This window comes from Nocardia pseudovaccinii NBRC 100343, from assembly GCF_001613225.1.
Classification (GTDB): Bacteria; Actinomycetota; Actinomycetes; order Mycobacteriales; family Mycobacteriaceae; genus Nocardia; species Nocardia pseudovaccinii.
The window spans coordinates 1-57,172 of the sequence record NZ_BDBY01000181.1 but is presented as its reverse complement, the minus strand read 5'-3'; the positions used below and the strand labels follow the sequence as shown (position 1 = coordinate 57,172).

The 57,172-nt window shown below is 65.9% G+C and carries 50 protein-coding genes and 3 pseudogenes (1 of these 53 cut by a window edge); 33 read left to right on the top strand and 20 right to left on the bottom strand.

Features of this window, described 5'->3' with window-relative positions; translation table 11 throughout:
- Positions 1–548, bottom strand: the 5' portion of a protein-coding gene (locus NP3_RS22455; RefSeq protein ID WP_063043563.1) for an LLM class flavin-dependent oxidoreductase. It extends 418 nt beyond the left edge of the window; the window shows 548 of its 966 coding nt (coding positions 1–548); it begins with the start codon at positions 546–548; the stop codon falls past the left edge of the window.
- Positions 541–849 carry a DUF1330 domain-containing protein gene (locus NP3_RS22450; RefSeq protein ID WP_063043584.1) on the bottom strand — a complete coding sequence of 103 codons (309 nt, stop codon included), beginning with the start codon at positions 847–849 and terminating at the stop codon, positions 541–543. The genes NP3_RS22455 and NP3_RS22450 overlap by 8 nt, the downstream gene beginning before the upstream one ends.
- A gap of 395 nt (positions 850–1,244) precedes the next feature.
- On the opposite strand from NP3_RS22450, the gene NP3_RS22445 reads away from it, so the two are divergent.
- From NP3_RS22445 to NP3_RS22440, 3 genes and pseudogenes are all read left to right on the top strand, one after another.
- Positions 1,245–2,585: a lipase family protein gene (locus NP3_RS22445; RefSeq protein WP_063043583.1), complete on the top strand. Its 1,341-nt coding sequence runs from the start codon at positions 1,245–1,247 to the stop codon at positions 2,583–2,585.
- A 134-nt stretch (positions 2,586–2,719) separates the two neighbouring features.
- Positions 2,720–3,018: pseudogene (locus NP3_RS48130) on the top strand (LLM class flavin-dependent oxidoreductase); the annotation flags it as partial.
- Positions 3,019–3,120: 102 nt separating this feature from the next.
- Positions 3,121–3,846 (top strand): RNA-guided endonuclease InsQ/TnpB family protein, encoded by a 726-nt coding sequence (locus NP3_RS22440; RefSeq protein ID WP_218024914.1) that lies wholly within the window; start codon positions 3,121–3,123, stop codon positions 3,844–3,846.
- Between the two features lie 405 nt (positions 3,847–4,251).
- On the opposite strand, the gene NP3_RS22435 is transcribed toward NP3_RS22440, so the two are convergent.
- A complete protein-coding gene (locus tag NP3_RS22435; protein ID WP_157124463.1) occupies positions 4,252–4,623 on the bottom strand; it encodes a hypothetical protein in 372 nt (123 codons plus the stop codon).
- A gap of 339 nt (positions 4,624–4,962) precedes the next feature.
- Here NP3_RS22435 and NP3_RS22430 point away from each other — a divergent pair, with 339 nt between their 5' ends.
- From NP3_RS22430 to NP3_RS22420, 3 genes are all read left to right on the top strand, one after another.
- Positions 4,963–10,476, top strand: a complete 5,514-nt coding sequence (locus NP3_RS22430; protein ID WP_063043561.1) for an ATP-binding protein — start codon at positions 4,963–4,965, stop codon at positions 10,474–10,476.
- A gap of 75 nt (positions 10,477–10,551) precedes the next feature.
- On the top strand, positions 10,552–11,193 hold the full coding sequence (locus tag NP3_RS22425; RefSeq protein ID WP_084508790.1) for a cutinase family protein: 642 nt from the start codon (positions 10,552–10,554) through the stop codon (positions 11,191–11,193).
- A 77-nt stretch (positions 11,194–11,270) separates the two neighbouring features.
- Positions 11,271–12,335: a sulfite oxidase gene (locus NP3_RS22420; RefSeq protein WP_063043560.1), complete on the top strand. Its 1,065-nt coding sequence runs from the start codon at positions 11,271–11,273 to the stop codon at positions 12,333–12,335.
- Here the strand turns inward: NP3_RS22420 and NP3_RS22415 are convergent.
- The gene (locus NP3_RS22415) at positions 12,308–13,492 is read right to left on the bottom strand and encodes an NAD(P)/FAD-dependent oxidoreductase (protein WP_063043559.1); all 1,185 of its coding nucleotides are present in this window, start codon (positions 13,490–13,492) and stop codon (positions 12,308–12,310) included. The two genes, NP3_RS22420 and NP3_RS22415, sit on opposite strands and share 28 nt — an antisense overlap.
- A gap of 2 nt (positions 13,493–13,494) precedes the next feature.
- Between NP3_RS22415 and NP3_RS22410 the strand changes: the two genes are divergently transcribed.
- Together NP3_RS22410 and NP3_RS22405 are read left to right on the top strand one after the other, a co-directional pair.
- Positions 13,495–13,890 (top strand): hypothetical protein, encoded by a 396-nt coding sequence (locus NP3_RS22410; RefSeq protein ID WP_063043558.1) that lies wholly within the window; start codon positions 13,495–13,497, stop codon positions 13,888–13,890.
- Between the two features lie 40 nt (positions 13,891–13,930).
- Positions 13,931–14,584, top strand: a pseudogene (locus tag NP3_RS22405) (dienelactone hydrolase family protein); the annotation flags it as partial.
- Here the strand turns inward: NP3_RS22405 and NP3_RS22400 are convergent.
- From NP3_RS22400 to NP3_RS22390, 3 genes are all read right to left on the bottom strand, one after another.
- Positions 14,565–15,668 carry a CapA family protein gene (locus tag NP3_RS22400; protein WP_063043580.1) on the bottom strand — a complete coding sequence of 368 codons (1,104 nt, stop codon included), beginning with the start codon at positions 15,666–15,668 and terminating at the stop codon, positions 14,565–14,567. The pseudogene NP3_RS22405 and the gene NP3_RS22400 sit on opposite strands and share 20 nt — an antisense overlap.
- A gap of 336 nt (positions 15,669–16,004) precedes the next feature.
- On the bottom strand, positions 16,005–17,054 hold the full coding sequence (locus NP3_RS22395; protein ID WP_063043557.1) for an alpha/beta fold hydrolase: 1,050 nt from the start codon (positions 17,052–17,054) through the stop codon (positions 16,005–16,007).
- Between the two features lie 76 nt (positions 17,055–17,130).
- Complete coding sequence (locus NP3_RS22390) at positions 17,131–19,935, bottom strand: ATP-binding protein (protein ID WP_245721061.1); 2,805 nt, start codon at positions 19,933–19,935, stop codon at positions 17,131–17,133.
- A gap of 97 nt (positions 19,936–20,032) precedes the next feature.
- On the opposite strand from NP3_RS22390, the gene NP3_RS22385 reads away from it, so the two are divergent.
- Both NP3_RS22385 and NP3_RS22380 read left to right on the top strand, forming a co-directional pair.
- Positions 20,033–20,461: an SRPBCC family protein gene (locus NP3_RS22385; protein ID WP_063043556.1), complete on the top strand. Its 429-nt coding sequence runs from the start codon at positions 20,033–20,035 to the stop codon at positions 20,459–20,461.
- Positions 20,461–21,369: an alpha/beta fold hydrolase gene (locus NP3_RS22380; protein ID WP_063043555.1), complete on the top strand. Its 909-nt coding sequence runs from the start codon at positions 20,461–20,463 to the stop codon at positions 21,367–21,369. The genes NP3_RS22385 and NP3_RS22380 overlap by 1 nt, the downstream gene beginning before the upstream one ends.
- A 362-nt stretch (positions 21,370–21,731) precedes the next feature.
- On the opposite strand, the gene NP3_RS22375 is transcribed toward NP3_RS22380, so the two are convergent.
- Positions 21,732–25,145 carry a serine/threonine-protein kinase gene (locus NP3_RS22375; RefSeq protein WP_084508796.1) on the bottom strand — a complete coding sequence of 1,138 codons (3,414 nt, stop codon included), beginning with the start codon at positions 25,143–25,145 and terminating at the stop codon, positions 21,732–21,734.
- A gap of 115 nt (positions 25,146–25,260) precedes the next feature.
- Positions 25,261–25,959 carry a TetR/AcrR family transcriptional regulator gene (locus NP3_RS22370; protein WP_063043554.1) on the bottom strand — a complete coding sequence of 233 codons (699 nt, stop codon included), beginning with the start codon at positions 25,957–25,959 and terminating at the stop codon, positions 25,261–25,263.
- An 83-nt stretch (positions 25,960–26,042) separates the two neighbouring features.
- On the opposite strand from NP3_RS22370, the gene NP3_RS22365 reads away from it, so the two are divergent.
- The 4 genes from NP3_RS22365 to NP3_RS22350 are packed head-to-tail and all read left to right on the top strand — an operon-like array spanning position 26,043 to position 30,128.
- Positions 26,043–27,143 carry an MBL fold metallo-hydrolase gene (locus NP3_RS22365; protein ID WP_063043579.1) on the top strand — a complete coding sequence of 367 codons (1,101 nt, stop codon included), beginning with the start codon at positions 26,043–26,045 and terminating at the stop codon, positions 27,141–27,143.
- A gap of 16 nt (positions 27,144–27,159) precedes the next feature.
- Positions 27,160–27,720 (top strand): ester cyclase, encoded by a 561-nt coding sequence (locus NP3_RS22360; protein WP_063043553.1) that lies wholly within the window; start codon positions 27,160–27,162, stop codon positions 27,718–27,720.
- 27 nt (positions 27,721–27,747) lie between these two features.
- Positions 27,748–29,337, top strand: coding sequence for a zinc-binding dehydrogenase (locus NP3_RS46210; RefSeq protein WP_169814546.1), 1,590 nt, complete (start codon positions 27,748–27,750; stop codon positions 29,335–29,337).
- Positions 29,334–30,128 (top strand): MBL fold metallo-hydrolase, encoded by a 795-nt coding sequence (locus tag NP3_RS22350; RefSeq protein WP_063043552.1) that lies wholly within the window; start codon positions 29,334–29,336, stop codon positions 30,126–30,128. The genes NP3_RS46210 and NP3_RS22350 overlap by 4 nt, the downstream gene beginning before the upstream one ends.
- 27 nt (positions 30,129–30,155) lie before the next feature.
- Here NP3_RS22350 and NP3_RS22345 read toward each other — a convergent pair whose 3' ends face one another.
- Together NP3_RS22345 and NP3_RS22340 are read right to left on the bottom strand one after the other, a co-directional pair.
- Entirely contained in the window at positions 30,156–31,055 is a 900-nt protein-coding gene (locus tag NP3_RS22345) for a glycoside hydrolase family 43 protein (RefSeq protein ID WP_063043551.1), read from the bottom strand.
- 93 nt (positions 31,056–31,148) lie between these two features.
- Positions 31,149–31,559: a nuclear transport factor 2 family protein gene (locus NP3_RS22340; RefSeq protein ID WP_063043550.1), complete on the bottom strand. Its 411-nt coding sequence runs from the start codon at positions 31,557–31,559 to the stop codon at positions 31,149–31,151.
- 189 nt (positions 31,560–31,748) lie between these two features.
- On the opposite strand from NP3_RS22340, the pseudogene NP3_RS50555 reads away from it, so the two are divergent.
- A pseudogene (locus NP3_RS50555) lies at positions 31,749–32,303 on the top strand (FAD-dependent oxidoreductase); the annotation flags it as partial.
- A 41-nt stretch (positions 32,304–32,344) separates the two neighbouring features.
- Here the strand turns inward: NP3_RS50555 and NP3_RS22330 are convergent.
- From NP3_RS22330 to NP3_RS22320, 3 genes are read right to left on the bottom strand one after another with little or no spacing between them, the layout of a single operon-like run.
- A complete protein-coding gene (locus tag NP3_RS22330; RefSeq protein ID WP_245721060.1) occupies positions 32,345–33,403 on the bottom strand; it encodes an NAD(P)H-dependent amine dehydrogenase family protein in 1,059 nt (352 codons plus the stop codon).
- A 36-nt stretch (positions 33,404–33,439) separates the two neighbouring features.
- Positions 33,440–34,012, bottom strand: coding sequence for a nuclear transport factor 2 family protein (locus NP3_RS22325; protein ID WP_063043548.1), 573 nt, complete (start codon positions 34,010–34,012; stop codon positions 33,440–33,442).
- Positions 34,009–34,434 carry a nuclear transport factor 2 family protein gene (locus NP3_RS22320; protein ID WP_169814545.1) on the bottom strand — a complete coding sequence of 142 codons (426 nt, stop codon included), beginning with the start codon at positions 34,432–34,434 and terminating at the stop codon, positions 34,009–34,011. Before NP3_RS22320 ends, NP3_RS22325 begins: the two co-directional genes overlap by 4 nt.
- Before the next feature lie 377 nt (positions 34,435–34,811).
- Here NP3_RS22320 and NP3_RS22315 point away from each other — a divergent pair, with 377 nt between their 5' ends.
- Together NP3_RS22315 and NP3_RS22310 are read left to right on the top strand one after the other, a co-directional pair.
- Complete coding sequence (locus NP3_RS22315) at positions 34,812–35,225, top strand: nuclear transport factor 2 family protein (RefSeq protein WP_063043547.1); 414 nt, start codon at positions 34,812–34,814, stop codon at positions 35,223–35,225.
- Positions 35,222–35,770: a nuclear transport factor 2 family protein gene (locus NP3_RS22310; protein WP_218024911.1), complete on the top strand. Its 549-nt coding sequence runs from the start codon at positions 35,222–35,224 to the stop codon at positions 35,768–35,770. Before NP3_RS22315 ends, NP3_RS22310 begins: the two co-directional genes overlap by 4 nt.
- 16 nt (positions 35,771–35,786) lie before the next feature.
- Here NP3_RS22310 and NP3_RS22305 read toward each other — a convergent pair whose 3' ends face one another.
- Positions 35,787–36,653 (bottom strand): IclR family transcriptional regulator, encoded by an 867-nt coding sequence (locus NP3_RS22305; RefSeq protein WP_063043575.1) that lies wholly within the window; start codon positions 36,651–36,653, stop codon positions 35,787–35,789.
- A 117-nt stretch (positions 36,654–36,770) separates the two neighbouring features.
- Between NP3_RS22305 and NP3_RS22300 the strand changes: the two genes are divergently transcribed.
- The 14 genes from NP3_RS22300 to NP3_RS22235 all read left to right on the top strand — a co-directional run bounded on the left by NP3_RS22300 (position 36,771) and on the right by NP3_RS22235 (position 50,799).
- Entirely contained in the window at positions 36,771–37,205 is a 435-nt protein-coding gene (locus NP3_RS22300) for a nuclear transport factor 2 family protein (RefSeq protein ID WP_063043546.1), read from the top strand.
- A gap of 8 nt (positions 37,206–37,213) precedes the next feature.
- Positions 37,214–38,089 carry an MlaE family ABC transporter permease gene (locus tag NP3_RS22295; protein WP_063043545.1) on the top strand — a complete coding sequence of 292 codons (876 nt, stop codon included), beginning with the start codon at positions 37,214–37,216 and terminating at the stop codon, positions 38,087–38,089.
- Positions 38,089–38,943 (top strand): ABC transporter permease, encoded by an 855-nt coding sequence (locus tag NP3_RS22290; RefSeq protein ID WP_063043544.1) that lies wholly within the window; start codon positions 38,089–38,091, stop codon positions 38,941–38,943. The genes NP3_RS22295 and NP3_RS22290 overlap by 1 nt, the downstream gene beginning before the upstream one ends.
- A gap of 3 nt (positions 38,944–38,946) precedes the next feature.
- Positions 38,947–40,254, top strand: a complete 1,308-nt coding sequence (locus tag NP3_RS22285) for an MlaD family protein (RefSeq protein WP_063043543.1) — start codon at positions 38,947–38,949, stop codon at positions 40,252–40,254.
- Positions 40,251–41,288 (top strand): MCE family protein, encoded by a 1,038-nt coding sequence (locus NP3_RS22280; RefSeq protein WP_063043542.1) that lies wholly within the window; start codon positions 40,251–40,253, stop codon positions 41,286–41,288. Before NP3_RS22285 ends, NP3_RS22280 begins: the two co-directional genes overlap by 4 nt.
- Before the next feature lie 7 nt (positions 41,289–41,295).
- Positions 41,296–42,348: an MCE family protein gene (locus tag NP3_RS22275; RefSeq protein WP_063043541.1), complete on the top strand. Its 1,053-nt coding sequence runs from the start codon at positions 41,296–41,298 to the stop codon at positions 42,346–42,348.
- A complete protein-coding gene (locus tag NP3_RS22270) occupies positions 42,345–43,460 on the top strand; it encodes an MCE family protein (RefSeq protein ID WP_157124462.1) in 1,116 nt (371 codons plus the stop codon). Before NP3_RS22275 ends, NP3_RS22270 begins: the two co-directional genes overlap by 4 nt.
- Before the next feature lie 16 nt (positions 43,461–43,476).
- Positions 43,477–44,598 (top strand): MlaD family protein, encoded by a 1,122-nt coding sequence (locus tag NP3_RS22265; RefSeq protein WP_063824856.1) that lies wholly within the window; start codon positions 43,477–43,479, stop codon positions 44,596–44,598.
- Positions 44,595–45,857, top strand: coding sequence for an MlaD family protein (locus NP3_RS22260; RefSeq protein ID WP_063043540.1), 1,263 nt, complete (start codon positions 44,595–44,597; stop codon positions 45,855–45,857). The genes NP3_RS22265 and NP3_RS22260 overlap by 4 nt, the downstream gene beginning before the upstream one ends.
- A 38-nt stretch (positions 45,858–45,895) precedes the next feature.
- Positions 45,896–46,612, top strand: coding sequence for an Rv1363c family protein (locus NP3_RS22255; protein WP_063043539.1), 717 nt, complete (start codon positions 45,896–45,898; stop codon positions 46,610–46,612).
- A 66-nt stretch (positions 46,613–46,678) separates the two neighbouring features.
- Positions 46,679–47,881, top strand: a complete 1,203-nt coding sequence (locus NP3_RS22250; RefSeq protein ID WP_063043538.1) for a cytochrome P450 — start codon at positions 46,679–46,681, stop codon at positions 47,879–47,881.
- A gap of 32 nt (positions 47,882–47,913) precedes the next feature.
- Entirely contained in the window at positions 47,914–48,750 is an 837-nt protein-coding gene (locus tag NP3_RS22245; RefSeq protein WP_063043537.1) for a mycofactocin-coupled SDR family oxidoreductase, read from the top strand.
- Between the two features lie 14 nt (positions 48,751–48,764).
- Entirely contained in the window at positions 48,765–49,766 is a 1,002-nt protein-coding gene (locus NP3_RS22240; protein WP_063043572.1) for an NAD-dependent epimerase/dehydratase family protein, read from the top strand.
- Between the two features lie 28 nt (positions 49,767–49,794).
- Positions 49,795–50,799 (top strand): LacI family DNA-binding transcriptional regulator, encoded by a 1,005-nt coding sequence (locus tag NP3_RS22235; RefSeq protein WP_063043536.1) that lies wholly within the window; start codon positions 49,795–49,797, stop codon positions 50,797–50,799.
- A 134-nt stretch (positions 50,800–50,933) separates the two neighbouring features.
- Here NP3_RS22235 and NP3_RS22230 read toward each other — a convergent pair whose 3' ends face one another.
- Complete coding sequence (locus NP3_RS22230) at positions 50,934–52,382, bottom strand: aldehyde dehydrogenase family protein (RefSeq protein WP_063043535.1); 1,449 nt, start codon at positions 52,380–52,382, stop codon at positions 50,934–50,936.
- A gap of 553 nt (positions 52,383–52,935) precedes the next feature.
- Between NP3_RS22230 and NP3_RS22225 the strand changes: the two genes are divergently transcribed.
- Entirely contained in the window at positions 52,936–53,286 is a 351-nt protein-coding gene (locus NP3_RS22225) for a histone-like nucleoid-structuring protein Lsr2 (protein ID WP_063043534.1), read from the top strand.
- 111 nt (positions 53,287–53,397) lie between these two features.
- Here the strand turns inward: NP3_RS22225 and NP3_RS46930 are convergent, their stop codons facing one another.
- The 3 genes from NP3_RS46930 to NP3_RS22210 form a co-directional block, all read right to left on the bottom strand.
- On the bottom strand, positions 53,398–53,721 hold the full coding sequence (locus tag NP3_RS46930) for a hypothetical protein (protein ID WP_245721059.1): 324 nt from the start codon (positions 53,719–53,721) through the stop codon (positions 53,398–53,400).
- Between the two features lie 220 nt (positions 53,722–53,941).
- On the bottom strand, positions 53,942–54,673 hold the full coding sequence (locus NP3_RS22215; RefSeq protein WP_063043532.1) for an SDR family NAD(P)-dependent oxidoreductase: 732 nt from the start codon (positions 54,671–54,673) through the stop codon (positions 53,942–53,944).
- Positions 54,674–54,728: 55 nt separating this feature from the next.
- Positions 54,729–55,454, bottom strand: a complete 726-nt coding sequence (locus NP3_RS22210) for a DsbA family oxidoreductase (RefSeq protein WP_063043531.1) — start codon at positions 55,452–55,454, stop codon at positions 54,729–54,731.
- A gap of 174 nt (positions 55,455–55,628) precedes the next feature.
- On the opposite strand from NP3_RS22210, the gene NP3_RS22205 reads away from it, so the two are divergent.
- The gene (locus NP3_RS22205; RefSeq protein ID WP_245721063.1) at positions 55,629–55,964 is read left to right on the top strand and encodes a winged helix-turn-helix transcriptional regulator; all 336 of its coding nucleotides are present in this window, start codon (positions 55,629–55,631) and stop codon (positions 55,962–55,964) included.
- 61 nt (positions 55,965–56,025) lie between these two features.
- Here NP3_RS22205 and NP3_RS22200 read toward each other — a convergent pair whose 3' ends face one another.
- On the bottom strand, positions 56,026–56,934 hold the full coding sequence (locus NP3_RS22200) for a helix-turn-helix transcriptional regulator (RefSeq protein WP_063043529.1): 909 nt from the start codon (positions 56,932–56,934) through the stop codon (positions 56,026–56,028).
- Between the last annotated feature and the right edge of the window lie 238 nt (positions 56,935–57,172).

Sequence of the window (57,172 nt, the reverse complement as noted above, 5' to 3'; positions counted from 1 at the left end):
GGCAGGATGGGATGGACCGGTCCGATGACACCGTCGGCCGCCGAGGTCGCCAACTCGGCGCCGCGCGGGCCGAAGGCGCTCAGCCACAACGGCGTATCGATCGGGCGCGGCGCGGCCAGTCCGGTGGTATGCAGCATCCGGGCCGGTTGACCGTCGATGACAGCGGTCTCGCCCGCGAGCAGGGTGCGTACGACCGTGACGTATTCCGCTAGGGCGCGCAAGGTCATCGGGCGCTGGCCCATCGCCAATCTGGCGGTGAATCCGGTACCGAAACACGCGCGGAACCGGCCGCTGGACAGGCGTGTGATGGTCGCGATCGCACTCGCCATCGCCATTTCCGAACGCTCGGTCGGAATCAGCACGGCGGTGCCGAGACCGATCCGGCTGGTCCGCTGCGCCGCCAGCGCCAGATGCACGAACGGGTCCTCCCACAGCGGCGCGGAACCGTAGATCCATACCCGGGCATAGCCGAGGGATTCCGCCAGTGCCGCCAGATTGGCGAATTCCGGACCCGGCGGCAACGCGCAGGACAGTTCGATCTCACTCATGCGGCGGCATTTCGAAACCTGCGACTATGACCGCGTTGCTGTCGGCGGCGGCCTGGCGCAGCGGCTTGGCCCGCCCGTAGCCTTCCGACTCGTACCAGGCGCGTGCCGCCTCCACCGATGCGAACTCCATCACGATGGTTCGATCACCGTGCCAGGAACCTTCGAGGACTTGCGGATTGCCATCGACGACCAGCGGCACCGCGCCGCTCTCCATCATCGATGGTGCGGCGGCGCGCTCGTAGGCGGCCAAACCCGCCGGATCCCGAATTGCTTCGGTCAGGATCACGTATCCCTTCGGCATCAGTTCATCCCTTCGATCGCCTGTGATCAGTAGGTGGCGCTGCTGTGCGCCCCTCCGGGCGAAAGCTGCATAGACCGGCTGGCCCGCAACCTTCATACCAACGGACGGACGGCCCATCCCTGACCGACTTCCGCTGAGTGGAAAGACCAGGACCGAGCGCCGGAGGATTCGATGACGAAGCTGTGATAACTTGGTTACCGCCAATAACCGGGTTACTCGAAAGATCCGACGACGCACGCAACTCGTGCGGCGCTCGCCCGGACCGCGATTTCAGGTCGAGGCGTCGACATCATCGACGCGACCTGCCGCGTCCGTTTCGTGTGGGGCACAACTCCTTTCACCACATATGCACGCGTGGTTCATGCGCGTAAGAGCTCCGCAGAGAAGGAAGAATGATGTCAGGACAACGGCACAAGTCCGCAGCGAATCGGCGGCGGCCGAACAGGTTTGGGCATGTGGTGGCCGTCGTGAGCACGCTGAGCCTGGCCGCTGTGGTCGCCTGCGCCGGGCCGGGGCAAGCCTCGGCCGAACCGACGAACGATTTCTACCTTCCCCCTGCACAATTCGACGCGACGCGCGGAGCCGTTGTCAAGACGGTCGATACCTCGGTGTACCTGGCGCAGCCGACGGACAACGGCAAGTGGCCGATACCGGCGAAACAGGTCATGTACACAACACGGACCGAGGACGACGCCCCGGTCGCGGCCACCGGCATCTTCATCGACTCCGACCAGCCCTGGCGCGGATCCGGTCCGCGGCCTACCGTCATCATCGCCCCCGGCACCACGGGGCAAGGCGATCAGTGCGCGATGTCGCTGGCCTTCGCCACGGGGGTCTACGCCCGCGTCACGCCACCTGCGCTGTCGGTCAATCAGGAGGCGCTCGCGGCACTGGCGTGGAATTCCTTGGGCGCGCGCGTTTTCGTCACCGACTACATCGGCATGGGCACACCCGGCATCCATACCTACGTCAACCGCATCGAGGAGGCGCACGCCGTCCTCGACGGGGCCCGCGCGGCGAATGCGCTGTCGGGCAGCGGAACCGACACCCCGCTCGCGTTCTGGGGCTATTCGCAGGGCGGTGGGGCGACTGCCGCGGCCGCCGAGATGCAGTCCGGCTACGCTCCCGAATTGAATCTGAAGGGCACCTGGGCCGGCGCGCCCACCGCGGATCTCTCGGAGATACTGCGGCAGGTCGACGGAGTGCTCATCAGCGGCGTGACCGGATTCGCCGTCAACGGGATCCTCGCCCGCCATCCGGAACTGCAGCCGCAACTCGACGCGCGCACCGCGCCCGAGGGCAAGGCACTGCTGCGTGAGCTGGCCGACGAGTGCATCGCCGATGTCATCTTCCTGCACCCGTTCATGCGATCCGCCGACTTGACCGTCGACCACCGCACGATGTCGGATCATTTGCGCGAGATCCCGGAGCTCGTCGGCATTCTGGACCGGCTGCGTATCGGCTCACTGAAGCCGACCAGTCCGGTGTTCATCACCAGCGGCCGCAATGACGACACCGTCCCCTACGGCCAGGCCAGGCAGCTGGCGACCGACTGGTGCGGTCACGGCGCGACCGTCACCTTCCGCACCAACGAGCTGCCGCCCATCCTCCCCGGGGCCACCATCCCGAACCACTTCGGTCCGGAGCTGATCGATGGCTATGGAACCAATAACGCGATCGGCTACCTCGTCGACCGGTTGAACGGAATACCCGTGACGGGATGCACCATCGACTGAAGGTATCGGAGTTGCCCGCCCCGGGGTTCGGCGATCCAAAGTCCGTGCCGCCGGTCCCGCACGCGCAGGTATTGCACCTCACAATGTCCTCGGCTTGACCTTCACACATATGTGAAGGTTCGAGTATTCGGGTCATGCAGATAGGCATCACCACCTTCGTTACCGACGAGGGCATCAGCGGTCCGAAACTCGCTGTGGCACTGGAGGAGCGGGGATTCGAATCGTTGTTCCTGCCCGAACATTCGCATATCCCCGCGAGCCGGAAGTCCCCGGCCCCGGGGGCGGCGAATTGCCTCGGGAGTATTACCGCGCGCTGGATCCGTTCGCCACCCTCGGCGCCATCGCTGCGGTCACCGAACGCTTGATCCTCGGTACCGGGGTGACTCTGCTGGTCCAGCGCGATGTCATCCATACCGCGAAGGAGGTCGCCACCCGCTGCCTGTCCTGGCAGCTCGACGCCAGCACCGTATCCATCTGGACCGTCAACGGCCGCGTCAGGAACATTCCGTTCGCCTGCTCCCCGCAACAGGCGAAGATGCTCACCGATCACCGACGAGGTGAATCCGACCTCGTGTACCGGGGCGGGAACTGGTACCTGTACGCGACCCGCGACGTGCCCGAACCGGAGCCCACCCACCCGACCGGCGGGTTCTTCGGAGTGGATCTCGGCATCGCCAACATCGCCACCACCAGCGACGGTGCTGTCCACGCTGGAAAACACCTCAACCAGGTCCGGCATAGAAACCGGCGGCTACGCAAACGCCTCCAACAAAAAGGAACAAAATCAGCGAAGCGGCTGTTGCGTAAGGTCTCCGGCCGCGAGAAGCGGTTCGCCGCCGACACCAACCACCGTGTTTCCAAGACGATCGTGACCGAGGCTCAACGCACCTCACGCGGTATCGCCCTCGAAGATCTGGGCGGTATCCGCGAGAGGGTACGGCTACGCAAGCCCCAGCGGGTCACGCTGCACTCCTGGAGTTTCGCGCAACTGGGCACCTATATCGCTTACAAGGCGAAACGCGCCGGGATCCCCGTCACCTATGTCGATCCCGGGTATACGTCCCAGCAATGCTCGGGGTGCGGGCACACCTCGCGGAAGAACCGGCCCGACCAGGCCACCTTTGTTTGCACGTCATGCGGTTTCGCTGAACACGCCGACGTGAACGCAGCCCGCAACATCGCCGCACGCGCTGTTGCGGGCTGGGCAGTGAGTCACGCTGCCGACGACGCGACCGAGCCCACGCCAGCCAGGTGCGGGTAAGAGCTGCAAGCTCGGCCCTTCAAGGCCGAGAAGTCGACGTGGTACGTGATCCAGGTTGCGGCCTGTTTCCGGGCGCACGATCTGCCGTCCAGTGCGCACTGAGGCGGTAGTCGTCGGCGCGATTCTCGGATTCGACGCGGTGGCTCTCACTGGTTTCAGCTCGTTGGGATGGTTGTGAAACGCTCGCTCATTTCGCGACCACCACGCTCAGGCTCGTATTCGCCATGCTGACCACGTATTCCGTGGCTGCCGAACACATGCCATATACCTGGCGCGGCACGGTGGGAACTCCTGAGAGGGAGGCGAGCAGTTGAAAGTACTATCGCACGCCGACATCGCACTGTCCGCGCAGTCGTTCACCGTCGCAGGACGCGGCTTGGTACCACTGCGCGCTCTCTAACCGCATCACGGGCCCGACATCGTCTCGGGGTCCATGCTCGCGGCCTCGAGGTTCTCGGCAGCGAAACGGGCGATCGTGCAGGCCTGGCGCGTCAGCGCTTCCGGGTGCGCAGTTCGCTGCGCCAGCGTGGCACGGATCCGATCCAATGACGCCGTGGCATCGCCGGTCGCTCGGCGGAGCACGGAGTAGCGCTGGTCGAGTTCGCGGTAGGCGAGGTCGATGTCGTGGTAGCGGCGGCGCAGGTCGGCCATATGGTTGAGCAGGTCGGCCACCTCACGCGTGGTCAGGGTGAGGGTCGGGTGCTCCTCGCCGGAGAGGATCGCCTCGCCCGCGACCTCGGCGCAGCGCGCGTGCAGTACATCGAGAATGTCGCCCACACAGATCACCTCCCACACTGCGCTCGAATCCGAGAGAATGATTGCAGGTCAACGCATCTGACGATGGTCGGGCGCGAATCGACGCTGCCTCTCGATTGATTGCTTTGATCGATACGCGACTGGGCTACGACTCGATCACGGGTACGGTACTGGAATCCTGCCGACCGAGGAATTCCGCCACTAGTGTCGTAGACATAAATGAGGAATTTCGCACGATACGCGCGGGTAACCAGCTGACGCTGTGTACTTGGGCGCAGTAGGAGTGCAAACTACGCCGGACCGGCAGTCGCAAACCGTCGCCCGACCGGGCCAGTGCTGTGGAGTGGAAGGAGTTGGCGCGTGTTCAGCCGCATCGCCATCGTGAACCGGGGAGAGGCCGCTATGCGCCTCATCCATGCCGTCCGAGATCTGGCCGCGGAGACCGGGCGACCGATAGAAACCGTCGCTTTGCACACCGATGTCGACCGGAACGCGACATTCGTGCGCGAGGCCGACATCGCCTATGACCTCGGCCCGGCGTCCGCGCGCCCGTATCTGGATCTGAAGGCGCTCGAGCTCGCTCTGCTGACGACCAAGGCCGATGCCGCGTGGGTCGGTTGGGGTTTCGTCGCCGAGGATCCGGCATTCGCCGAGCTGTGCGAGCAGATCGGCGTCACCTTCATCGGCCCCAGTCCGGAGGCCATGCGCAAGCTCGGTGACAAGATCGGTGCGAAGCTGATCGCGGAGGAAGTCGGCGTGCCGGTCGCGCCGTGGAGCCGCGGTGCTGTCGAGACCGTGGACGCCGCCCTCGCGGCCGCCGCCGAGATCGGCTACCCGCTGATGTTGAAGGCGACCGCCGGTGGTGGCGGCCGGGGTATCCGGGTCATCACGAACGACGCCGAGCTCGTCGATGCCTACGAGCGCACCCGTCAGGAAGCCGCGCGTGCGTTCGGCAGCGGCGTGGTCTTCCTGGAACGGCTGGTGACCGGCGCCCGGCACGTCGAGGTCCAGGTGATCGCCGACGGCCGAGGCGCCGCGTGGGCGCTCGGCGTCCGCGACTGCTCGGTGCAGCGGCGCAATCAGAAGGTCATCGAGGAGTCGGCGTCGCCGGTGCTGCGCCCCGAGCAGGCGGCCGAGCTCAAGGCGTCGGCCGAGCGGTTGGCGATCGCGGTCGAGTATCGCGGCGCCGCGACCGTCGAGTTCCTGTACCACCCCGGTGACGAGCTGTTCGCATTCCTCGAGGTCAATACCCGACTGCAGGTCGAACACCCGATCACCGAGTACACCACCGGTTTCGACCTGGTTCGGGCCCAGCTGCTGGTGGCATCGGGCGGCAAGCTCGAGGGCGAACCACCGGCCGAGCGCGGGCACGCGATCGAGGCCCGGCTCAACGCGGAGGATCCGGACCGCGACTTCGCGCCCGCTCCGGGCCGCATCGCCCGGCTGGATCTGCCCGCCGGGCCGGGCATTCGAGTCGACACCGGTGTCAGCGAGGGCGACACGATTCCCGCCGATTTCGACTCGATGATCGCCAAGATCATCGCCTACGGTCGAAACCGCGACGAAGCGCTGGGCCGCTTGCGCCGGGCAGTGGCGCAGACCCGGGTCGTCATCGAGGGCGGCGCGACGAACAAGAGCTTCGTGCTCGACCTGCTGAACCAGCCCGAGGTGATCGACGCGAGCGCCGACACCGGCTGGATCGACCGTGTTCGCGCCGAGGGGCGCCTGGTATCGCATCGCCACTCGGCGGTCGCGGTGGCCGTCGCCGCTATCGATGCCTATGAAGAGGACGAGCGCGTCGAGCGGCACCGGCTGCTCTCCACGGCGGCCGGCGGCCGTCCCCAGGTGCAGCACGAGAGCGGTCGGCCGCACGACCTCAAGTTGCGCGGCGTCGGCTACCGGGTGCGCGTGGCACGGATCGGTGCGCACCGGTTCCGCATCGGCATCGAGGCGGGCGGCGAAATGCGTGCCGCCGACGTCGATCTCGAACGTTTCGACCGCCACACCGGGCAGATCGTGGTCAACGGCACCCGGCACCGCGTGATCACCGGCACGCATGGGCCGATCCATCTGGTCGATGTCGACGGTGTGACGCATCGGATCAGCCGTGACGAGGGTGGCGTCGTCCGCTCGCCCGCCCCCGCGCTGGTCGTTGCCACGCCGCTGGAGGTCGGTGCCGAGGTCGAGGCGGGTGCACCGGTGCTGGTACTCGAGAGCATGAAGATGGAAACGGTACTGCGCGCGCCGTTCCGGGCTCGGTTGAAGGAATGCGCTGTTACCGTCGGCACCCAGGTCGAGACCGGCGCGCCGCTGCTGCGGCTGGAGCCGCTCGTCGAGGACGACGAGGCCGCGGACGCCGAAGAAGTCGCGTCGGTCGAACTGGACCTGCCGGACGAGCCCGCACCGGACCGGCCGCACGAGGGCATCGCCCGCAGCCTGCAGGACCTGCGCAGCTTGCTGCTCGGCTTCGACGTCGACCCGCACAACGAGCGCCGCGTGCTGGACCACTACCTCGCCGTGCGCCGGGCGGCCATCGCGGACAACCGCAGGCCTCTCGCCGATGAGATCGAACTCGTGCAGGTGTTCTCGGACCTGTCCGAACTGAGCCACAACCGGTCGTGGGACGAGGACGGCGTCCAGGGCCACGTGCACAGCGCCCGCGAGTACTTCCACACCTACCTGCAGAGCCTCGATGTCGAGCGGGCCGGGCTGCCGGAGTCGTACCAGGCCAAGCTGGCCAAGGCGCTCGGGCAATACGGCGTCGCCGAACTGGATCGTTCCCCGGAGCTGGAAGCCGCTGTCTTCCGGATCTTCCTCGCCCAGCAACGGCCGTCCGACACCGTCACGGTCATCACCACCTTGCTGCGCGAGTGGCTGGGTGAGCCGGTGCCGGACCGGGCGCTGCGCGAGCCGGTCGGTCTGGCGCTGGAACGACTGGTGGCCGCGACGCAGGTGCGCTTCCCCGTGATCGCCGACCTCACCCGCGGTCTGGTGTACTCCTGGTTCGGCCAGCCGCTGTTGCGGCGCAACCGCGCCCGCGTCTACACCAATGTTCGTAAACAGCTGAGCCATCTCGACGCGTACCCGGAAACGCCCGATCGCGCCGAGCGCATTTCCGAGATGGTGCGCAGCACCGAGCCGCTGGTGCGGCTGCTCGGTCAGCGGTTGGTGCGCGGCAGTGCCGACAACACCGCCATGCTCGAGGTGCTGACCCGTCGGTACTACGGCAACAAAGGCCTGGCCGGGGTGCACACCCGCGAGGCAGGCGGGTGCACCTTCGTGATCGCCGAGCGCCGCGGCCTGAGCCTGGTATCGGCGGCGGTGAGTTTCGACGCGCTCGACACCGTGCTGCGCGGTCTCACCGAGCTGGCGACCGTGGCCGCGTCCATCGAGGTCGATATCTACCTGAGCTGGGAAAAGCAGCCCGAGGACTTCGACGCGATGGCGGCAGCACTGCAGGAAGTGCTCGGTACTCGGCCGTTGCCGAACCAGATCCACCGGATCACCGCGACCGTCGCGGGCAGCGGCGGTGCGGTGATGCACCATCACTTCACCTTCCGCCCGTCCGCCACCGGCATGGCCGAGGAGCGGTTGATCCGCGGCCTGCATCCGTACATCGCGGAGCGGATGCAGATGAAGCGGCTGCGCAAGTTCGACCTCACCCGGCTCCCGTCCTCGGACGAGGAGATCTACCTGTTCCGGTGCATCGCGAAGGACAACGCGTCCGACGAGCGTCTCGTGGCATTCGCACAGGTGCGTGACCTGACCGCGCTGCGCGAGCACGACGGCCGGTTGCTGGCGCTGCCGACGGCCGAGAGCACCATCGCCACCTGCCTCGACTCGATCCGCCGGGCGCAGTCGCAGCGGCCGTCGGCCAAACGGTTCCACACCAACCGCATCGTGATGTACATCTGGCCCCCGGTCGAGATGACCCGCGCCGAGTTGGAGACGATCATCGACCGGGTGCGGCCGACGACCGCGGGTGCCGGGCTGGAGGAGATCCTGCTCATCGCACGGCACCAGGACCGGAAGTCCGGTGAGTTGATCAAGGTCGCCGTGCGCATCGCCTTCGACACCACCGGTGGTACCGAGGTGACCATCGGCGAGCGGTCCGGCGAGGTGGTCGAGCCGATCGACGAGTACCGGCAGAAGGTGCTGCGGGCCAGTAGCCGCAACACCGTGTACCCGTACGAACTGACCGGTCTGCTCGGTGAGTTCGCCGAGTACGACCTCGACGCCGATCACACGCTCGTGCCGGTCGACCGGCCCAAGGGACGCAATAAAGCCGCGATTGTCGCGGGTGTGGTCACCACGCCGACCGAGCAGTATCCGGACGGCATCACCAGGGTGGTGCTGCTCGGTGACCCGACGAAATCGCTCGGCGCGCTCTCGGAACCGGAGTGCCGTCGCGTGATCGCCGCGATGGACCTGGCCGAACAGATGCAGGTGCCGCTGGAGTGGTACGCGCTGTCCTCGGGCGCCCGGATCTCGATGCAGTCCGGCACCGAGAACATGGACTGGGTGGCGGCGGCGCTCAAGCGGATCGTCGAATTCACCCAGGACGGCGGCGAGATCAACATCGTGGTCTCGGGCATCAACGTCGGCGCGCAGCCGTACTGGAACGCCGAAGCCACCATGCTCATGCACACCAAGGGCATCCTGGTGATGACGCCGGACTCGGCGATGGTGCTCACCGGCAAGCAGGCGCTGGACTTCTCCGGTGGTGTGTCGGCCGAGGACAACTTCGGTATCGGCGGCTACGACCGGGTGATGGGTCCGAACGGGCAGGCGCAGTACTGGGCGCCGAACCTGCACGCCGCACGGGACGTGCTGATGTCGCACTACGACCACACGTATGTGGCGCCCGGCGAGCAGTCGCCGCGGCGGTCGCGGACCAGCGACCCCATCGACCGCGACGTCTCCGACTTCCCGCATGTCGTGGCGGGCAGCGACTTCACCACGGTCGGCGAGATCTTCTCCGCCACCGCGAACCCGGACCGCAAGAAGCCGTTCGACATCCGGACCGTGATGCGGGCGGTGGCCGATCAGGACCACCCGGTGCTGGAACGCTGGGCGGGGATGGCCGATGCCGAGACGGCCGTGGTGCAGGACGCGCGGCTCGGCGGTATTCCGGTGTGCCTGCTCGGCATCGAGTCCAGGGGAGTGCAGCGCCGCGGCTACCCGTCCACCGACGGGCCGGACACCTACACGGCGGGCACGTTGTTCCCGCAGTCCTCGAAGAAGGCCGCGCGGGCGATCAACGGGGCCAGCGGCAATCGGCCGCTGGTGGTGCTGGCGAACCTGTCGGGCTTCGACGGCTCGCCGGAATCGATGCGGAAGTTGCAGCTCGAGTACGGCGCCGAGATCGGCCGTGCGATCGTGAACTTCCAGGGCCCCATCGTGTTCTGCGTGATCTCGCGCTATCACGGCGGCGCGTTCGTGGTGTTCTCGAAGCTGCTCAACCCGAGCATGACCGTGCTCGCGCTGGAAGGCTCGTTCGCCTCGGTGCTCGGCGGTGCTCCCGCGGCCGCGGTGGTGTTCTCCGGTGAGGTCGACGCCCGTACGGCAGCCGATCAGCGCGTGCGCGATCTCGAGGTACGTGCCGCGAACGCGCTCGGCGCCGACCGTGCGGCTCTGACGGCGGAACGCGACGAGGTCAGGTCGTCGGTTCGCACGGAGAAACTCGGCGAGGTCGCGTCGGAATTCGACCGCGTGCACAACATTCAGCGCGCCGTCGAGGTCGGTTCGGTCGACGCCATCATCCGTGCCGCCGAACTGCGCCCCCGCATCATCGAAGCCATCGAGGCGGGTCTGCCCGGCCGACTGTCGTCGTCCATGTGCCGCACAGCGGAGTACATTGAGACTTGTCTCTGACAAGTGTCACTCGACGCCTCACAATGACGTGAGGGCTGAGGAAGCACTTCTCACAACGGCGTGAGAGGTGAGGAAATGGGCGACCGAAAGGTGGTTCTGTTCAAAAAGTGGCCGATGGCATCGGCATTCGCGGTCTTGCTGATCGCGGCGAGTGCCGTGCTCGGTCCGCATGCCGCGGCACAGTCGTGCGCCGCGGTGGATCTGGTGGTGGCAAGGGGCACCCAGGAACCGGGGTACCTCGGAACTTTCGTCGGTGATCCGCTGTACGACGCGATGCGGCGGGCATTACCGATGAGCGTGCGTGCGTATTCGGTGAACTACCCCGCGAATCTGACGGATATGAGCGCGGGTAGCGCCGATCTGGTCGCACATGTCGCATATCAAGCCGCAGTCTGCCCGGATCAACAGTTCATACTCACCGGCTACTCGCTGGGGGCGGGCGTGGTGCATGGCGCGCTCGGCACCGGTATCGTCGCCGGGCTGCCAGGGGTGGTGCGACTGCCCGGCCATCTCGTCGATCGCGTGGCCGCCATTCTGCTCTTCGGTGACCCGCTGCGCTTGATCGGGTGGAGCGTTCCCGACCGGTACGCCGACCGCACCGCCGAATTCTGCGCGGCCGGTGACCCGGTCTGTGGCGGAGGAGCCGACCCCGCGGCGCACGCCCGCTACGGTGATTTCGTCGGTGCCGCAGTGGGATTCAGCGCAGCGCATTTGTAGCTCCTGTCGGACCCGACCGGGCAGTCCTATACTGACCCCGGCAGCCTGTCCATCTCGATGAGAATCAGCCCGAGCCGATGACCGAACTCGTCTCGCGCGCGCAGGGCGTCCGGTTCGACGAGCTCGCGCTGGCGACGCGCAACCACGGCATGCAACTCGAGGGCATGCGGTACGACATTACGCCCATCGGCATGCACTACCTGCTGATTCATTTCGACATCCCCGAGATCGACGCATCGTCGTGGCGACTGCGGGTTACCGGGAATGTCGAGCGCGAACTGGAGTTGTCGCTGGACGACATCAGGTCGCGACCGGCGACGACGATTCCGGTTACCCTCGAATGCGCGGGTAACGGACGCACGGGGATGGACCCGCGCAATGTCAGCACACCGTGGGGCCTCGAGGCGATCGGCACGGCGGCATGGACGGGCACCGCACTCGGTGGGATTCTCGACGACTGCGGTATGCGCGACGAGGCGGTCGAGGTCGTATTCACCGGGGCCGATCGCGGATTCCAGGACAATGTGGAGCACAATTATCAACGCTCCCTGAGTATCGGCGAATGCCGCAGACCCGAGGTCCTGCTCGCCTACGAAATGAACGGCGCACCGCTCCCGCCGCAGCACGGCTTTCCATTGCGACTGCTCGTGCCCGGCTGGTACGGGATGACGAGCGTCAAATGGTTGCGGAATATCGAAGTCGTCGACCGGCCCTTCACCGGGCTCCAACAGGCGGTGGCCTATCACTACCAACGCGATGTCGACGATCCGGGGGTACCGGTGTCGCGAATCAAGGTGCGTGCGTTGATGATTCCGCCTGGCCTTCCCGATTTCCCGAGTCGGCGACGCACGGTCGACGCCGGTGCGGTCCTCCTCCGCGGCCGTGCGTGGTGCGGAACCTCGCCCGTGGTACGAGTGGAAGTCGGCGTCGACGGTGTCTGGCGGGACGCCCAATTGGATAGCAGTGCCGCCGAATTCGCCTGGCGCAGTTGGAGTTACACCTGGGAGGCGCGACCGGGCGAGTATCGACTGAGCTGCCGCGCCACCGATGCGGACGGGAATGTGCAACCGGCCGAGCAATTCTGGAACCGCCAGGGCATGGGAAACAACCTGATTCAGGAGTTCTCGGTAACTGTCCGTTGATCGGAAAACCAGCGCCGAATACGCGTGGCGGCGAATTCCGCCTTCTCGGTGGCCAACTCGGTCGAGGGTGTGACGAACGGCGCGACCGGCTTCGGTCCGGAAAGGAAGTCGGCGTCGACCTTGCCGACGAGACCGTCGCCGAATTCGATGTAACAGGAGCCCTGGCCGAGATACTTTCCGGGCGCGGGTGTTCCGTGTAATTGCGCGGCGATATGCGCGGCAACCGTGCGGGCGGCGTTCTCTGCGAACACCCCTGCGCGCGGCACCGGCGCGTCCGCGCAGTCACCGATGGCGTAGACGCCCGGATACGGGGTGGCGAGGGTGCGCGGGTCGACGTGAATCCAACCGTCGGCGCCGTCGACGGTCAGCCCGGATGCCTCGACGACGGGCGGGACGCAATGGGTCGGGATGCCGATGAACAGGTCGTAGGCGAGGTCACCGGTGCGGGTGGCCGCGATATGGTTCTCCGGGTCGAGCGCGTGGACCCGCCGCCCCGGAGAGTAGTCGATGCCACGTTGTGCGAGCGCGTCGACAAGCGCCGCGGAGGTGTCCGCGGAGACCGGGATCGGTGAGTCCATCGGCGTCAGCACGTGCATGCGGGTGCGGTCGCGGATGCCGCGACGGGTCAGCAGTTCGTGCAGCAGCATCGCGCCTTCATAGGGTGCGGGCGGGCACTTGAACGGAACGCTCAACACCGAGATGAGAACAGTGCCACCGTCGAAATGGGCCAGCCGATCGCGCAGTCGGCAAGCACCCCGGATCGAGTAGTACTCGTGACCGTCCGCGACGAAACCCGGGGTAGCGGCCGGGTCGTAATCGGCGCCCAAAGCGACAACCAGAAAGTCCGGGTCGTAACTGGTGCGGTCGGTGTCGACGCGGCGGGTCTGCGGGTCGATCGAAATGACTTGCTCCTGCCGGAACTCGACTCCGGGAAGGGCCAGGTCGCGGTAGCTGACGCGCAGGGATTCCGGGGTCCGGTCGCGGAACAGGATCTCCAGCTTGGAGAAGCCGAACGTGAACCCGTCGTTGCGGTCGACGAGTACTACCCGAACCTCGCCGGGCAGCGACTCGGACAGGCAAGCCGCCAATTCCAGTCCGCCGAATCCGGCCCCCAGAATGAGCACGGTCGGCGTTCGAACATTCGCGGGTATGGACATAGTTGAACGCTTTCACCTTGGGAGATGGTGCTGGTGTGGAAAAGCGTGTTGTGGCGAAATTCCCCGATAGCCCGTCGTTCCCGAGCGTGTTGATCGCGTTTTCCATTGTGCGCGCCACCGTGGCCGAATGGAACCCGGATTTTACCGGCGCGCATACTTGCAGCAATTGCTGTTGCGCCGTTTCGCCGCAGACGGCGAAGGCCGCCTTCGTCAGACTCATGGCAGGCGACCGGAGCTGGATCGACGGCAATCTCGACCACCCCGCCGTGATCCGGATCGGTGTGAGCTATTGGCCCGCAACCAGCAGTCGTACGACGTCGTACTGGCGTGTGTCGACTCGCGCGTTCAACGGAGCCCCGGCCTCATCTCGGCTTGCGCATGACCGGCCGGGCGGGTAGTCCGGATACCAGGAGGTGTTCGATGTCGCCCTCCGCATCCGATCCCCTGACGCGGACAGAAGAAGTCATCATGTCGTCGGAGTCCATCCGACTGACCGGGATACTGACCGTCCCACCGAACTCCACCGGTCTGGTCGTCTTCGCGCACGGCAGCGGTAGCGGTCGCCACAGTCCGCGAAATCGGCTGGTCGCCGATGTGTTGAATCGGGCGGGACTCGCGACCATGCTCGTCGATCTACTGACCGCGGCCGAGGAAGGTGACCGTGCGCGGGTCTTCGATATCGAGTTGCTCGCCGAGCGTCTCGTCGCGGTGACTCGCGGACTTCGGACGCGGGTGGTTCTGGGCGGGCTTCCCACCGGATATTTCGGGGCGAGCACGGGTGCCGGTGCCGCATTGTGGGCGGCCACCGAACCCGGCGCCGAAATCGCGGCCATCGTCTCCCGTGGCGGCCGCCCCGACCTGGCCGGACCGCGGCTGACACACGTCCGCGCGCCGACGCTCCTGATCGTCGGCGGCAACGACCGACAGGTGCTCATGCTCAATCGCGAGGCCCAACTGCGGATGCCGTGTCCGAGCGAGATCGACGTCGTCCCCGGTGCGACGCACCTGTTCGAGGAGCCAGGTGCGCTCGAGCAGGTGGCGGACCTGGCCCGCGACTGGTTCCGCCGCCACCTCAGTGTTGTGCGGTCTTGAACACCACCGGTAGGTCGTCGGGCCGCAGTGCGACCCGGGTGCCGAAGTCGCGACTGATGTGCTCGATCGTCTCGCACAGCCATCGAGATTCGTTGCGCGTGGCCGATTGCAGGCGCATGCGCCGGATCCGCAGTGGAATCATTCGGGTTTCCAGCACGCCGGGATCGATGGACACCAGATATAGCAAGCGAAGCTCCGGGCGATAACGCTCATAGCCGCGGATACCCTCGTAGTCATCGATGACATCACCGCATCCGTACAGAATCGGTTTGCCTCGGTAGATCTCGATCGGCCGCGGATGGTGCGCGGAATGCCCGTGCACAAGGTCGATTCCGGCGTCGAGCAACCGATGCGCGAACTGCCGTTCACTCACCGGCACCCTGTAACCCCAATTGGGCCCCCAATGCACGGAGACGATCGCGATATCGCCATCGCGCTTGTGCGCCAGCACTTCTGCCGCCACCTCGTCGGCGGCACGAATATTCGGTGTTTCGCCGATCCACCACAGCCCCGGCCGATCACGGCGAGCCGCCCAATGTTGCGGAACCCCGCTCGATCCCGCACCGACCGAGACGACTACCACTCGTCGCCCGTCATCGAGTTCCGATATCGCCGGGGCCCGGGCATCGTCGAGATCCGCGCCCGCCCCGGCGCGCCGGATGCCCGCGGTATCGAGTGTTTCCACCGTGTCGGCCAGCCCGCGAATACCGAAATCGAGAATGTGATTATTGGCCAGCGCGCACACGACCGGCGCGATCGCGGTCAACACCGGCACATTGTCCGGGTTCATGCGGTAGTGGATGCCTTTGAGCGGTGCGAACGCGCCGTCGGCCGTAATCGAGGTTTCCAGATTGATCAGTCGTACCTGCGGGGCGAGCTGAGCAAGAATCGCCAGGACGTCGCCCCATGGGTGGCCGAAATCCACGGGACGGTCGAATTCACCATTCGTCTGCTCCGCCAGTTCCGCATACGTCCGCGCATCCTCGACGCACCGTTCGCGCAGCGTCGGATCACCGGGGTGCGGGAGAATCTGATCCACACCGCGGCCCACCATGACGTCGCCGCCCAGCAGCACCGTCGCCATACCCCATTGTCGATCATGTCCGCGCGGGGCGTTGCGCTTCTCGGTCACGTGTTCACGTGCTCGTCGAGGTCGACAGACTCTAGCCGCCCTGTCGAACGCCTCACCTGATCGCACACTCATCTCATCCTCGAGAGCTCATTCCCGAGCAACTCGTCGAGGCACTGGCCGCCTGTCGCGGTGCGCTCCTGGTCGTCAGCCATGACTACCGGTTCCTGCGACGGCTCGGCATCGACACCGTCATCGAGCTCACCTCCGATGGCAGCATCCGAATGCGCGGCTCTCTGTAAGAGCTGCGGCGGCCTCGTCGTTCGTCGAGGCCGCCGCAACGGGGTGGTGTCAGAGGTGGTCGGCGTCGATGATCGCCTGGGCGAACGGGTGCGGGGCTTCCTGAGGGACGTTGTGCCCGATGCCATCCAGGACGCGGTGCTCGTACTTGCCGGTGAACTTGGCGCGGTACGGTTTTCCGTCCTTGGCCGCGCCGTCGAAGTCGCTGGCGATGGTGATGGCGGGCACGGTGATAGCCGGTCCGGTGGCGAGTTGCTGCTCGTAGGGGTCGTATTGCGGTTCCCCCGGCGCCAGGCTCAGTCGCCACCGGTAGTTGTGGATGACGATGTCGACGTGGTCGGGATTGTCGAAGGCCGCGGCGCTGCGGTCGTAGGTGGCGTCGTCGAAGTTCCACAGCGGGGACGCGCGCTGCCAGATGAGTTTGTTGAAGTCGTGCCGGTTGCGGCTGTAGCCGAGGCGTCCACGTTCGGTGGCGAAGTAGTACTGGTACCACCAGCCGAGTTCGGCTTCCGGTGACAGCGGCTGCTGCTGGGCGGCCTGCTGGGTGACGAGGTATCCGCTCACCGCGACGATCGCCTTGCAGCGTTGCGGCCAGAGCGCGGCGATGATGTCGACCGTCCGTGCGCCCCAGTCGAATCCGCCGAGGATGGCCTTGTCGATGTGCAGTGCGTCCATGAAGTCGACGATGTCGCGCGCGATAGCCGATTGCTGACCGCTGCGGACAGTCTGCGCGGACAGAAAGGTGGTCGTGCCGTAACCGCGCAGGAACGGGACGATCACCCGGTAACCGGCGGCGGCCAGCAGCGGCCCGGCATCGGCGTAGCTGTAGGCGTCGTAGGGCCATCCGTGCAGGAGGATGACCGGTTGGCCTGTGCTGGGCCCGAATTCGGCGTAACCGACATTGAGGACACCGGCGTCGATCTGCTTGATCGGGCCCAGTGCGGTATTGGCGCCCGAGCCTGCCCGCAGGCCCGGGTTGGCCGCCGTGCTGGTCACCGAAGCGGTGGTGGAGTCGGTGACGCAGGCGCTCAGCGAGGCCGCGGCCAGGCTCGCGGCGCCCGCCGCCAGCGCCCCACCGAAAAGTCGTCTGCTGATGTCCATCCGCACTCCCGCGTCGCTGTCGTCTTGGCTGGTGTGGCGGCGAGGTCCGAGCCGAGATCCGCCCACTCGACTGACGCTAAGCAACGCGCCGGTGCCGCCACGACCGTCGGATGACGTACGCGATGACGGTCGACCGAGGCGCTTCGTCTTCAGTCGGCAGCAGCGCCGCGAGATCGCCGCGCGAACTGATCCCCAGCTTCGGGAAGATGCGGTGCAGATGGGTGCTGACGGTCCGATGCGACAGATACAGCCGCTGCCCGATTTCCCGATTGGTCAGCCCCTGGGCGGCGAGCTGCGCGATGCTGAGCTCATGCGGGGTGAGCTGTTCACGGGCGTCTGGGCTGCGGTTCGGGCTGGATTCACCGGCGCTGCGCAACTCCAGGCGTGCGCGTTCACTCCAGGCGGTGAATCCGAGGGCGTCGAAAGTCTCTCTGGCCGTGCGCAAATGGGTCCGGGATTCGACGACCCGGCGCTGTCGACGCAGCCATTCTCCGTAGGCCAGGTGCAGGCGGGCGCGTTCGGCGGGCCAGCCGATGAGGTCCGCCGCGAGCGCGGTCTCGAAGTGCTCCTCGGCCGCGTCGGCGGCGAGAACGGCTCGTGCGTAACGCATTCCGATCTGCAATGCGGGCGCCGGGGCGGCCGCGGCCGCCGATTCCAGGTCACGCAGCAGTTCCCGCAGAGCGTCGGTCTGTCCGGCCCGGACCGCGGCCTCGGCGTGTTCGGCGAGGAAATACGCGCGCAACGCCGGTGCGTGGGACGGGTCGCGCGGATCGTGGATCCGGCTGAGGTCGGTGCACGCGTCGTCGAACCGGCCCTCGCCGAGTGCGATGAGCCCGCGAGTGAGCTGAACGGTGGCCAGTACGGGTCGTGCACCGGAGGCGAGCCCGACCCGGTCGGCCTCGGCCGTGAGTTCCACCGCCCGCGAGTAGTCCCCGTGTAGGGCGGCGATTTCCGCCTGGACAGCGGTGGCCAGCCCTTGCATGAACGGCTGGCCGGTTTCGCGGGCGAGGGCAGCGGCCTCGGCCGCGACGGGCGCGGCGGTGGCGAGGTCACCGAGCCGGGTCAGGCTCCATGCCTGGACCGTGAGCGCGCGGGGCAGTAGCCCCAGCCGTCCGGCGGCACGCAGGCCGGGCGCGGCGGCGGCGGAGAAATGCGCGGCCAGATCGAAGGCGCCCACCTGGAGTGCCGCACTCCCGAGGAAGCGGTCGACCTCCGGGTCGCGCCCGGTGGTCGAGGCCAGTGCGCGTAGGTGGCCCATGACCCGGTCGCCGCGTTCGAACGGGGCCACATACGCGTTGACCGCGACCATGCGCGGATCGCCGTCGGGGATAGGGAGTGCGTCGGCGACAGCGAGCAGCGCGCGGCGGGTATCGGGGCCAGGTTCGGACCAGAAACACCGCATGGCCGCACCCCACAGGATCCGCATCGCGGCATCGGGGTACCCGTCGGCCGCCACGGACACGGCCAGGCCAGCCAATTCGGCTATCCGCGACGGGCTTTCGCGTACACCGTCATCGAATCCGCTGAGTAGCCAGTTCGCGGTTGCCTGCTGTCCAGGCGTCAGGGGCAGCGTGCGCGCGGTGTCCACGAGTCGTTCGGCGGTATCGCGGCGACCTGAATCGACGGCCAGTTCGGCTGCCCGCAGCAGACGATCCGCCCGTCGGCCCGGACTGTCGCTGAGGGCCGCGGCCCGTTCCAGGGCCACGACCGCGCCGCCACGGTGTCGCGCCCTTTCGGCGATGGCTTCGAGTTCGGCGGCCACCTGCTCGTCCGGGCCCACGCTGCCCGCCGCGCGATGCCGGACCCGGCGATCCGGTAGCTCGCCGAGGATCTCGGCGAGCGCGAGGTGGGCGCGGCGGCGTTCGTCGGCCGTCGCCGTCGCCGCCAGCGCCGACCGTATGAGCGAATGCCGAAATGACACTGTGCTGGAAGCGATGTCGATCAGATTGGCCTCGACCGCGGGTGTGAGTATTTCGGGTCCCACGGTCGATCCCAGGAGGACCCCCGTGGCAGACAGTGTTTCGGTGATCGAGTCGCCGTCGTTGAGCGCGGCGACGAGCAGCGCGGATCGACTGCTTGCGGGCAGTGCCGCGCCCCGCGCGGCGAAGGCGCGTTCGAGCCGTGCGGTCAGCGGCAGTGCCAGGGGGAATTCCGTGAGATCCGCTACCGCCGTCGGCAGTTCGTTCAAGGCGAGTGGGTTGCCCTGTGCCTCGGCGAGCACCCGCAGGCGGATCGGCTCGGGAAGTTCCGGGGCGAGGCTGTCGAGCAGCGCCGTCGCATCGTCGTCGGATATCGGCCCGAGCGGCATGTCGGTCAATCCCGCGTCGCACAGCGGTGTCGCCATCCCGTCGCGAAGGGTGCCGATCACGGCAATGGGTTCGGTGTCGATGCGGCGGGCGAGGAAGGCGAGCACTTCGGCGCTCGCGGAATCGAGCCAGTGCACGTCCTCGGCGACGATCAGCAGCGGCCGGTCGGCCGCCTCGTCTGCCAGCAGGGTCAGCGCGGCGAGACCCACGAGGTAGGGGCTCGGCTCGGCGGTGGTGTCCGACACGCCCAAAGCCATTGCCAGCGCGTCGAATTGGCGTGTCGGGAGGGCGTCGAACCCCCGGCGCAGCGGGTAGAGCAGTCGGTGCAGTCCGGCGTAGGGGAGGCTCTGTTCGGCTTCGACACCGGCGGTCCGTAGCACCCGAAGTCCCGCGACGGCCGCGGCAGCGATCGCCGCCTCGACGAGCGCCGACTTCCCGATGCCGGGTTCCCCTTCGATCAGGATCCCGCTCCGGTCGCCGGGACCGTCCACCAGCGCGCCCAGGTCTTTCAGCTCGGCGTCTCGTCCGAACATCGGCATCGTGCGGTACTCCTTCTCCGGGGCCCGCGTCGACATCCGGGCCCCGCCGCGACCCTACCGAAGCGGCGAATACGTCAACGGCAGCGTCATCTGACAGATTCGGCACCCGGTCCATGTCAGCGAGGGTTGTTCCATGGCTACGGTCCGCTTTCATCTCCTGTCCACCCTGTCTCCCGCCGAGGTCGTGCACGTGCTCACCGACTTCGGGTCCACCCGTCCCGAAGTCTGGCCGACCATCGACGCCGATCACTTCGTCGTCCACGACCGCGGCGACACCTGGGCCGAGGTCACCGAAGGCACCGCCGCCGCCTGGGAGCGCGCCCGCTACGAATGGGACCCCATCGGCGACACGGTCACCATCACCACGCTGGACTCCAAATTGTTCGGTGTGGGCGGCGGATGGGTCTTCCGCGCCACGCCCGAACCGGACGGGACCCGCGTCGACGTCGAACTGACCCGGACCCCGCGGGCGCTGAAGGGCAAGTTCCTGGCGGCGCTGCTGCCGCTGGTCGGCCCTTCCTCGCTGCGCAAGTCGTTCACCGGCCCGCTGCGGGCCGCGTGATGTCCGCAACGCACGCGACTCCGGACACCGCACGGCTGGCACTCGGCGTCCACACCTTCGATTCCGACGGCATCGCCCAGCGCTACCACGTGTACGGCAGCGGACCCGTCTGCCTCGCCCACCCCGGCGGGCCCGGGATCCACTGGGAGTACCTGCGCATGCCCGCGCTGGAGCAGCACCTGACCATGGTGTACGTCGAGGCGATCGGCACCGGCGAATCCGGCCGCCTGCCGACGCATCCGCACGGCTACACCCGGGAACGCCACAGCCGCGCGCTGCAACGGCTGATCCAGCACCTCGGCGTTGCCGAGGTGTATCTGCTGGGCCACTCACACGGGGCGTTCGTGGTCGCCTACCACGCGCTGCATCGCCCGGCCGGGGTCGCGGGCGTCATCTTGTACGAGGGCGCGCCGGTCACCGGCCCGGAGCACGGTGCCGAGGCGATGCGCCGGATCCAGGAGTTCGCCGCCGCACATGCCGACCGGCCCGAACTGGCCGATGTACTCGCCGCATTCACCGCGATGCAGGACATTTCGAGCGATGAGCAGACCCTCGCCGTGGCACGCGGGGTGCTGCCGTCCTATATCGCCGACTACTGGGGCGACGAGCGGCGGTGGGCTCCTGTGCGGGAAGCGCTTCGGGCGACCTATATTTCGGGTCTCGACGCGGATCTGTCCCCGGACCTCGTCGACGACCGCGGCGATTTGCCGAACGCGACCGTACCGGCATTGGTCATCGTGGGCCGCCTCGATGTCATCTGCGGACCGCGCTGGGCACGGGAACTGCACGAACTGATCCCCGATTCGCGACTGCTGGTCCTGGAACACAGCGGCCATCTGGGGCATCTGGAGGAACCCGAACGCTTCGCCGACGCGGTCCGGGAATTCGTCACCGGGCACGAGGGGTGATCGGCATGCTTCGCCGTCGCATGGATCGACCGGGATGTGGCGGTTGGCGTTTGGGGTCAACGGGTGGCCGCGGCGGCCTGTTCGATCACCTCGGCGACCACGTCGGGGTGGGAGACGGCCACGGAATGCGATGCGGCGACTTCGGTGACCGCGGATGCGCGCGGTCGGCCATGAATCGCTGTGCTTCGACGGGGATGTTCAGATCCTGGGTGGTGATGACATCCCAGTTGGGTTTCTCGTTCCAGGCGGCCGCGGTGGCCTTTTCTCCGAGCGCGGCCTGCGCGATGGGCGAGTGGGGTCACCGACCTCGGGGGCGATATCCGGCACTCGGCCGGACGTCCGGCGGGCGCTGTGCTCGAGGCTCATCGGCTCGGGTCCGACGAGTTCGCGGCGGCTTGAAGCAGTTCCAGCACCATCGGTGGTGCGTCGTCGTGTTCCAGTTCGGTCAGGATCTCCGAAATGGGAGGTGCGGCATCGGCAACGGTTCGGACGAGGCCTCGTTCAGCGCACAGCACCAACGTGGGCAGCGCGGCCTCCTCGGCGTTCCGGCGGCGTCCGGCGGCCCACAGGCAGGCCGCGCGCAACAGTTGCGCTTGGACCAATGCTCTTGGGCGATGCTGAGTTTCGATCTCGCGCACCATCTGGTCGGCGCGGTCGCAGGCTTGATCAGCCAAGTGGTCGGCAAGCAGCAGCCGGATCGCGGAGGCTTGTTCCAATTCGGCGATGCCAGCGTGAATCGTTGTGTCTTGCTTGCGGAATGGCGGCAGCCGCCGCAGTGCGTCGCGGGTCTCGGCTGGAATCGGCAGACCGAGCCGGATGCGTTCGTTCACCATGCGAGCGGCCAAGCGCGGCAGCGACTCGTTCTCGGCGATTGCCGCACCCTCGGTCAGGCGTTGTTCGGCCGTGGCGAGGTCGCCGCGTATTGCTTTGATGCGTGCGCCGGTGCCGAAGCTGGCGAGCAGGAACCAGACCGCGCCACCGTGGCGGCCGAGATCAGCGCTCGAATCGAGTAGTTGCTCGGCTTCGTCGAGGCGGTTCTGCTCGTAGCGTATGGAGCCGAGTAGGGCGCCGGACATCCGTGAACCGTAGGTTTGCGAGCGGCCGCGCCGCGTACGGGTGATGGCGGCATCGAAATGCTCTTCGGCGGCGGCGATGTCGAGCTGTTCGAGTGCTGCGAGACCGGCGACGCACCTGCCGTACATCACCCCGAACGGACCCTTGCTGCGACGGTGGTATGGGGCTGCCCATTGCTGCCAGCGGCGGGCCCCGGTGAAGTCGAAACGGTTGAGTGCATCGATGGACGCGAGATTCGCCGCGTTCGTGGCGGTGAACGGGGTGTCGGCGTCCTCGAGATGCCGAGCCAGGAGGTCTGGCAGACCATCGAATCGGTCGGTGACGAATTGTGCCGCGCCCGTGATCGTTTCCGCCTCGATCCGCAGTTTGGTCGCCTCGGTACCGGTTGCCGCACCGGCGGCGAGTGCGGCGTCGACTTGCTCCAGTGCCAGCCGAACCTGTTCAGAGCGCTGTAGTCCGACGTTGGCCCAGGCTCGGCAGATCTGTAGCCTTGGTCGCGACTCCGCCAAGCGTTGCGGCAGCTTTCTGAGCAAGCCGAGGAACGTCGCCATACGGGAGCCTTCGATGAGGTCCATGGCCCGCCGTTCGACCAGATCCGCGGCGTAGTCCGGATCGTCGGCGGCCAGTGCGTGATCGACCGCGGCGGTGACGATCTCGTGTTCATCGCACCATTCGGCCGCATGGCGGTGCAGTTGTGTCAGGCGTGCCGGATCACGGCGGACAAGTCGACGTCGCAGGTAATCGGCGAACAGGTGGTGGTATTGGAACCACTCGCCCTCTTCGTCGAGTCGGCGTAGGAACAGATTTCGGTCGGCGATCTCTTCGAGTAGTTCCTGGCTGTCGGATCGGTCCGTCAGCCGGACCGCGAGGTCGGCGCACACTCGCTCCGTGATCGCCGTGGCCAGCAGGAATTCCAGTAGCGGCGGCTCGAGTGAGTCGAGCACGTTCTCGGCGAGGTAGTCGGCAAGTGCCCGGTGGCGGCCGGTCAGCTTGTCGATGAATGCGGCGGGATGATCGTGGCCGCGCAACGACAGCGAAGCCAATTGCAGTGCGGCAGGCCAGCCTTCGGTCGTTTCCTGCAGGCGGTGCACATCGTCGGTGGACAACGACAGCCCAGCGGAGTCGACCAGGAAAGCACCCGTTTCGTCAGGATCGAAACGCAGTTCCGCGACGTCGATTTCGACCAGTTCGTCGCGCACCAGCATGCGACTCAACGGCAGACACGCCCGGGTCCGGCTCGCGATGACCAGCCGCAGGTGATGGCAGCCGTGCTCGAGCAGGTAATCCAGTGCGGCACACGTGGTTTCGCCGTGCACCCGGTGCCAGTCATCGATCACGAGCACCATGGCCTGTCCACCTGAGTGGATTTCGTCGATCAGCGCGGACAGCACGTATCTTGCAGTGTCGGAAGATCGTTCATCCAGTAGCGTGCCGAGTTCATGCGCCAGCGCCGGAGCGATGCGGCGGATGGCCTCGACCAGATGGGAGAGGAACCACGCGATATTGTCGTCGTCAGGGTCGGCTGTCAGCCATGCCACCGGGACGCCCTCGGCCGCCAGCGCTGTGGCCCATTGCAGAGCCAGGGTGGTCTTGCCGAATCCGGCCGGTCCGTGGATCAGCGTCAGGCGCCGGTCGCCGCCGCCACGCAAAAGCGCGAGCAGCCGCGTGCGCGCGATCATTGTATGAGGTGCGGCAGGCGGACGGAATTTCATTGCCGTGCTGGGCGGCGGGGGCGGTGTCGCCACATCCGGGGTATGCGAGGCCACGGGAACCGCTGTGGCCGAACCGGATTCGACGACTGTTGGAGGCAATGCCAGAGCGTCCACCGCCTGGCCGGTCTCATGTTGGACCCGGCGCAGCATTTCCCCGAACTCGATCGCCGACCTCGGCCGGTCGACCGGCTTCGCCGCCATGGCCGCCTCGATGGCCGCGCACACCGCAGTGGGGATGTGCTGATCGCGCAGAGTGGGTGCGGCGGCGGTGGCGATCCGGGCAAGTTGCACCTCGAGTAGTTCACCGGTGCGACGTGCGAATGCGGCTCGGCCGGCCAGCAGGCAGTGCAAGGTAGCGCCAAGACCGTAGATATCCGAGATCGGGTTCGGCGTCGCGCCGCCGAGCACCTCGGGTGCGGTGAATGCGGGCGTGCCCTGGACGGTGCGCAGGGATGAGGTGGTGCCGTCGCCGAATTGTGCGATGCCGAAGTCGGCGAGCTGGGGTTCACCGTAATCGGTGAGCAGAATATTGCCGGGCTTCACGTCGCGATGCACGATGCCGATCGCATGGGCGGCCGCCAGCGCTGCGGCCATCTTGACGCCGATCGAAAGCACCTCCGGCCAGCGCAGCGGTCCCGAATCCCGCAGCACGGTCTCCAGTGAGCCGCAGGCGTAGAACGGCATGACGATATAGGGGCGGCCGGTGGCGGTGATGTCGACCTGCAGCACCTGGAGGATGTCGGGGTGTCCGAACAGCCGCCCTAATGCGCGCTGTTCCCGGAGGAATTGCTCGCGTTCGTCGCCACTGACCTCGGACCTGAGCAATTTGACCGCGACGTGGCGTTCGAGTGCGTATTCGTAGCAGCAATACACGACGCCGAAGCCGCCGTGGCCGATTTCGGTTGCGTCGCCGAACCCGGCCGCCGCTAGTTCCGCCGCGATTCCGCTGGGGAGGTCGCGCTGTGTCGCGGCCTCGTCGAGCTCGTCCATCGAATATTCGCCCGGCACCTCCGAGCCGGAGTATCCACCCCGACCTGTGCATCAACGATAGCGCCGTTGCGGACGGGCGGTAAGCGGGCGTTCTCCAAGGTCGACATCGACGGTGTCAGTCGACGGCGCCGCGGTGCGAAGTGATGACCCGGACGATGAGATCGACGGCGTATTCGAACTCGCGATCGCGGTCGAAGCGCGCCAAGTGGGGTGCGGCCAGGGTGACCTGGGGCAGCCCGGATGCTGCTAGCGCGTGTTCGCGTTCGGCGATTCCGTCGGCGTCGCTGGTGCCGAATGTCGGTCCGGCGGAGACTTCGCGCAGCAGTGTTCCGACCAGGGTGGCCAGGAGGGTGCGAAGTAGGTGGACTGCTTCTTCGGGGGTTCGCCCGGTTCGGCGGAGCACCGTGAGGGCGGCTTCGATCGGCGCGAGTCCGGCCAATGACGAGAGCTGACGCGTCAGGACCAGAGTTGCCGCTTCCGGGTGCGCGAGGGTGACGCGGCGGAATTCGTATGCCAGCGCACGCAGGTCGGCTTCGATCGAGTCCGTCGGCTCGGGCATCCGGAGTTGCCCGAGGATGTATTCGGCGACGGTGTCGAGCAGGTCGTCTTTGCCGTCGACGTGGTGATAGAGGCTTTTGGCGTCCACGCCGAGCGTGCGGCTGACGGATCGCATGCTCACCGCGGCGATGCCCTCCGCGTCGATCACCGTGAGCGCCGCGTCTCGTATCGCCGCGCGCGACAGCTGCGCCTGCGCTTTCGGTGGTCGTCCGCGGCGAGGCGGCTGGGTCGTCGCTGCATCGATCTCGGCCTGCATGCTTCCACTCTTGCATATTTCCACGCCGTGGGTTTAATCTGAGAATTATTCCCACGCCGTGGGATTAATGACTTGAGGTGGATATGCAACTGCCATGGCGACAAGGTGACGCGCTGGATCTGGCGAGTATCGGCTCGCGTGTCGAGTGCCTGGCCGACCTGTCCAAGATCGACGGTGGGCCGGGTGCGCGGCTGACCGCTGCGCGGAATCAGGCCGAGGTCTTCCGTGCTGAGTTCGCGAGCACTGGTGTGCCCGACAGCGTGGTGACGTGCGACCTCGTCACGCTGCCCTACCCGACGCGGTTCGGCCTGTTCCGCGCATCCCGTGCGCTGGCCCCGTTCCTCGCCATCACGAACCGGATGCTGGTGATCCGCTGGCGCGAGAGCGACGGGACGCCGCGGGTGCTGCTGTTCGAGCCCAGTGACGTCGAACTCGGCCGCTACACACCGTATTTCGACAAGCTCGCCCGCCGCACCCCGGACATCGTGGCGCGGCGGATGGTGATCGAGCACGGCACCGTCACCGACCACCTGTCGAGGCTCGGCATCGCCCCGGCCGAGGTCGACTACCTCATGTTCGACCACCTGCACACCCAGGACCTGCGCCGCTGGATCGGTACGACGGTCCATCAGGCCGACCTCGGCATGCAGCCGAAACCGATGTTCCCCAACGCCAAGGTGATCGTGCAGCGGGACGAACTGGCCGCGATGGCAGACCTGCACCCGCTGCAAAAGCCCTGGTATCAGCCCGACACATACCGCCATGTCGCACCGGATGCTTTCCTGCCCATAGACGGCTCGGTGATTCTCGGCCCGGGTGTCGCGGTTGTGAAGACGCCGGGTCATGTCTTCGGTAACCAGAGCCTGGTGCTGAATACCTCGACCGGCATCTGGGTGAGCAGCGAGAACGTCATCGCCGCCGAATGCCTCACGCCGGAGCACTCGCGGCTGCCCGGAGTGGCGCGCTGGGCGGGGGAGTGGGGGCAGGAGATCGTGCTCAATGCCAACACCATCGAAACCACCGCCGATCAATACAACTCGGTCGTGTTCGAGAAGACGCTGGCCGATCGCAGCCGGACCGACTCGCGTTTCCTCCAGTTCTTCCCGTCCAGTGAGTTGACCGGCGCATGGACGAACCCTGGAACAGCGCCGACGTTCACCCACGGCCGCATCACACATCACTGATCCCGCAGGAGTTTTCATGACCGACCGCTTTGCCGTGCCACCCGTCGAGGTGCTGCGCGCCCGCGAGAAACTCGTCCTCGATCACTTCCACGACGAGGTGCGCCAGGACTGGGACGACGTGCTGGCCACGTTCCCGCATCCGCATTACGAGATCATTCCCACACTCACCGTCCATGACGGTGATGCCGAGGTCCGCGACTACTACCACGACACCCGGGTCGCGTTTCCCGATCAGGACCACGAGATCATCGCGCTGCGGCACAGCGCCGACGCCGTCATTGTCGAATTCTGGCTACTCGGAACACATCTGGGGTCGCTCGGCGGCATTCCGCCCACCGGCTCCCGGCATCGCACCCGGATGACGGCGTACTTCGTATTCGACGACAACGAGAACCTGATCATCGAGCGGATCTACTTCGACACGCTGTCGATGCTCAAACAGCTCATCAGCGGCGTGAACCTGCGCGACCCACGTAAGTGGCCGCTGGTCTTGCGCGCACTGCGCGGACTGCTCGCCATGTCGAGCAATCCGAATCGGCTGCTCGTCGACACCGCACCAGCCGACCTCTCGGCTTGATGCGAACGGATGAAAGGAATCTCGCACATGCGCGCACTCATCGGCGGCGTCGGCCCGAACTGGCAACTCCGCGATATCGACGCGCCGAGTCAGCTCGGTGCGATCCGCATCCAAGTTATGGCCGCCGGTCTCAACCGCGCCGACCTCTACGCCCTCGACGGCACCTACACCGCCAACTCCCAGCAGGCAGGTGAGTACACCGCGGGCATGGAAGTCGCCGGAGTCGTGGAAATCTCCAGTCCGCTGGCACCGCATTTGCCTGCGGGTACGCGGGTCATGGGCATCACCATCGGTGCCTTCGCCGACCACGCGCTGTGCGATCCGCGACTGGTCGTGCCGATCCCGGAGAAGCTGAGCTTCGAGGAAGCGGCAACTCTGCCGGTCGGGCTGATCACCGAACACGATGCGCTGGTCAGCCAAGCCAACTTCACCGAAGGCAAGAGCGTCCTGATCGTCAGCGGCACCAGCGCGATCGGTCTGATCGGCATCCAACTGGCCAAGGCGCTGGGGGCGAGCACCGTCATCGCCACCACCACTAGCGAGGACAAGAGATCCGCGCTCACCGCGGCAGGCGCCGACGTCACTGTCAACACGTCCGCCGAGCACCTGAGCGCCGCGGTTTCGGCCGCGACGAACGGTGACGGCGTCGACATCACCCTCGATCATGTCGGCGGCGAATTGTTCGCGGACCTGCCCGCCGCCACCGCCGTAGGAGGCACGATCGTCAGCATCGGACGACTCGCGGGTGCCGCGACCAGCCTCGATCTCGACACCATCGCCTTCCGCCGCCAGCGGCTGCTGGGGACCACCTTCAGCATCCGCACCCGATCCGAGCTGGCCGACGTCGTCGCCGCTCTGACACCTCGGGCACTGCCCGCCGTCGCCGACGGCAAGGTCACGCCACGTCTCGATGGTGTCTACTCGCCCGATCAGGCGGACCAGGCGGCGCAGCGGCTCTGCGAGAATGCCGCGGTCGGCAAGATCGTGTTGTCCTTCGCCGATGCGCACACCGGCCCAGTACCCGCACCCACGCCGAAGGCGAACATGTTCGGCACCATTCGGCAGCTCGGCTATGTGGTGCGTGACATCGAGGCATCGATGCGGGGCTTCGTCGAATGCGGCATCGGCCCCTGGTTCTACCTCGAAGGTGTCCAGCCGGGGAATTTCACCTATCGGGGTCGGCCGTCGGCCATGGCGATGAAAGTCGCAGTCGCCAACAGCGGCACGATCCAGATCGAGCTCATCCAGCCGGTCGACGACGAACCGTCGATGTACAAGGACTTCCTCGACGCGGGCAACGAAGGCCTGCAGCACATCGCCTACTGGAGTGAGAACTACCAGGACCTCTACGACCGCGCGCTCGCCGCCGGGTTCACCGTCGGCCAGGAAGGCGAGATCGGCGGCCCGACAGGACGTTTCGCCTACCTCGAGACCGAACATCACCCCGGCACCGTCATCGAGATCTCCGATCTCGGTGGCAGCAAGAAGTTCGTCTTCGACCTCATCGAGCTCGCCGCGGCGAACTGGGACGGCACCAACCCGATTCAGGTCATCGACCCCGCTCTGCTCAGCGGCGACCCCGCGGCGATGGAAGAGATGAAAGCGGCACTCGGATGAAAGTCCACCACCTCAACTGCGGCACGATGCGACCACCCGCCACACCCGGTGGATTGGTCTGCCACGTCCTGCTCGTCGAGACCGATAGTGGTCTGGTCCTGATCGATTCGGGCCTGGGCCTACGCGATGCCGAGGCGCCTGGCGAGCGCTTCGGCCCTGCCCGCTGCTACGTCCGGCCGGTCTTCGACCCGAACGAAGCCGCCATCAACCAGGTGCGGCAGCTCGGCTACGACCCGGCCCATGTCCGGCACATCGTGCTCACCCACTTCGACGCCGACCACACCGGCGGTCTCGCCGACTTCCCGTGGGCTCGAGTGCATCTCACGAGCGCCGAAGCATTCGCGGCCCAGCATCCACGGACCTTGATCGAACGGCAGCGTTACCGCGCGGCGCAGCGCGCCCACCGTCCGGTGCTCGTCGAACACGAACCGTCGGCAGGCGAGTCGTGGCGCGGGTTTCCGGGAGCCGAGGAACTCACCGAGATCGCGGCCGGGATCGTGCTGATCAATCTGCCCGGCCACAGCCGTGGTCACGCCGCCGTCGCAATCGATGCCGGTGACCGTTGGATCGTGCACGCCGGGGATTCCTTCTATCACCACGGCCAGCTCGACGGCACCGGTACCGCACCCAAAGCGATCACCGCGATGGAACGCGTCATCGCCCACGACTGGAAGCTGGTCCGGGCCAATCACCAACGGCTGGCTCAGTTGTGGGCGACGGCCGAGCCGGACCTTCTTCTCGTCAACGCGCACGACCCGCATCTGCTCGACCGTGCCACCGGGCGCGCGTGACACGGCTTTCCCGGCGCTGGGTGAAGATCAGCTATCGGGCTGTTCGATGAACTCCGGGTAGACCGTGAAATGGCGGACCGTGCCTGATATCTCGGGAAGTTCGAGAGGTGTTGTCCACGTTCGGAAGTCGTCGTAGCAGTCGCTGTAGAAGTATCGGTGGTCGGTGTAGGCGTCGAAGTAGATGCGCCAGCCACCGTCGGGGAGTGCGATGACGCACTGTCCTTCGACGGGAGCGCCCCAACCGGCCCAATCGTCGGTCGCCACAAAGGTGTACGGGCCGAGCAGGCGGTCGGCGACGGCGAGTTCGATGTATTTGGTGGATTCGTTCTTGGTGAACGCGTAGTAGCGCCGGTCGACGCGGACCACGGTGGTGTCGATATAACCGTAGGAGGTGTTGTCGGGCTGGGCCAGCCCGATCATCGGTATCGGCACACTCCATGAGCGCAGTTTCGAGTCGGCGGTGATCAGGTGCGGTGTGAACCGGTAGCCGTCGGAGAGCGACACGATAACGTTGACGCTTCGGTCCGTGTCGATGAACCACTCCGGTGCCCAGGTCGATGTCACGCCCGGTAGCGGCACCGTGATGTCGTAGAGGTGACTCCAGTTCAGCCGGTCCGGGCTGTAGGCGAAACCGATGGTTCGCCCTTCCCAGCCGGTGGTGTAGGTGAGGTAGTAGTAGCCATCGTTATTGCGAAACACGCTGGGATCGCGCAGCAGGCCCGTCGGCGGCCGGTAGGCGGGCCCGGACAGCTGCCGGAAGGTGATCGCATCGTCGGATTCGTAGACGTACAGATCGGTTTCGCTGTCATCGGTGAAAGCGGTCATGGTGTACCGCGGCACCGAACGCGGTCGCTGCGCCGCCGCCGCGTGCCCGGCGGCGGGCAGCGCTGCGGCCAACGCCAACAACGATCTTCGGCTGAGCAGCATGCGCTGATTGTGCCGCGAAGTCGTCTGAATATTTGTCGACACGCCGAGTCGTGTCGGCGCGCCTAAAGGCAAGGCCTGTCCGGCCTTTCGAGATCAATCCTTGCGCATCCAGGCGAGCATGATGCGCGCTTCGCGGAGTCGCCAGCCTGCCGACGTCCGCACCGCAGTTCCGGCCAGTCGCAGGCCGCCGGTCTGGTGAGGCGGTTGGCCGTCGCGGTAGTAGTACACGAGCGAGTTCGCCGAGGCCGCCGCCTGGTCGCCGTCGACCTTCACCAGCAGATCAGTGGTCGTGTGCTGAGTGAGTTCGCCCTCGACCTGAGACTGCCGCATGAAGTCGGCGACCTTGTCGATGCCGCGGACTTGGATTCGCGGCGAGTGGACCTCCACATCCTCGGTGAAGACGGTGTCGACATCCTCGTACCGCACCTCGTCGAGCAGGCGTGCGAAGCGGGTGAACAGGTCGGCGATTTCGATGCGGTCGGCGATCAGAGTATCCGTGGGCATGACTTCCTCTTTTATTGGTAGTGCCAACATTGGCAATGCCAACTATACCTAGTTTCATTGGTTGCGCCAATGAAATATGGAGATGTCGTGGATCGCATCCGCGCAAGCCCGACCAAATAGACGGAATGGATTCTGCTGCAACAGTTTTGAGCAAGAGTTCAGTTTCATCAGCTCGCCTTCGAAGTTCTGATGACGGATGTCGATGTCATCGGCGGCGGCTACGCCGGGACGCTTGCGGCCAACCATCTGCGGGTGCGCACCGATGTCGATCTCACGCTGGTCAATCCACGCTCGGGGTTCGTCGACCGAGTGCGGCTGCACCAGTTCGTGGCCGGGACCGGTGAGGCGACGATCGACTATGGCACGCTGCTCGGCGAGGGCATCCGGTTGGTTGTCGACAGCGCCACGCGGATCGACACCGCTGCCCGTGTGGTGCGGCTGGCGTCAGGGCGCGTGCTGAACTATGACCATGTCATCTACGCGGTCGGCAGCACCGCGGCGATACCGTCAGTGCACGGCGCGGCCGAGTTTGCGTTCCCCATCGCTGAATTCGAGTCCGCGCAGCGGGGGTGCGAGCCGGGCTGGAAGATTGCCCTCGATGCCCTCGATGCCCTCGATGCCCTCGATGCCCTCGATGCCCTCGATGCCCTCGATGCCCTCGATGCCCTCGATGCCCGGTCACCGTGGTCGGTGGCGGACCGACGGGCATCGAGACCGCTGCCGGAACTGGCCGAACAGGGACGCATGCGGTCCGGCCCTGCGCAGCACGCGAGGAACGCAGCTCGTCACCACAGTGCCGCGGCAATGGGTGGCAGGTCGATGGCGGTGCGGATGCCCGGTGCCGCGGCACAGAGGTGGGGGATGGTGTTGACGGCGCGGTTGGCGGCGTAGGCCGGTGATGCCGCATTCGCCTGGACCGATGCTTCCCCGGGCCGCAGGTCGACCTCGAGGGGCGTGTCCCCCTCGACCGAGATATGCCATCCGGTCGGGCGTAGTGACCAGTCGGTGCTGATGTCGGCGCTGCAGTAGCGGGTCGAGCGGAACTGCAGCAGCGGTTGGCCGCGGCGTGTCCCCGAGACTGTAATCCGTTGTGCGACAACGGCTCCCTTACGAAACACGGCGGCGCCGACCTGGACATCCTGGTTCGCGGTGGCGAGTTCGCCGCGGACCTCGATCGCGTCGAGTGGCGGGCCGAAAGCGTCCGCGGTCGAGCGCAGCGATGGGCCGATTGCGCGGCGGGCCTGGGACAGGCGGTGCGGCTCGAATGTCGCTCGGCTTGTGCCGAAGCCCATGCCGAGCAGCGTCCATGGTGTTTCGGAGTGGGTGAGGTCGGTGTATTCGTCGATCAGCATGCGGTCCAGGCGTCGTTGGATGGAGCCGAGGGCGATGGGCATGGTTTCGGTGATGAAGCCGGGACTGTGACCGGTGCTGTGGATCGAGGCTCCACCGGACCAGCATGCCGCCTCCACGCGTGCGTACAGCGCATGATCCATGCTGGCCGGATGATGGAACATGCCGTGGGTGGTCACGATATTCGCGCCGGTGGCCAGCAGTCGGCAGACGGTATCGATGTCGAAGACGCGCGGTGTGTACACCACGCAGTCGGCACCCAACTCGATGATTTCGTCGATATCGCCGGTGGCGGCTATCCCGGTGTCCGTCGGCAATTGGCACAGGCGGCCCGCATCGGTGCCGACTTTGTCCGGACTGTGGGTGTGGACCCCGACCAGCGTGAGGGTCGGATGGCCGATGAGGGCGCGCAGAGCAGATCGGCCGACATTCCCGGTGGCCCACTGGACCACCCGGTACCGCCGCGCCGTTTGCTCGATTGTGATGTGCGGCAAGGGATTCGTTTCGTCTCGGTGGCTGGAGGCCCGGTGTCACGGTCGACGCCGGTGGAAGGATGCGGCCCATCGGCCGATACTCCACCGATATCGTCGGCTATTCCGAAACAGTCTCTGCGCCGCGGTCGGGTCGAGGTAGAGCCGAGTGAGTGTGGTACTGCTGATACGCCATCGGTCACCGTCGAGTGCGTAGGTTTCGTGGTAGTGCCCGAATCCGCTGCTTCGGATGTTGCCGGGAAAGATCAGCAGATCCTGCAGCGCCCACACCCCGGTCGCGGTATTCGGTGACTGCACCTCGATTTCGGGCATGTGTCCCTGATGGACGGTCCGGACAGGGCCGATGGTGGCCTGGAGATAACCGATCAAGGCGTCCGCGCCGGTCGTCCTGATTCCGGCCGAGGCTGTCATGTCGACGATGACGTCGGGCATCACTTGTTGCTCGAGCAGCCACCAGTCCTTGGTATCGACCGCCCGGAGATAGCGCGCTTTGAGCTGTTTGGTCGCGTGGACAGCGGCTACGTCGCCAGCGGATTCCACACGATCCGCCGCCACGTGTGCCGGACCGAGGGCTGTCGCTCTGGTCACGACGGTCGGCCGCGTATAGATCATGACTGATCCGCCTGCAGGCGAGTCGATTTCATGCTCGTGATCACCCAGCGGCCGTTACGAATGCCATAGGTGTCGTGATCGTGGCCGAACGACAGCAAGCGTTTGCCGTCCGGCGCGACCAACAGCACCTGCACTGCCCACGTTCCGGTCGCCGCACCCGCGGCGGTGATCTCGATTTCGGGCATGTGCCCGCGATGGACCGTCACCGCGTCGCCGTAATCGGTTTGCAGCGCCGCAACGTGGTTCGACGCTCCCCGGACTCGGTCACCACCCAGCGCTGTCGCATCCACATCGATGTCGTCGGCGAGGGCGGAGCCGAACGCGGACCAATCCTTGGTGTCGAGAGTGCGGAAATAACGCGCCTCGAGCGATTCGATCACGTTGATCGCCTGCAATGTCTGCGGGTCCACCGCGGTTGCCACTCGCCTTCCTGGTTGTCGACTATTGCGACCTGCCGCGTCGCCGTGAAGGGGATTCCAGCGACAGGCCAATGTCTGCTATCGAATAATCGATGAAATCTATCGAATATATGACAAAATCCTAAGCTGGCTATGAATATGCGTCAAGCCGGAAGGGTCGTGCAGCGCTGCGGGGTTCCTCGGCCGCAAGTCGCCGTCCCTGGCGAGAACGGCGAGTCCTGGGGCTTGACGCGTTTTCATCGACCGGCCTAAGGTGCTGTCGAATATCCGATGCAAGATATCGAATATTTGATAATGATCGTTGCATGCTCTGCCGCTGGAATTTCTTCACGACGGTGCCGCAGTCGCGATCGTCGACAACAGGAAGCGTAGGAACAGCGGTGGATCCGGATACATTGCAGGCGATCAACGCGATCGAATCGCTCGAGGCGCGTTATTTCCGCAGTCTCGACACCAAGGACTGGGCGGCAGTTGGTTCCGTCCTCGCCGACGACATCGACGTGGACACGACGGCGCTGGGTGGTACCCGTGTCGCGGGAGCTTCGAATTACGTGGCTGCCCTGCAACGCGATTTCGGCGACGCGGTGACGGTCCATCACGGGCACATGCCCGAAATCGAGATCACCGCCGCGGGTGCGGCGACCGGAACATGGGCGGTGCAGGTGCTGCTGGTCCGGCCGGACGGCGGACGCTTGCTGTCGTTCGGCCACCACAACGACACCTACGGCATTCGGAACGGCCGGTGGGTGATCACGGGCATGAAATCGACTCGCCTGCAGGCGGATCCGTCATGACATACGCGCGGCGAACCTTCATGATCGGGACCGGCGCAGCCGCCCTCGGTCTAGCTGTGGCGGTGTCGGGACGTGTGTCCGCGGCCCCGAGTGACGAGGCGCCGCCGGATCCCGCGGCGGCGGTAGCGGCCGTCTATGCGATCAAACAGCTCAAGGCGCGCTATTTCCGGGCGGTTGATACCAAGGACTGGGGTTTGCTCGAGCGGCAGCTAACGCCCGACGTCGTGATCGACACGACCGGTTCGGCCGGAATCGTCACGACCGGCGCGGACGCCTTCATCGCCTATCTGAAGCTGACCATCGGCGCTGCCCGTACCGTCCATCAGGGGCACATGCCCGAAATCGAGGTGCAGTCACCGAGCACCGCGACCGGGGTGTGGGCGCTGCAGGATCTGTTGATCTTTCCCGGCAACGTCCGAGTCATCGGATTCGGGCATTACCACGAAACCTACGCACTCGACGGTGACCGCTGGCGCATCAAAAGCTCCACACTCACCCGGGTCTACCTCGACCCGCTCGCGGAGGAAAAGCTGTTCGGCCTGTGAGGACCGCGTCGCGCGGTCAGGCCTCGTCCCGGGCGACGCCGGTGATCGCGGTCGTTATCCGGATCAGGTGCTGGCCGATGGTCTCGGTCTGTTCCGGCGGGAGTTCGCCGAGGGGGTGAACCGAGAGCAGCAGCGCCGCGTGTCCTTGCGGGTCGAGCACCGGCGCGGTGATGGCGGATACCGGGTGGGGCTGGGCGGAGGTGACGTCCGGAAATCCGAGCGTGGTGAATTCCACGCGTAACTGGTCGAGGGTCTCCTGAATATTCGATGGGAGGGCGATCGTGCCGGTGTCGAGTGTGCCGATGAGGCTCGCGGCTTGTCCGATAGCGGGTGAGGTGTAGTCCACATCGAATCCGCGGCCGCGAATCCGATTCAGCGCCTCGTTCAAGCGCTCGGCTATCGCCGTATTCGTCGACGCGGCCCGCTGGATCCAGGCGCGGCGTTCCTCGGCGGTGTCCCAGGCCGCGAACACCGCGCCGAACGGCGGCGCGTAGGGAATGCGATCACCGGGCCATGGTCGCTCGCCCCCCTCGAATGCGGTGATCACCAACGAGTCTGCGACCCTCTCGGTTACCGATGCGGCATAACCGAATTCGGCCGTAAGCCCGACCGCGGCCGCCCGCGCGGCCTCGACGAACGGGCGTGTGTTCACCGCCGCTGCCACGACGGCGAGTCCGGGTCCGAGCGCGTAGGCCTTCCCGGCCGGATCGCGGGTGACCCACCCGCGATCACACAGGGTCTTCAAGATCGCATGCGTGGTGGCCAGGGTCATGTCCAACTCGCGCGCGATATCGCTGTATCGGAGACGCACGTTGTCGCGACGCGCCAGCAACTCCACGACATCGACGACACGCGCGGTCGGTGCCGATATCGCACCACGCATCTTGACTCCCTTCACACTCTGCCCTACGGTCAACACATCGAATATCTGATACAGACTATCGACTATTCGATAACGCTACCTGAGGGTGACTCGCGAAGCAAACCGAGGGAAACATCCATGGCCACACCGGACATTCTCATCACCGTCCACGAACTGACGCAGGCAAAAGCGCGTTATTGCCTGGCCGTCGACACCCAGGACTGGGCAGCCCTCACCGACTTGATGACCCCGGACATCGAACTGGACGTCAGCCACAGCAGCAGCGGCGTCCCCATCATCACCGGGCGAGACAACGCCGTCGCGATGATCCGTACCGCGCTGACCGGCGCTCGCACCGCCCACCAGGTCCACACGCCGCTGATCGATGTCGACGGCGATGAGGCCCACGTCATCTGGGCCATGCAGGACCGTGTCGTGTGGGCGGACGGGTCGGCGCTGACCGGATACGGGCACTACCACGAACGCTGGGTGCGTCGCAGCGGTGACTGGAAACTCGCCTCGCTCACCTTGACTCGCCTGATCACCGAAAAGTCCGGCACCACAGACAGATAGAGGCACACATGATGGCACGGGCAAAGATGCCGGTGACTTCGGGCGAGATCGCCGAGCGGTCCGCGGTCCGTGAGATCGAGCTGTGGGCGGGTGGATATCTGCGCCGTCATCCGGGTGCGTCCCTGGAGACCGTCGGCGGGCAGGTCGTCCTGGGTGCCCGGGCCATTCAGTACCTGTTCGTCGATATCGCCCGCGGCCGGTTTCCGTTCGGAGAATTCGTGCGGCAGGCGGTGTTCATGGCCAAGACCGCGTACGTGCCGACGATCGCGGTGGCGATCCCGATCAGCGCGACGATGTCGATCCAGTTCGGTCTGCTGGCCGGTCAGGTCGGAGCGACCTCGTTGGCCGGGGCTGCCGGTGGTTTGGCGGTGATCCGGCAGGCCGCGCCGATGGTCACGGCGATCCTACTGGCTGCGGCCGTTGGGTCGGCCATTTGCTCGGATCTCGGTGCGCGAACGATCCGCGAGGAGATCGATGCGATGGAGGTCATGGGTGTTTCGCCGCTGCGGATGCTGGTGGTGCCCCGGTTGGCCGCGGGAGTCGTGGTGGCTCTGGGGCTGACCGGTCTGAGCTGCTTTGTCGGATTCGTGGCGGGCTATCTGTTCAACGTCTATGTCCAGGGTGGTACCCCGGGTAGCTTTCTGGCTACGTTCTCCTCCTTCGCTCGGGTCGGCGATCTCTACCTGGCGATGTTCAAGGCCGTGGTTTTCGCGGTGATCGTCACGGTTGTCTCGTGTCAGAAAGGGTTGAGCACCAAGGGTGGTCCGGGCGGGGTCGCGAACTCTGTCAATGCTGCCGTGGTCGCCTCCATCGTGCTGCTGATGCTGGTGAATGCCGGGTTCACCGAGTTGTACACGCTGCTGTTCCCGAGGACGTCACTGTGATGGCGTCGCGCTACTACCCGCCAGGCCTGCGGCCCGTCCTGGTCGCCGGGACCGCGGTGTCGGTTCCGGTCATGCGGCTCGGGTATATGGCCACCTTCTTCGTCCGTGTGCTCGGCGGAATTCCGGTGGTGCTGCGGCACTATCGCGCGGAGTTCCTCAGAATTCTGTCGAATGTGACGTGGGGGAACGGCTCGGTTGTCGTCGGCGGCGGAACCGGGCAGGTCATTCTCGTACTCGGCGCCGCGGCGGGAGCCATCGTCGGCGTGGAGGGCTTCAGCGCACTGAAACTGCTGGGGATGGGCCCGGCCACCGGGATGATCGCCTCGACAGCGGCGACCCGTGAGTTGGCGCCGATCATGGCCTCGATCGCCTTCTGCGCGCAGGCGGGCTGCCGCTTCACCGCACAGTTGGGGTCCATGCGCATCGCCGAGGAGATCGACGCACTCGACGCGATCGCGATCCGCCCGATCCCGTACCTGGTGACCACGCGGATGCTGGCCTCGATCGTGGCGATGGTTCCGCTGTATCTGGCCTGTCTGGCGGTCAGCTACCTGTCGGTCGAAATCGTTGTCGGTTTGTCCGGCGGACAGTCGCCGGGTACCTACGAACACTATTTCCGCCTGGTGCTCAGCGGCACCGACATTGTCTATTCCCTGTCGAAGGCGCTCGTGTTCGTCGTCCTCACCACGACGATCCAGTGTTATTTCGGCTTCTACGCCTCGGGTGGACCCCAAGGCGTCGGAGTGGCAGCGGGTCGTGCCATGCGCGCGAGTATCACCGCGATGATCTTCGTGAATCTGCTGATGACGATGGCCCTGTGGGGCTTCGACGCCGGCGCGAGAATCAGTGGGTAGCAGATGTCTATTGCGTTCGAATCCGACGGCAAGGTGCTGCCCGACTGGCAGCTGCTTCTGCGGGGGATCGCCTTGCTCCTCGTCCTCGCGGCCGCCGCAGTCCTGATGATCGCGAGATCGCAAGGGGTATTCCGGCAGACCGTTCGCGTCACAGCGGTGCTGGTCAATGTGGGCGACGGCCTACCGGCGAAATCGGATGTGAAGTATCAGGGCGTTCTGGTCGGTCAGGTCGACAGCGTGACGCCGTCGAGCGATGGCGGCCCGAACAACGTGCGGATCGATCTGAAACCCGAGTATGTGCAAGGGATTCCGGCAACCGTGACCGCACGTGTCGTGCCGAGCAACGTATTCGCGGTGCCGTCGATCCAGCTGGTCTACCAGGGCGGGGGTGCACCGCTTGCCGCGGGCGCGCGCATTCCTGAGGACCAGAGCCTGGATACGGTCCGGCTGCAGACATCCTTGACCGCGCTGAGCCGAATCGCCGCCGCCGCAGGGCGTTCGGAATCGGATCCGGCGCTCGGGGTCCTGGCTGTGGTCGAACGCGCCACCAGCGGCCGTGGCACCGAGGCCATTCGGGCCGGAGCCGAACTGACCCGGATCTCGGAGGCATTCAACGCGGCGATGGCTCCCGACGGGACCGCTTCGACACTCGGCGCGCTGTCGGATGCGCTTGCCGGACTTCGGAACTCGGCACCCGACCTGATGAGTGCCGTCCACGACGCGGTGGGTCCGATGCGCGCGGTGGCAGAGCGCAAAGACCAGCTGGCGACGTTGCTGACGGGTGGTCTGACCACCTCCGCAACGATCGGCACGGCATTGGAGAACAACACGGAGACGATCACCGACATGACCGCGAAGCTGTCCCCGGTGGTCGGCACACTCGGTGCGGGGAGTCGCAATTTCGTCCAGATGACCACTTCGCAGACCCGGCTGGCCCGGACGTTCCTCGGGCTGTGGGACACCGCGGATCAGAATGTCACGGCCAAGGTCATCCTCGAGCTGACGCCGCATCGGCAGTACACACGCGCCGATTGCCCGCGCTACGGAGATCTCGAGGGGCCGAGTTGCCGCACGGCCGCGATCGGTGGGCCCACCATCATCGGCCCGAATGCGGCTGCGCCGACGAGTTATTCGTCTCCGATCGGGGGAAATGTGGGTCCGATCGGTAGCTGGCAGGAGCAGCAGCAGATCGCGTCGATTCTCGGCGGCGAGCCCAACGCCGCAGCCGATATCCTGTTCGGCCCGCTGCTGCGGGGCAACGACGTGCAGCTCACCCCGGCACCGGATGTCCCGACGGGAGAGCCTCGATGAGCTATCGCAAACCCTTGCTGGGCCTGATCCTGTTCCTGGTGGTCTCGATCGCGCTGACCTGGACGATGTATGTGACGCTGTCACGCAACGTCAGTGGGCAGACCGATACGTACTCGGCGATCTTCACCGATGTATCGGGACTGCATGCGCGCGATGACGTGCGGATGGCCGGGGTGCGAGTCGGCCGAGTCAAAGCCGTCGATCTCGACGGCACCCGCGCGAAGGTGACGTTCGAGGTCCAGCGCGGCCAGGTATTGTACGGCAATACAGCAGCGTCGGTCATCTATCAGAATCTCATCGGGCAGCGCTACGTCGGGCTGTCGCTGCGTGAGTTCGGTGACCCGAAGGTCTTGGCGCCGGGCGGGCAGATCCCGGTCGAACACACCGAGCCGTCGTTCGATATCTCGAAGCTGCTCAACGGATTCGAGCCGCTGTTCAGCGTGCTCGATCCGCAACAAGTTGACAACATCAGTGCGGCGGTGGTGCGGACACTCCAGGGCGACGATGGTGCGATCACCACTTTGATCGCCGAAACCGCCTCGCTCGCACAGGCATTCGCGGGACCGGACCAGGTTCTGGGCCAGGTGATCGACAATCTCGGTGCGGTACTGAGTGACATGTCGAAGCAGAGCGGCAGTCTGAAGACGGTGCTGCAGCAGACGCGCAGCATCTTCGATGCGCTGGCACAGCAGCGTGATGTGCTGTTCGAGCAGGTCGATTCGATCTCCGGCGTGCTGGGCCGCGCCGCGGCAGTGGTGCAAGGTGCCAGTCCCTCGATCAATGCGTTCGTCGATCGGCAACCAGGATTCGCCCAGCACTTCATGGACAACAAGCAGAAGTTCGCCGAGCTGGGTTTCAATTTGCCGTTCCTGCTGAAGGGTATGGCCCGCGTTACCGACAACGGCGCCTATGTGGATGCCTACGCCTGCGATGTGCAGGTGAGCATGCTGCCCGGATTCGATCCGCTGCTCGCGGCGATTCTCGGTGCGAGCACCCCCGGCGGCAAGGCCGAGAACTCGGTGATCTGCAGGTGAGGCAGCGATGATACGACGACTGAAAACCGTGTGGCGGCGGATGCGCGGCCGCCCGCTCGAGGACCGCAGCAAACTGGGGATCGGCCTGGTCGCGGTCACCGTTGTCGCGGTGGTCGTCGGGGTGACGGTATTCGTGAATTCGCTGCACCTCGGTGAGCAGACCTACCGGGCCGATTTCGCGCAGGCCGCGGGTCTGGGCTCCGGCGATGCGGTGACGCTCGCCGGTATCCAGGTCGGCACCGTGACCGGGACACGGCTGGCCGGGGACCACGTGGTGGTGACCATGAAGCTGCGCCGCGGCCTGCCGCTGGGATCCGATACCGGGGCCGCCATCAAACTGACGACGCTGCTCGGGTCGCGCTATGTCGAACTCCGCCCCGCCGGGTCGGGGCACCTCAGGGGCGATTCGATCGCACTGTCTCGTACCGAGGTGCCCTATGACCTGCAAACCGCGCTACAGAACGCCACCACGACCTTCAGCGGCATCGATGCCGATCGGGTCGCGCAGACGATGAATGCCTTGACCGCGCAACTGCGCGGCACGCCTGCCTTGATGCCCGAAGTTCTCGGCAACATCAGGTCGCTGTCGTCGGTGATCGCCGATCGGCGCACCCAGATCGGCGCGCTGCTGAACAGCACTGATCAGGTGCTCACGCTGCTCCACGAGCAACAGGCCGAACTGGCGGCCATGGTAGGTCAAGGACGAAATGTGTTGGAGCAGATAATTTCTCGGCGGCAGGCCATCGAAGGATTGCTGAAGGCCGCCACCACGCTGGTCCAACAGTTGAAGCCCATCGCGGTCGACGACGGTCCCGAAATCCAGCAACTGATCACCGATCTGACCCAGATGACGGCAATGATCGCTGGCCACGACGACCTGCTGCGCAACATCCTGCAGATCCTGCCGGTGCCGTGGCGGTTGTTCGCGAACGCCTCGGGGTCCGGTCAGGAATTGGCGGCCAACGCGCCCGACGGCGCCTTCATCGATTCCTTCATGTGCGCACTGAGCGGATACGCGAAACAAGTGAACCAGCAACCGTACTTCCAGGACTGCAAATGAATAGCGTGATCGCAGGAGCGAAGCTGGCGGCCGTCGCGCTTTTCGGCGCCGTGGTCGCCGGATGTTCCAGTGGCCCGATCGGCGGACTGACCGATACCTCGATCACGATTACCGCGCAGTTCGCGAATGCGAACGGCTTGTACACCGGCAATGCCGTCTCGGTGCTCGGTATGCGGGTCGGGAAAGTTGTCGACATCCAGGCGCGTGCGACGCACGTCGACGTCACCATGGATATCGATAAGTGGGTCAAGATTCCGGCCGACGCCCAGGCGGTTGTCGTGTCGGATTCCGTCCTGACCGACCGGCATGTAGAACTCACTCCGGTATATCGCGACGGTCCGGCGCTGGCCGATCACACCGTCCTCACCGCCGATCGCACCAGGACCCCGGTGGAATTCGACAGCCTGCTGGCGATGGCCGACAAGCTGTCCACCTCGCTGAGTGGAGACGGCAAAGGCCAGGGACCGGTCGGTGGTCTGCTGGACGTGGGCTCGCAGATCGTGGCAGGCAACGGGAACAATCTGCGCGACGCGATGAGCGATCTGTCGCGCGCAATGCAGCTCGGCCCGGACAACGGGGCCGCGACCCGAGCCGCGGTCACCTCGGTCGTCCAGAATCTCGATGCCTTGACCGCGGCCGCCTCCCGCAACGATCAGGCATTGCGCGAATTCGGTTCCGGTGTGCGGACGCTCAGCGATATCCTCGCCGACCAGCACCTCGGAGCCGGTGACACCGGGGCGAAACTCGATCAGATCATTATCGCGATGACCGATCTGTTGCAGCGTAACCAAGGCAATCTGCGGGCGCTGGCTTCGAATTCGAACACGATCACCAAATCCATGGCCGACTACAACGATAACCTGGCCGAATTTCTCGACGTCTTTCCGCTGGTGACGGACAACGCGTACAACGCGATCGACCAGAATGTCGGCGCATTGCGCGCCACGATCGATTTGAACAAGTTCTTCCTCGACGGCCAGATGCTGAAGACGGTGTGCAACCTGCTGGGGCTGAAGGAGCTCGGCTGTGCGACCGGAACCGCGCGCGATATGGGTCCCGACTTCGGTATCGGCCAGATGCTCGCGGTCATGGCGGGCGCACCGCCGAAATAGCAGAGATGACTCGATTATGACGAAATTCGGTTCGCGACAACGCCTGCTCCGCATCACCGCGGTGCTGGCCGTATCGACGGCTGCCTGCTCGGCCACCGGGTGTTCGGTGACCCTGGATAAACTCCCGTTACCGGCGCCGGGTATCGGCGGCGACGGCTATTCGCTGACGGCCACCTTCGCCAACGCGCTCAACTTGCCTGCCAAAGCGAAGGTCCGGCGGGGCGGCGCCGACATCGGTGAGGTCGAGTCGATGCAGGCCGAAAACTACACGGCCGTGGTCGTGATGCGGATCGAATCGGGTGTGCGGTTGCCCGCGGGGACCACCGCCGAATTGCGTTCGGCCACCCCGATGGGTGACGTCTTCGTCGCACTCACTCCGCCCGCCGAGCCGGATCCCGCAGCTCCCGATCTGGGTGACGGCGCGCGCATTCCGCTGCAGTCGACCTCGGCCGCGGCCACCATCGAGGAAGTGCTCACCAGAGCCGCCCTGTTCGTCAACGGTGGCGCCATCGAGAACATCACCAGCCTGGCCAACAGCCTCGGCGCGGCCGTCGGCGGTCGCGGTGACCGGCTGGCCGAAATGATCGAGCAGACCAGACAATTGGTGAACAATCTCGCGGCCCGGTCCGACCGGATCCGCGCAATCCTCGCGGCGACCGGCGATCTGAGCGCGACGATCGCCACGCAGCGGGCCGACGTCAGCGACGTGCTCGGCGCGGCCGGACCGGCTCTGCAGGTCATCGGCGACAACACCCGCGGCATCATCGATCTGGTCGGGCAGGTGAACCGGATCACCCAGCAGATCGCCCGATACCCCTCGGTGAACGGCACGAACGACCGCAGCCTGATGGAATCGGTCAATTTGCTGGCCGACGGCATGAACACCGCGGCGAACAATCCCGACGCGAACCTCGACGCACTCATCGGCCTGATCCCGCTGATCATGAAGGTGACGAGTGCGTCGTCGGCGCACGTGAATGTCGATGTCGCCCGGCTCGCGATCGGTGCGCTGCCGGATCCGAATACTCCGGCCGATTCCGGCTCGAGAATGCCGGACGCGACCGATTGGGTGAATTTCATCGGGTCGCTGGAGTACACCCTCAACCGCTTGCGAGAAAAAGTCGAGCCGGGCCGATGAACACAGCCGTAATTCTGGAGCCACCCGCGCGAGCGCTGGTGTACACGGCGCGGCAGATGTCGCGCCACCGCCTGCTGACCTCATGCGTGGGCCTACTGCTCGTACTGGTCCTGGGGCTGGGGTACCTGCTGCTGGGCTCCCTGCAACTCGATCCGTTCCGGTCGCAGTACCGGGTGCGGGTCGAACTGACCCGATCCGGCGGCCTGTTGCCCGATCAGGACGTCACGCTGCGCGGTGTCCGGGTAGGACGCGTGCGGTCGGTGGACGTCGACGGCGAGAAGGTCGTCGCTGTTGCCGAAATCCGCACCGGCGTGCGGATCCCGCGTGCAGGCGAGGTTCGGGTCGCCTCGTTGTCGGCGGCTGGCGAACAATATCTGGACTTCCTGCCCTCCTCCGAGAACGGCCCGTATCTGTCCGACGGCGACATCGTCGGTCGAGAGCACACCTCCACACCGGTCACGCTGGCCACCATGCTCGCCAGCATGAGCGGCACGCTGGCGCAGCTGGATCCGGCCCAGATCGAGGCGATACTGCGCGAACTCGGCGCGAGTTCGGCAGCGCCCGAGAAACTGGCCGCCATCGTCGACGGCGGTATGTTCCTGCTTTCGACCCTGGATTCGGTTCTGCCGCAAACAGTTTCGCTCTTGCACAACAGTAAGGCGGTGCTCACCACGCTGGGCGACGTCGCTCCGGGGCTGCAGACGACCGCCGCCAACCTGTCACAGACGATGGCGGGCGTCGGATCGATGACCGGTGGTTATCAGACCCTGGTCGACAACACCCCCGGTGCGCTCACCGCGGTGGACAAGATCATCGCCGACAACTCGCCGACCATGGTGCAGCTCCTCGGCAACCTGACCACCACGTCACAGATGGCCTACCTGCACGTCCCCGCGCTACAGGAATTCTTCTTCCCGCAGCAGCGCACGGGTTCGACGCTCGATGCCATCGTATCGGCCCTGCACGACGGAGGTGTGTGGGCCATCGTGAATCCCTACCCGAAGTACTCGTGCGACTACGACCTGCCGCGCCTCCCAGGCACCATTCCGGATTCCCCGGAACCGTATCTGCACGCGCGGTGTACGAATCCCGACCCGACGCTGATGCCGCGCGGCGCGGCGAACGCGCCCCGGCCGCCCGGCGACAACACGGCGACCATTCCACCCGGCGTGGATCCGCAGCAGCGCGCGGACCCGACACCGACCGGTCCGTACTCCGTTCCGCAGACGTACGGCGGCCCATTCGTGCAAGGGGGATAGCGCACCGGGGGAATGACGATTGCGAACAGGAGACAAGGATGAACAAGAGCTCGGTGATGGTAGTGGACAAGGCCGGCGACTCGGTCTCGCCCGAGGGCGATGGTGCGGCGTCCGATCAGGCGTCGGCCACGAATCCCGATGTGAACCAAGATGATTCGGCGTCGCCGACCATCGGCGCGGAAGCATCCGACGCCGCTGTGCACGCCGACGCCGCGGTGGACGGGGCAGTTGCGGGCGCGGCCGAGCACACCGGGAAATCCGGCCGCTCATCGCGCCGGTGGCTGCCGCGACCACTGACCGGGATCCTGCTGCTGCTCGTCGTAGTGTCGGTCATACTCGCGGCGGTGTTCGGCTGGAAACTCGAGACCCGCAACGATCGCGAAGCCGCGGGCACGGAAGCACTGGCGGCCGCTCGGGATTATGCGACGGCCTTGACCAGCATCGACTCCTCGCATATCGACGCCGATTTCGCGACCGTCCTGAACGGGGCGACCGGGGAATTCAAGAATATGTACAGCAAGTCGGCCGATCAGCTGAAACCGATGTTGCTGCAGGCCAAGTCGGTCAGCAAGGGACACATCGTCGCCGCGAGTGTGCAGTCCGCTTCCGAGAACCACGCCGTGATCATGCTGTTCGTCGACGCCGAGATCACCAACGTGACCAACCCGACGCCACGCATCGACCGCAACCGCATCTTGATGACCATGGACCGTGTCGACGGTCGATGGCTGACCAGCAAAGTCGAGCTGCCGTAGGCGATCGGCCCAGCTACCCGATTACAAAGCCCGATATCGAAATTCGAGAAGGAGAGGTGAATCTCCGTGACCACCAGTGCGATCAGCGACATCTACTACGACCCCTACGATGTCCGGCTCAATGCCGACCCCTACCCGATGTTCAAGCGGCTCCGCGAAGAGCTGCCCATCTATTACAACGAGCAGCACGACTTCTATGCGATCAGCCGGTGGGCCGATGTGAATGCGGGACTACTCGACACGGGCACCTACAGTTCCGCACGCGGAGCCATCCTCGAACTGATCAAGGCCGGAATCGAGATGCCGCCCGGAATTCTGATCTTCGAGGATCCACCGGTCCACGATATTCACCGAAAGCTCTTGTCGCGCATGTTCACTCCGCGCAAGATCCGGGAACTCGAGGACAAGATTCGTCAATTCTCCGTCCGCAGCCTCGATCCGCTGGTCGGCACCGGTCGGCTGGACTTCATCGCCGATATCGGCGCACAGATGCCGATGCGCACGATCGGCATGCTGCTCGGCATTCCCGAGGCGGATCAGGAAGCGATCCGAGACTTCGCGAACGATCAAATGCGGACCGAGGAGGGGCAGCCGATGAAGGCCGCCTCCGAGGGGATGGCCACCGGCGACATCTTCGCCGCCTATATCGATTGGCGTACCGAGCACCCGTCCGACGACATCATGACCGAGCTGCTCAATGTGGAATTCGAGGACGAGACCGGAACCGTACGGCGACTTACCCGCGAGGAGTTGCTGATCTACGTCAATGTGGTGTCCGGCGCCGGTAACGAGACCACGACGCGGCTGATCGGTTGGGCGGGCAAGGTGCTCGCCGAACATCCCGACCAACGGCGTGCGCTGGTCGAGAATCCGCGGCTCATTCCGAACGCGGTGGAGGAACTGCTCAGGTTCGAACCACCCGCACCGCACGTCGCACGTTATGTGACCCGGGATGTCGAACTGCACGGCCGGACGGTTCCGGAGGGCAGCGTCATGATGATGCTCATCGGTGCGGCCAACCGCGACGCCCGTCAATTCCCACCGGACGGTGACGTTTTCGACATCCATCGCGACACCCGTCAACACCTGACCTTCAGCGTGGGCACGCACTACTGCATGGGGTCGGCCTTGGCACGGTTGGAAGGGCGGATCGCGCTGGAGGAGATCTTGGCGCGCTTCCCCGAGTGGGAGGTCGACACGGCCAATACCAAGCTGTCGCCCACCTCGACCGTCCGCGGCTGGGAAACGTTGCCCGCCTTTACTTCCTGATCAACGAATCAACACAACGAATAGAGGTAGTCATGACCGGACGAGTCGAAGGAAAGGTCGCATTCATTACCGGCGCGGCGCGCGGCCAGGGTCGCAGCCACGCCGTGCGGCTGGCGCAAGAAGGCGCCGACATCATCGCCGTCGACGTCTGCAAACAGCTGGACAACGTGCCGTTCCCGATGCCGACACCGGAAGATCTCGCGACCACCGCCGATCTCGTCAAGGCCGAAGGTCGGCGCATTGTCACTGCCGAGGTCGACGTGCGGGACTACGCGGCGCTGAAGGCGGCGGTGGACAGTGGCGTCGAGCAGTTGGGCCGACTGGACATCATCATCGCGAACGCGGGCATCGGCAACGAGGGCGGTCTGCTGGTCGATCTCGAGGAAAACCTCTGGGACGACATGATCGGCGTCAACCTCGGTGGCGTCTGGAAAACCGTGAAAGCTGGTGCGCCGCATATGATCGCGGCCGGTCGTGGCGGCTCGGTCATCCTCACCAGCTCGGTCGGCGGTCTCAAGGCCTACCCGCACGTCGGACACTACGTCGCGGCCAAGCACGGTGTGGTCGGTCTCATGCGAACCTTCGCCGTCGAGTTGGGGCAGCACTCGATCCGGGTCAATTCGGTGCATCCCACTCACGTCAGCACAGATATGTTGCTGAACGAGGGAACTTTCAAGCTGTTCCGTCCCGACCTGGAGAATCCGGGGCCGAAGGATCTCGAGCCGATCTGCCAAATGTTCCACACCCTGCCGGTGCCGTGGGTGGATCCGATCGACATCAGCAATGCGGTGCTCTACCTGGCATCGGACGAGTCCCGCTACGTGACCGGCGTACCTTTGCCGATCGACGCGGGCAGCATGCTGAAATAGGTATGTCGGCGGCCATGACACAGTCGAAGAAGCTGGTCATCGGGGCCAGCGGGTTCTTGGGAAGCCATGTGACCCGGCGGTTGGCGACCGACGGTGCGGACGTGCGGGTGATGCTGCGCCCCACCAGTTCGACGCTGGGTATCGACGATCTCGACGTCGAACGCGTTTACGGTGACGTCTTCGACGACGCCGCACTGCGTTCGGCGATGAACGGATGTGACGTCGTCTACTACTGTGTCGTGGACGCGCGGATGTGGTTGCGCGATCCGGCGCCACTGTTCCGCACCAACGTCGAGGGTTTGCGGCATGTGCTGGACGCCGCTGTCGCGGCCGGACCGGACAAATTCGTCTTCACCAGTACCGCCGGAACGCTGGCCATCAGCAACGAGCGCCCGGTCACCGAGGACGACCCGCACAATTGGGACGACGGCGGTCCGTACATCGCGGCCAGAGTCGCGGCCGAGGATCTCGTGATGCGTTACGTCAGGGAAAAGTCCCTCCCGGCAGTCGCCATGTGCATCTCCACGACCTATGGCCCCGGCGACTGGGCGCCGACGCCGCACGGTTCGGTGATCGCCCGGGTCGCTGCCGGGCGATTCCCCTGCTACTTCGACTTCTCCTCGGAGGTGGTCGGGGTCGAGGACGCCGCGCGTGCGATGGTCCTCGCGGGCACCCGCGGCCGCCCCGGCGAGCGGTACATCATTTCCGACCGCTACATGAGCAGCCGCGAGGTCCACGAGATCGCCGCTGATGCTGTGGGAGTCCGCGCACCGCGCATCGGCTTGCCCCTTCGAATGCTCTACCTCGCTGCCCGCGGCAATGACCTCACCGCCCGTTGGGTGAACCGCGACCTCCCATTCGCCGCGGTCGGTGTGCGTATGGCCGAGTTGATGTCGCCGCTCGACCACGGCAAGGCCGAACGCGAACTCGGCTGGAAGCCCGAACCGGTGCAGGATTCGATCCGTCGCGCCGCGGAGTTCTTCGAGCACCGCAGACGGGGATGGCGACCGGGATGAGCGAGGCGCGGCGTGCCATCATGAGGCCATGGCCGCTCGTGAGAATGACGCATCGAGCGTCGAGGACAGGGTCGCGCGGCCGACGAACGCCGATGTGGCGCGGCTGGCGAATGTTTCGACCGCGACGGTCAGCTATGTCCTGAACAATGCCGAGGGCAAGCGGATTTCGGCGCGAACCCGGGAAGCGGTGTACGCCGCTGCCGAACAGTTGGGGTATCGGCCGAATGTCGCCGCGCGGAATCTGGCACGCGGCAAGGGGGGCGTGGTGCTGTACGTGGTGCCTCGGGTAGCGGTCGGTGACATGCCGATCGAGGCCGGTAACCGGATGACCACCGAACTCGCCCGCCACGGGTTGTTGCAGGTGCAGATCTTCCAGACCGAAGACGATCAGCAGGTCGTCGATGCCATCGGCAATCTCGATCCGACCGCGGTCGTCAGCATGTTTCCGCTGAGCGCTCGCGTACGCACCGCGGTGCGCGCGGCGAAGGTGCCGCATATCGAGATCGGACTGCTGCCCGCGCTCGGGGACCCGCTGTTGTCGGTCGGCACGTTGCGGGTCGGTCATCTGGCCGCGCGTGGGCACCGCAAGATCGCCTTCGCCTATACCGGAATCGCGAAATGGCGTGCCCTGGGCGACTATTGGTTCGAGGGCGTCGACCGAGCGGCACGCCTGCGGGATCTGCCGTCCATCAGCGTCGGCGAGGTCACCCCGGACAATGTCGCTGCTGTGGTGGCCGGGTGGGTGCGCGACGGGGTGACCGCTGTTTGTGCGCAGAGCGACGAGATCGCGGGCCTGGTGCTGTTCGGCATCCACGAAGCCGGACTCCGCTGCCCCGACGACCTCGCCGTCATCGGCGTCGACGCAAACCCCATGGGAGCGTTCAGTTCACCGCCTTTGACCACCGTGGAGTTCGATCCCACCGCGGTCGCCAACGCCGCGATCGCGGCAGTCCTCACCGAACTGGGGTATCCGGTGCCATCGGCTCCCGAGCCCACGGACATCGCCCGGCTCGTCGTGCGCGCCTCGACTTAGACCGCGCTCCGAATATCGCCTATCGGAAATTCTCGTGGCGGGGCCGCCTCGGTGAAGCCGGTGAAGTCACCTCTACCGGCTTCATCCCCAGTGCGCGGGAACACCGTTGCCGCCGACAATCCCGGTCGACCCGCTCAGTGGCTGATGTAGACCGACTTGATGTTGAAGTAGGACTCGATGCCCTTCTTGCCGCGCTCGCCGCCCCAACCCGACTGTTTGTGGCCGCAGATCGGCATCGAGGGGTCCGCCGCGAGCGCGGTGTTCACCCAGATCTGGCCGGCGCGGAGCTCGTTCACGACGCGGTGTGCGCGGCCGAGGTTTTCGGTCCAGATGGAGCCCGCGAGCCCGTAGTCGGTGTCGTTCGCGGCCGCGATCACCTCGTCCTCGTCGTCGAACGGGATTACCGAGCCGACCGGCCCGAAGATTTCCTCGCGGATGAGCCGCATGTCGGGGGTGGTGCCGGTGACGATCGTCGCCTCGTAGAAGTAGCCGCGGCGGTCCATTACCTTGCCGCCGGTTACCACCTGCGCGCCACCGGCCACGCCGTCGTTCACGATGCCTTCCACGCGTTGGCGCTGCTTCTCACTGATCAGCGGCCCGAGGACCGAGTTGGGATCATCGCTTCCGCCCATCGGAAGCATCTTGGCGAAGGCGGCGAGTCCGTCGACGACCTGTTCGTAGATGCCGCGCTGAACGTAGATGCGCGAGGTGCAGGAGCAGTTCTGGCCCGACCCGGCCAGCAGGCCCATGCCGGCCCCCATGATCGCTTTGTCCAGATTGGCGTCGTCGAACATGATCAGCGGTGATTTGCCGCCGAGTTCGAGGGTCAGGCGCTTGAGGTTGCCTGCGGCCGCCTTGACGATCAGCCGTCCGACCTCCGTCGACCCGGTGAACGCGATCTTGTCGACGTCCGGGTGCGCGGTGAGCGCCGCACCCGCGGTCTCACCGTAGCCGGTGATGACATTGAGGACGCCGTCTGGCAGGCCCGCCTCGCGGAAGATCTCCTCCAGTTTCAGCGCGGTGAGTGGCGTCTCCTCGGCGGGTTTGAGGACAGCGCTGCAGCCTGCCGCGAGGGCGGGCGCGACCTTGAGCATGGCGACGAAGAACGGGCCGTTCCAGGGGATGATGAGGCCGACGACGCCGACCGGCTCGAGCTGAGTGAAGGTGTGGTAGTTCTCGAAGTGTCCGAGTAGTCCGTCGGATACGAGGTTGCTCGACTCGCCGTGGATCTTGCCGACCCAGCCGGCGTAGTACACCAGCATCTCGAGTGACACCTTGATGATCTGCCGCGCGGCCATCGCGTTCATGCCGTTGTCACGGGCCTCGATCTCGGCGAGTTCGTCGGTCCGAGCCCTGATGATATCCGCGGCGCGGAAGAGCACCTCCGCGCGGTGCGCGGCGGGCAGCTTGCGCCAGACACCCGACTCGAATGTTTCGCGTGCCCGGGCCACCGCAGCGTCAACGGTCGCCTGGTCGGAATCGACGACCTCCGCGATCAGCTCCTCGGTGGACGGGTCGAAGACCGGAATGATCCCCGAGCTAGGGCTTTCGACCGCAGGATCGATGTCGATGGTGTTGCTCAATGTCCCTCATCCTTTCGCCGAGCCGCTCCGACACGGAGAAGCGCGATGCCTTCAGTTATCGAGAACCCTGCGCTGTGCAGCACAGGAAAGATCTGGCCGCCTGCCGCCCGCAGGACTTGGGGCAGCGCCGACAGTTGGTTCGAGGCTGGCCCTGCGTCCCGAGGCGAAGGATCCATGGTCGTTGCGGCTGAGCTTAAGCGCTTAACTAGAACAGGTCCAGTGCCTATTGATCGCGGTTGCGCGGCTGGCACCGGCGCAGCCGGAGTATCTCGGCGAGGTGTGGGCTGCATCGCGGCGGTATCGAGTTCGGTGTTGGTCGGTCATCTCGGTGACCGGACTCGCGGCAGGTGATCGCGGGCGCGCTCGTTGATGCGGGAACTCCGCGTCGTAGTGGTTCTGGCGACATAATAAGTGGCTCGCATTTATCGAGCGATTCCGATGATCGTCGCCTGCTCCGCCGTATTCGTGTACAGACATATCGCGCGGCAATGTTGGATCGAGTGGGCAGATACCATCAGTTTGTCGAAGAAATGCTCACACATGGAGGGCTGGCATGGCGAAGAAAGTGACCGTTACCATGGTCGATGATTTGGATGGCACGTCGAAAGCCGATGAGACCGTTGAGTTCTCCCTCGACGGGGTTACCTATCAGATCGATCTTTCGAAAAAGAATGCCGGAAAGCTCCGTGAGGTACTGGAGCCTTGGACGGGGAACGCGCGCAAGCTCGGGCGGTTGAAGTCCAGGTCCAAGACCGGAGGCATCGGTAAGGACATTCGGTCGACGGTGGACCGGGAACAGTCGCTCGCTATCCGAGAATGGGCCCGCAAGAATGGGCACCAGGTATCGGCGCGCGGCCGGATCTCCGCTGACATCGTCGCCGCTTACAACGCTGCCAGGAAGTAATTCGGCCGCCACGACGAGCTATTTCGCCGACCGCTCGGTATCCCTCGTGTTCGAGTGCAGCGGGGAATGGGAGATTCATTCCTTGCTGAGCGCCGATTTCATCGGTTGGTGTCAGTGGTGATGTTCGAAAAGACCCGCCTGGATACGGGTGCGCACCCCTCGGCCCATGGCTCGTCGACGCCGACGGTGGCCGCGTTGTCGGGCGGCATGCCGAAGGGGCGAGGAGCGACTTTCACCGTCACCGGGTCGAGGCCCGTCGTATCGGCAACCGTCCCACATGTGTGCGAGCCGCGCCCGCACCAGATCACGAACTTCGCTGTCACCGCAGGCGGCAAACCCTTGCAGCTGTAACAACAGGGTGGTGCGGTCCGCCAGCAACTCGTAGTACTGCGCCCCCATCAGCGCCAGCGCGTCCAGGCCCCGGGTAGCGGCCACGGCCGCAGTCGAACTCGAAGCCAGCCGACGAGACCGTACCGCCAACTCAGTCGCGCCTTTCATCTCGTGGGGCGCAAAGGAACGAGCTGACCGGCCATCGGAAGGCAACCCCGAGGTGCGGTCGGTGCGGCAATCCGATACGGGCACTTCGTGATTCAGATGCCCCGGCCACGCTGGAACCTACGCCCCGGGATCTCGGCCGAGTCGATACCGTGCCGGGTTACCCCGCGATGGTTTGCGGGGCAAGGGATTCGGGATAGATCTGCTCGACGCGGTCGCGTTTGGTGTACATGTCCCAGTAGTACTCGGCGAGGTCGTCGGGGTCGACAACGGGGAAGGCCGCAAGCGAGTCCGAATCGGCCTCCGCCGCGGCGGCCGCCTCACTGCGGGCGATCATCGCACCGATGGAGAGGGTGCCCGCATAGATGCCGGTGTCGGCGAGCTCACCGTTGAGGGAGTACAGGTAGTTGCGGGCGGCGGACATCACCGGGCCGACACCGCTGAGGTGGGGCATCGGCTGCGCCGCCGAATAGCCGTGGGTCAGCAGGAACGCGCCGTCGCCGCGCTCGGTCCATTCCGGCAGCACGGCACGGACCACCTCCACCGGGGTGAGCAGCAGCAGCGGGATCAGTCCCTGCAGGGTGATCGCATCGAGCTGGGCGGCCGGGGTGAAGCCCTGCTCACCGCCGATCGGCCCGTATTCGACGACGTCGATGCGGCCGAAGCGCGCGCGGATGGCCGCGACCAGTGCGGGCACTTCGGCGGGCTCGGACAGATCGGCGGAGAAGGCGGCCGCCTCGATGCCCTTACCGGCGAGCTGCTCGACCAGCGCGTCCAGGCGGTCCTTGCGGCGCGCCACGAGAGCGACGCGGAAGCCTTCGCGCCCGAAGCGGTGGGCGACGGACACGCCGAGGCCGGTACCGGCTCCGAAGATGGCAATCACTTTGGACATACAGCTACTCCTTTGAATGGGCCAGGCGCATGTTTGGGCCGGGCGCGGTGAGTGGTCAGGCGTTGTTGGGCTGACCGGCGGGGGCTGCGCAGCTGCCCGGGCCGCAAATCGCTGCGTCGCCGCCGGTCTCCGAAATGGACGGCTGGGTTTCGTTCCAGAGCTTGTGCAGTACGTCGAGCAGGGTTGCCGTGTCCTGGGCTCCGGACAGGGCATACCGGCCGTCGAGAACGATGAACGGCGCGCCGGTGGCTCCCAGTCGCCGAGCGTCGCGTGCCTCGTCGTGCACCTGCTGCTGGAACCGGCGTTCGCTGAGCGCACGCCGGGTCTGCGCACGCTCCAGACCGAGCTTCTCGGCGAGTTCGAGCAGGACATCGAGGCCGAAGATCGGCCGGGCCGCACCGAAATACGCCTGGAAGATCGCATCCCACGCGGCGCGGTTCTTGCCTTCGTCCGAGGCGTAGGCGAGGAATTCGTGGGCCAGCTGCGTGTTGCCGACTTGGTTGTTCAGCACGATGTAAGGGCTCAGCCCCTCCTGGTCGGCGATCGCCTCGATCCGGCGCGTCATCGTCTCCAGTTGCTCGCCGGTCATGCCGTGCTTGTGCCGCAGGGCTTCGCGCACGCCGATGGTGCGGTCGGTTGGGAACCCGTCGCTCAGCGGGAACGAACGGTGGATCACCTCCACCTCGTCGCCGTGCTCGAACTGCTCGACCGCCCGATTCAGGCGATGGTTGCCCAGACCGCACCAAGGGCAGGTGACCTCGGCCCAGATCTCTATCCTCATGACGCGCCTCCAATTCCTACTGTTTGTGCGTAGCGCCATAATGGGCCAGTATTGAAGGTCGTGCAAAAGGCACATCGATGTCTGTGCCGGAGAGGAATGTGCGCCATGGAGGTCACCGCCCGATCGAGCGTTGCCGCAGGCCGCGGGCCGTGCGCTGGAATTCCCACCGGGCAGATGGAGTTCATCCGGCAGGTACTGGACCGTGTCGGGGACAAGTGGAGCATGCTCGTGATCGCCGTCCTGGACGCCGGGCCCCGGCGCTACACCGACCTCCAGCACGACGTTCCCGGCATATCCCAGCGCATGCTCACCCTCACATTGCGCCAGCTGCAGCAGGACGGACTCGTGACCAGAACCGCCTATGCCGAGGTGCCGCCGCGCGTGGAATACGCGCTCACGCCACTGAGCCGCAGCCTGCTCGAGATCGTCACGTCCCTGATCACCTGGGCCTCCGACCATCACGACGAGATCCGGGACAACCGGGCCCGCGCCACCGCAGCGGCGTCCTGAGAGCCAGGGCGGGCGTGCGCTGCCGGTCCGCTACGACGTCACACTCTTCGTGGCCGGGGTATCAGGGGTTGCGCAGCGTTTGATCGGGGGCAGGGCTGCCGAAGTGGGTGGTGGCCCAGGTGGCGAGCAGGGTCATGGCGTCGGCCGAGGGGCTGGCCGGTTCTGGACTATAGATGGTCAAGACCAGACCGGGATCGGCTGGCAGCGGCATCGTTTCGTAGCCGACCTCGATATCGCCCACCACGGGATGGTGGAAGCGCTTGGTGCCGGTGTAGTGCAGGCGCACATTGTGTTTGGCCCAGCGCACCCGGAATTCTTCGCTGCGCGTGGACAATTCGCCGACCAGGTCGGAGATGCCGCGATCGTAGGGGTCGCGGCCGGCGTCGGTGCGCAGCAGGTTGACCGAGCTGTCGGCCATCTGGTCCCAGTCGGGGTAGAACTCGCGTGCTCGCGGGTCGAGGAAGCAGAATCGGACGAAGTTGACCGGGTGGCTGCGATCGGGATGCAGTTGGTCGGGGTAGAGCGGGCTGTAGAAGGCGTAGGCCAACTGGTTGCCGCACACGAGGTCGTGGCGGGGGTTGCGCACGAATGCGGGCACGGTCATCGCATCGCACAGCCGCTGAATCATCGGCCGGACGGTTTTCGTGCGCCGCGGCCGGGACCGCTGTGGGCCGGTGGTGACGGCGCGGTGCAGGTCGAACAGGTGGGAGCGTTCGGCCTCGTCGAGTCGCAGGGCACGGGCGATCGCGTCGAGCACGGATTCGGAGACACCGCGGACCTTGCCGCGTTCGATCTGGGTGTAGTAGTCGACCGAGAGTCCGGCCAGCGTGGCGACCTCTTGACGCCGTAGCCCGGGCACCCGGCGCTTGGCGGCGTCGTAGACCGGTAATCCGACCCGTTCGGGGGTGATCCGGGCCCGCCGCGACGCAAGAAACTCACCGATCTCAGCCGCGCGGTGCTCGCTGTCCATACCGGCGAGATTACGACCCTGCGGGCCACGGCCACCAGGTTCTGCGAGAGGGGTGCTGCCAGCACCCCTATGACCGTCGCCTCCCCGTGGCGTCGTTTGCCGGGTTGCATGGTCCTCGGTCACCGAGGCTCCACCGTGTCAGGGCCTCGCTTGTGGCCGGAAACTTTTCGGCGCAGACCGCAAGGAGCATCAAATATGAGAACGAAATCCGAGATCGTAGGAGGGACGGCCTTCGCGG

Bases quoted from the DNA above. Each gene is read 5' to 3' on its own strand.
- NP3_RS22385 (WP_063043556.1), top strand. From the start codon at position 20,033: ATGGCTACGGTCCGCTTTCATCTCCTGTCCACCCTGTCTCCCGCCGAG.
- NP3_RS22350 (WP_063043552.1), top strand. From the start codon at position 29,334: ATGAAAGTCCACCACCTCAACTGCGGCACGATGCGACCACCCGCCACA.
- NP3_RS22205 (WP_245721063.1), top strand. From the start codon at position 55,629: ATGGAGTTCATCCGGCAGGTACTGGACCGTGTCGGGGACAAGTGGAGC.
- NP3_RS22420 (WP_063043560.1), top strand. From the start codon at position 11,271: ATGACCGAACTCGTCTCGCGCGCGCAGGGCGTCCGGTTCGACGAGCTC.
- NP3_RS22300 (WP_063043546.1), top strand. From the start codon at position 36,771: ATGGCCACACCGGACATTCTCATCACCGTCCACGAACTGACGCAGGCA.
- NP3_RS22440 (WP_218024914.1), top strand. From the start codon at position 3,121: ATGCTCACCGATCACCGACGAGGTGAATCCGACCTCGTGTACCGGGGC.
- NP3_RS22200 (WP_063043529.1), bottom strand. From the start codon at position 56,934: ATGGACAGCGAGCACCGCGCGGCTGAGATCGGTGAGTTTCTTGCGTCG.
- NP3_RS22415 (WP_063043559.1), bottom strand. From the start codon at position 13,492: ATGTCCATACCCGCGAATGTTCGAACGCCGACCGTGCTCATTCTGGGG.
- NP3_RS22375 (WP_084508796.1), bottom strand. From the start codon at position 25,145: ATGGACGAGCTCGACGAGGCCGCGACACAGCGCGACCTCCCCAGCGGA.
- NP3_RS22215 (WP_063043532.1), bottom strand. From the start codon at position 54,673: ATGTCCAAAGTGATTGCCATCTTCGGAGCCGGTACCGGCCTCGGCGTG.
- NP3_RS22425 (WP_084508790.1), top strand. From the start codon at position 10,552: ATGGGCGACCGAAAGGTGGTTCTGTTCAAAAAGTGGCCGATGGCATCG.
- NP3_RS22245 (WP_063043537.1), top strand. From the start codon at position 47,914: ATGACCGGACGAGTCGAAGGAAAGGTCGCATTCATTACCGGCGCGGCG.
- NP3_RS22275 (WP_063043541.1), top strand. From the start codon at position 41,296: ATGATACGACGACTGAAAACCGTGTGGCGGCGGATGCGCGGCCGCCCG.
- NP3_RS22370 (WP_063043554.1), bottom strand. From the start codon at position 25,959: ATGCAGGCCGAGATCGATGCAGCGACGACCCAGCCGCCTCGCCGCGGA.
- NP3_RS22280 (WP_063043542.1), top strand. From the start codon at position 40,251: ATGAGCTATCGCAAACCCTTGCTGGGCCTGATCCTGTTCCTGGTGGTC.
- NP3_RS22240 (WP_063043572.1), top strand. From the start codon at position 48,765: ATGACACAGTCGAAGAAGCTGGTCATCGGGGCCAGCGGGTTCTTGGGA.
- NP3_RS22210 (WP_063043531.1), bottom strand. From the start codon at position 55,454: ATGAGGATAGAGATCTGGGCCGAGGTCACCTGCCCTTGGTGCGGTCTG.
- NP3_RS22450 (WP_063043584.1), bottom strand. From the start codon at position 849: ATGCCGAAGGGATACGTGATCCTGACCGAAGCAATTCGGGATCCGGCG.
- NP3_RS22380 (WP_063043555.1), top strand. From the start codon at position 20,461: ATGTCCGCAACGCACGCGACTCCGGACACCGCACGGCTGGCACTCGGC.
- NP3_RS22225 (WP_063043534.1), top strand. From the start codon at position 52,936: ATGGCGAAGAAAGTGACCGTTACCATGGTCGATGATTTGGATGGCACG.
- NP3_RS22290 (WP_063043544.1), top strand. From the start codon at position 38,089: ATGGCGTCGCGCTACTACCCGCCAGGCCTGCGGCCCGTCCTGGTCGCC.
- NP3_RS22270 (WP_157124462.1), top strand. From the start codon at position 42,345: ATGAATAGCGTGATCGCAGGAGCGAAGCTGGCGGCCGTCGCGCTTTTC.
- NP3_RS22400 (WP_063043580.1), bottom strand. From the start codon at position 15,668: ATGGCGACGGTGCTGCTGGGCGGCGACGTCATGGTGGGCCGCGGTGTG.
- NP3_RS22310 (WP_218024911.1), top strand. From the start codon at position 35,222: ATGACATACGCGCGGCGAACCTTCATGATCGGGACCGGCGCAGCCGCC.
- NP3_RS22255 (WP_063043539.1), top strand. From the start codon at position 45,896: ATGAACAAGAGCTCGGTGATGGTAGTGGACAAGGCCGGCGACTCGGTC.
- NP3_RS22285 (WP_063043543.1), top strand. From the start codon at position 38,947: ATGTCTATTGCGTTCGAATCCGACGGCAAGGTGCTGCCCGACTGGCAG.
- NP3_RS22445 (WP_063043583.1), top strand. From the start codon at position 1,245: ATGTCAGGACAACGGCACAAGTCCGCAGCGAATCGGCGGCGGCCGAAC.
- NP3_RS22295 (WP_063043545.1), top strand. From the start codon at position 37,214: ATGATGGCACGGGCAAAGATGCCGGTGACTTCGGGCGAGATCGCCGAG.
- NP3_RS22260 (WP_063043540.1), top strand. From the start codon at position 44,595: ATGAACACAGCCGTAATTCTGGAGCCACCCGCGCGAGCGCTGGTGTAC.
- NP3_RS22325 (WP_063043548.1), bottom strand. From the start codon at position 34,012: ATGATCTATACGCGGCCGACCGTCGTGACCAGAGCGACAGCCCTCGGT.
- NP3_RS22360 (WP_063043553.1), top strand. From the start codon at position 27,160: ATGACCGACCGCTTTGCCGTGCCACCCGTCGAGGTGCTGCGCGCCCGC.
- NP3_RS22345 (WP_063043551.1), bottom strand. From the start codon at position 31,055: ATGCTGCTCAGCCGAAGATCGTTGTTGGCGTTGGCCGCAGCGCTGCCC.
- NP3_RS22390 (WP_245721061.1), bottom strand. From the start codon at position 19,935: ATGTCGACGCGGGCCCCGGAGAAGGAGTACCGCACGATGCCGATGTTC.
- NP3_RS22340 (WP_063043550.1), bottom strand. From the start codon at position 31,559: ATGCCCACGGATACTCTGATCGCCGACCGCATCGAAATCGCCGACCTG.
- NP3_RS46210 (WP_169814546.1), top strand. From the start codon at position 27,748: ATGCGCGCACTCATCGGCGGCGTCGGCCCGAACTGGCAACTCCGCGAT.
- NP3_RS22305 (WP_063043575.1), bottom strand. From the start codon at position 36,653: ATGCGTGGTGCGATATCGGCACCGACCGCGCGTGTCGTCGATGTCGTG.
- NP3_RS22365 (WP_063043579.1), top strand. From the start codon at position 26,043: ATGCAACTGCCATGGCGACAAGGTGACGCGCTGGATCTGGCGAGTATC.
- NP3_RS22235 (WP_063043536.1), top strand. From the start codon at position 49,795: ATGGCCGCTCGTGAGAATGACGCATCGAGCGTCGAGGACAGGGTCGCG.
- NP3_RS22395 (WP_063043557.1), bottom strand. From the start codon at position 17,054: ATGGACATCAGCAGACGACTTTTCGGTGGGGCGCTGGCGGCGGGCGCC.
- NP3_RS22265 (WP_063824856.1), top strand. From the start codon at position 43,477: ATGACGAAATTCGGTTCGCGACAACGCCTGCTCCGCATCACCGCGGTG.